The organism is Ruegeria profundi, assembly GCF_020171505.1.
In the GTDB taxonomy this organism is placed as follows: domain Bacteria; phylum Pseudomonadota; class Alphaproteobacteria; order Rhodobacterales; family Rhodobacteraceae; genus Ruegeria; species Ruegeria profundi.
Genome location: NZ_JAIUZS010000009.1, coordinates 113,399 through 171,069 on the forward strand (window position 1 = coordinate 113,399; position 57,671 = coordinate 171,069).

General features: G+C 55.7%; 47 protein-coding genes, 3 pseudogenes and 1 riboswitch (1 of these 51 cut by a window edge). Of the genes and pseudogenes, 32 read left to right on the plus strand and 18 right to left on the minus strand.

The features are described from left to right. Positions 1-525 precede the first annotated feature (525 nt). The 18 genes and pseudogenes from LCM21_RS18580 to LCM21_RS18665 form a co-directional block, all read left to right on the plus strand. A pseudogene (locus tag LCM21_RS18580) lies at positions 526-904 on the plus strand (transposase); the annotation flags it as partial. Between the two features lie 381 nt (positions 905-1,285). Next, positions 1,286-1,588: a hypothetical protein gene (locus LCM21_RS18585; protein ID WP_224891929.1), complete on the plus strand. Its 303-nt coding sequence runs from the start codon at positions 1,286-1,288 to the stop codon at positions 1,586-1,588. A gap of 160 nt (positions 1,589-1,748) precedes the next feature. Continuing rightward, positions 1,749-3,092, plus strand: a complete 1,344-nt coding sequence (locus LCM21_RS18590) for a capsular polysaccharide export protein, LipB/KpsS family (RefSeq protein ID WP_224891930.1) — start codon at positions 1,749-1,751, stop codon at positions 3,090-3,092. Further along, positions 3,089-4,195 (plus strand): polysaccharide biosynthesis/export family protein, encoded by a 1,107-nt coding sequence (locus tag LCM21_RS18595; RefSeq protein WP_224891931.1) that lies wholly within the window; start codon positions 3,089-3,091, stop codon positions 4,193-4,195. Before LCM21_RS18590 ends, LCM21_RS18595 begins: the two co-directional genes overlap by 4 nt. A 3-nt stretch (positions 4,196-4,198) precedes the next feature. Continuing rightward, entirely contained in the window at positions 4,199-5,527 is a 1,329-nt protein-coding gene (locus LCM21_RS18600; protein WP_224891932.1) for a nucleotide sugar dehydrogenase, read from the plus strand. 5 nt (positions 5,528-5,532) lie between these two features. After that, on the plus strand, positions 5,533-6,909 hold the full coding sequence (locus LCM21_RS18605; RefSeq protein WP_224891933.1) for a glycosyltransferase family 2 protein: 1,377 nt from the start codon (positions 5,533-5,535) through the stop codon (positions 6,907-6,909). Beyond that, positions 6,906-7,853: a hypothetical protein gene (locus LCM21_RS18610; RefSeq protein WP_224891934.1), complete on the plus strand. Its 948-nt coding sequence runs from the start codon at positions 6,906-6,908 to the stop codon at positions 7,851-7,853. Before LCM21_RS18605 ends, LCM21_RS18610 begins: the two co-directional genes overlap by 4 nt. Before the next feature lies 1 nt (position 7,854). Beyond that, positions 7,855-8,961 carry a GSCFA domain-containing protein gene (locus LCM21_RS18615; RefSeq protein WP_224891935.1) on the plus strand — a complete coding sequence of 369 codons (1,107 nt, stop codon included), beginning with the start codon at positions 7,855-7,857 and terminating at the stop codon, positions 8,959-8,961. Between the two features lie 20 nt (positions 8,962-8,981). After that, a complete protein-coding gene (locus tag LCM21_RS18620; RefSeq protein ID WP_224891936.1) occupies positions 8,982-10,631 on the plus strand; it encodes a response regulator in 1,650 nt (549 codons plus the stop codon). Next, positions 10,628-12,358: a hypothetical protein gene (locus tag LCM21_RS18625; protein ID WP_224891937.1), complete on the plus strand. Its 1,731-nt coding sequence runs from the start codon at positions 10,628-10,630 to the stop codon at positions 12,356-12,358. The genes LCM21_RS18620 and LCM21_RS18625 overlap by 4 nt, the downstream gene beginning before the upstream one ends. Further along, positions 12,355-13,740: a glycosyltransferase family 2 protein gene (locus tag LCM21_RS18630; RefSeq protein WP_224891938.1), complete on the plus strand. Its 1,386-nt coding sequence runs from the start codon at positions 12,355-12,357 to the stop codon at positions 13,738-13,740. The genes LCM21_RS18625 and LCM21_RS18630 overlap by 4 nt, the downstream gene beginning before the upstream one ends. Positions 13,741-13,831: 91 nt before the next feature. Beyond that, positions 13,832-15,835: a capsular polysaccharide biosynthesis protein gene (locus LCM21_RS18635; RefSeq protein WP_224891939.1), complete on the plus strand. Its 2,004-nt coding sequence runs from the start codon at positions 13,832-13,834 to the stop codon at positions 15,833-15,835. A 2-nt stretch (positions 15,836-15,837) separates the two neighbouring features. Continuing rightward, positions 15,838-17,043, plus strand: coding sequence for a KpsE/RkpR family capsule polysaccharide export protein (locus LCM21_RS18640; RefSeq protein WP_224891940.1), 1,206 nt, complete (start codon positions 15,838-15,840; stop codon positions 17,041-17,043). Next, on the plus strand, positions 17,040-17,822 hold the full coding sequence (locus LCM21_RS18645; protein WP_224891941.1) for an ABC transporter permease: 783 nt from the start codon (positions 17,040-17,042) through the stop codon (positions 17,820-17,822). Before LCM21_RS18640 ends, LCM21_RS18645 begins: the two co-directional genes overlap by 4 nt. A gap of 60 nt (positions 17,823-17,882) precedes the next feature. Further along, on the plus strand, positions 17,883-18,479 hold the full coding sequence (locus tag LCM21_RS18650; RefSeq protein ID WP_224891942.1) for an ABC transporter ATP-binding protein: 597 nt from the start codon (positions 17,883-17,885) through the stop codon (positions 18,477-18,479). Positions 18,480-18,580: 101 nt separating this feature from the next. Next, the gene (locus tag LCM21_RS18655) at positions 18,581-18,754 is read left to right on the plus strand and encodes a hypothetical protein (RefSeq protein ID WP_224891943.1); all 174 of its coding nucleotides are present in this window, start codon (positions 18,581-18,583) and stop codon (positions 18,752-18,754) included. Positions 18,755-19,139: 385 nt separating this feature from the next. Then, the gene (locus tag LCM21_RS18660) at positions 19,140-20,192 is read left to right on the plus strand and encodes a FecR family protein (protein ID WP_224891944.1); all 1,053 of its coding nucleotides are present in this window, start codon (positions 19,140-19,142) and stop codon (positions 20,190-20,192) included. A 102-nt stretch (positions 20,193-20,294) separates the two neighbouring features. Next, positions 20,295-22,529: a CHASE2 domain-containing protein gene (locus LCM21_RS18665; protein WP_224891945.1), complete on the plus strand. Its 2,235-nt coding sequence runs from the start codon at positions 20,295-20,297 to the stop codon at positions 22,527-22,529. A gap of 108 nt (positions 22,530-22,637) precedes the next feature. Here the strand turns inward: LCM21_RS18665 and LCM21_RS18670 are convergent, their stop codons facing one another. The 15 genes from LCM21_RS18670 to LCM21_RS18740 form a co-directional block, all read right to left on the minus strand. Then, on the minus strand, positions 22,638-23,645 hold the full coding sequence (locus LCM21_RS18670) for a LacI family DNA-binding transcriptional regulator (protein WP_224891946.1): 1,008 nt from the start codon (positions 23,643-23,645) through the stop codon (positions 22,638-22,640). A gap of 5 nt (positions 23,646-23,650) precedes the next feature. After that, positions 23,651-24,820: a dihydrodipicolinate synthase family protein gene (locus LCM21_RS18675; RefSeq protein WP_224891947.1), complete on the minus strand. Its 1,170-nt coding sequence runs from the start codon at positions 24,818-24,820 to the stop codon at positions 23,651-23,653. Positions 24,821-24,824: 4 nt separating this feature from the next. Then, positions 24,825-25,133: a Dabb family protein gene (locus LCM21_RS18680; RefSeq protein ID WP_224891948.1), complete on the minus strand. Its 309-nt coding sequence runs from the start codon at positions 25,131-25,133 to the stop codon at positions 24,825-24,827. Next, positions 25,130-26,722: a GMC family oxidoreductase gene (locus LCM21_RS18685; RefSeq protein ID WP_224891949.1), complete on the minus strand. Its 1,593-nt coding sequence runs from the start codon at positions 26,720-26,722 to the stop codon at positions 25,130-25,132. Before LCM21_RS18685 ends, LCM21_RS18680 begins: the two co-directional genes overlap by 4 nt. 22 nt (positions 26,723-26,744) lie before the next feature. Next, positions 26,745-27,503, minus strand: a complete 759-nt coding sequence (locus LCM21_RS18690; protein ID WP_224891950.1) for a 3-ketoacyl-ACP reductase — start codon at positions 27,501-27,503, stop codon at positions 26,745-26,747. After that, the gene (locus LCM21_RS20795; protein WP_224891951.1) at positions 27,500-28,990 is read right to left on the minus strand and encodes a GMC oxidoreductase; all 1,491 of its coding nucleotides are present in this window, start codon (positions 28,988-28,990) and stop codon (positions 27,500-27,502) included. The genes LCM21_RS18690 and LCM21_RS20795 overlap by 4 nt, the downstream gene beginning before the upstream one ends. Beyond that, positions 28,987-30,099, minus strand: a complete 1,113-nt coding sequence (locus LCM21_RS18700; RefSeq protein ID WP_224891952.1) for an ABC transporter ATP-binding protein — start codon at positions 30,097-30,099, stop codon at positions 28,987-28,989. Before LCM21_RS18700 ends, LCM21_RS20795 begins: the two co-directional genes overlap by 4 nt. 6 nt (positions 30,100-30,105) lie before the next feature. Then, positions 30,106-30,987 carry a carbohydrate ABC transporter permease gene (locus LCM21_RS18705; protein ID WP_068340098.1) on the minus strand — a complete coding sequence of 294 codons (882 nt, stop codon included), beginning with the start codon at positions 30,985-30,987 and terminating at the stop codon, positions 30,106-30,108. Further along, positions 30,987-31,880 carry a carbohydrate ABC transporter permease gene (locus LCM21_RS18710; protein ID WP_068340095.1) on the minus strand — a complete coding sequence of 298 codons (894 nt, stop codon included), beginning with the start codon at positions 31,878-31,880 and terminating at the stop codon, positions 30,987-30,989. Before LCM21_RS18710 ends, LCM21_RS18705 begins: the two co-directional genes overlap by 1 nt. Positions 31,881-31,972: 92 nt before the next feature. After that, positions 31,973-33,223: an ABC transporter substrate-binding protein gene (locus LCM21_RS18715; protein ID WP_224891953.1), complete on the minus strand. Its 1,251-nt coding sequence runs from the start codon at positions 33,221-33,223 to the stop codon at positions 31,973-31,975. A gap of 54 nt (positions 33,224-33,277) precedes the next feature. After that, positions 33,278-34,801 carry an aldehyde dehydrogenase family protein gene (locus LCM21_RS18720; RefSeq protein WP_224891954.1) on the minus strand — a complete coding sequence of 508 codons (1,524 nt, stop codon included), beginning with the start codon at positions 34,799-34,801 and terminating at the stop codon, positions 33,278-33,280. Positions 34,802-34,805: 4 nt separating this feature from the next. Beyond that, positions 34,806-35,573, minus strand: a complete 768-nt coding sequence (locus tag LCM21_RS18725; protein ID WP_224891955.1) for an enoyl-CoA hydratase/isomerase family protein — start codon at positions 35,571-35,573, stop codon at positions 34,806-34,808. Then, complete coding sequence (locus LCM21_RS18730; protein WP_224891956.1) at positions 35,570-37,141, minus strand: acyl CoA:acetate/3-ketoacid CoA transferase; 1,572 nt, start codon at positions 37,139-37,141, stop codon at positions 35,570-35,572. The genes LCM21_RS18725 and LCM21_RS18730 overlap by 4 nt, the downstream gene beginning before the upstream one ends. Further along, positions 37,141-38,142 (minus strand): Gfo/Idh/MocA family protein, encoded by a 1,002-nt coding sequence (locus tag LCM21_RS18735; protein ID WP_224891957.1) that lies wholly within the window; start codon positions 38,140-38,142, stop codon positions 37,141-37,143. The genes LCM21_RS18730 and LCM21_RS18735 overlap by 1 nt, the downstream gene beginning before the upstream one ends. A 97-nt stretch (positions 38,143-38,239) precedes the next feature. Then, complete coding sequence (locus LCM21_RS18740) at positions 38,240-38,890, minus strand: pyridoxamine 5'-phosphate oxidase family protein (RefSeq protein WP_224891958.1); 651 nt, start codon at positions 38,888-38,890, stop codon at positions 38,240-38,242. Positions 38,891-38,950: 60 nt separating this feature from the next. Here LCM21_RS18740 and pdxR point away from each other — a divergent pair, with 60 nt between their 5' ends. The 8 genes from pdxR to nrdF all read left to right on the plus strand — a co-directional run bounded on the left by pdxR (position 38,951) and on the right by nrdF (position 48,556). Continuing rightward, positions 38,951-40,387, plus strand: a complete 1,437-nt coding sequence (pdxR, locus tag LCM21_RS18745) for a MocR-like pyridoxine biosynthesis transcription factor PdxR (RefSeq protein WP_224891959.1) — start codon at positions 38,951-38,953, stop codon at positions 40,385-40,387. Positions 40,388-40,521: 134 nt separating this feature from the next. Continuing rightward, positions 40,522-42,444, plus strand: a complete 1,923-nt coding sequence (locus tag LCM21_RS18750) for a DUF3604 domain-containing protein (protein ID WP_224891960.1) — start codon at positions 40,522-40,524, stop codon at positions 42,442-42,444. 161 nt (positions 42,445-42,605) lie between these two features. Then, on the plus strand, positions 42,606-43,427 hold the full coding sequence (locus tag LCM21_RS18755; protein ID WP_224891961.1) for a peptidyl-prolyl cis-trans isomerase: 822 nt from the start codon (positions 42,606-42,608) through the stop codon (positions 43,425-43,427). After that, positions 43,424-44,425, plus strand: coding sequence for a HupE/UreJ family protein (locus LCM21_RS18760; RefSeq protein ID WP_224891962.1), 1,002 nt, complete (start codon positions 43,424-43,426; stop codon positions 44,423-44,425). The genes LCM21_RS18755 and LCM21_RS18760 overlap by 4 nt, the downstream gene beginning before the upstream one ends. A gap of 116 nt (positions 44,426-44,541) precedes the next feature. Then, positions 44,542-44,734, plus strand: a riboswitch (cobalamin riboswitch). A gap of 83 nt (positions 44,735-44,817) precedes the next feature. Further along, positions 44,818-45,039 (plus strand): glutaredoxin-like protein NrdH, encoded by a 222-nt coding sequence (gene nrdH / locus LCM21_RS18765; RefSeq protein ID WP_068340216.1) that lies wholly within the window; start codon positions 44,818-44,820, stop codon positions 45,037-45,039. Positions 45,040-45,063: 24 nt separating this feature from the next. Next, positions 45,064-45,468, plus strand: a complete 405-nt coding sequence (nrdI, locus tag LCM21_RS18770) for a class Ib ribonucleoside-diphosphate reductase assembly flavoprotein NrdI (RefSeq protein ID WP_224891985.1) — start codon at positions 45,064-45,066, stop codon at positions 45,466-45,468. After that, on the plus strand, positions 45,450-47,573 hold the full coding sequence (gene nrdE / locus LCM21_RS18775) for a class 1b ribonucleoside-diphosphate reductase subunit alpha (protein ID WP_224891963.1): 2,124 nt from the start codon (positions 45,450-45,452) through the stop codon (positions 47,571-47,573). The genes nrdI and nrdE overlap by 19 nt, the downstream gene beginning before the upstream one ends. An 11-nt stretch (positions 47,574-47,584) precedes the next feature. After that, positions 47,585-48,556, plus strand: a complete 972-nt coding sequence (nrdF, locus tag LCM21_RS18780) for a class 1b ribonucleoside-diphosphate reductase subunit beta (RefSeq protein ID WP_224891964.1) — start codon at positions 47,585-47,587, stop codon at positions 48,554-48,556. A gap of 166 nt (positions 48,557-48,722) precedes the next feature. Here nrdF and LCM21_RS18785 read toward each other — a convergent pair whose 3' ends face one another. Further along, positions 48,723-49,094: a winged helix-turn-helix transcriptional regulator gene (locus LCM21_RS18785; protein ID WP_224891965.1), complete on the minus strand. Its 372-nt coding sequence runs from the start codon at positions 49,092-49,094 to the stop codon at positions 48,723-48,725. A gap of 132 nt (positions 49,095-49,226) precedes the next feature. Between LCM21_RS18785 and LCM21_RS18790 the strand changes: the two genes are divergently transcribed. The 3 genes from LCM21_RS18790 to LCM21_RS18800 all read left to right on the plus strand — a co-directional run bounded on the left by LCM21_RS18790 (position 49,227) and on the right by LCM21_RS18800 (position 51,724). Continuing rightward, the gene (locus tag LCM21_RS18790; protein ID WP_224891966.1) at positions 49,227-49,835 is read left to right on the plus strand and encodes an NAD(P)H-dependent oxidoreductase; all 609 of its coding nucleotides are present in this window, start codon (positions 49,227-49,229) and stop codon (positions 49,833-49,835) included. Next, on the plus strand, positions 49,822-50,541 hold the full coding sequence (locus tag LCM21_RS18795) for a glutathione S-transferase family protein (protein ID WP_224891967.1): 720 nt from the start codon (positions 49,822-49,824) through the stop codon (positions 50,539-50,541). Before LCM21_RS18790 ends, LCM21_RS18795 begins: the two co-directional genes overlap by 14 nt. Before the next feature lie 214 nt (positions 50,542-50,755). Next, complete coding sequence (locus tag LCM21_RS18800) at positions 50,756-51,724, plus strand: hypothetical protein (protein ID WP_224891968.1); 969 nt, start codon at positions 50,756-50,758, stop codon at positions 51,722-51,724. A 16-nt stretch (positions 51,725-51,740) separates the two neighbouring features. Here LCM21_RS18800 and LCM21_RS18805 read toward each other — a convergent pair. Next, positions 51,741-51,985, minus strand: a pseudogene (locus LCM21_RS18805) (IS5/IS1182 family transposase); the annotation flags it as partial. 226 nt (positions 51,986-52,211) lie between these two features. Between LCM21_RS18805 and LCM21_RS18810 the strand changes: the two are divergent. Both LCM21_RS18810 and LCM21_RS18815 read left to right on the plus strand, forming a co-directional pair. Next, positions 52,212-53,030 carry a DUF2189 domain-containing protein gene (locus tag LCM21_RS18810; RefSeq protein WP_224891969.1) on the plus strand — a complete coding sequence of 273 codons (819 nt, stop codon included), beginning with the start codon at positions 52,212-52,214 and terminating at the stop codon, positions 53,028-53,030. A gap of 264 nt (positions 53,031-53,294) precedes the next feature. After that, a pseudogene (locus LCM21_RS18815) lies at positions 53,295-54,326 on the plus strand (transposase); the annotation flags it as partial. Between the two features lie 1,355 nt (positions 54,327-55,681). On the opposite strand, the gene LCM21_RS18820 reads toward LCM21_RS18815, so the two are convergent. After that, on the minus strand, positions 55,682-57,298 hold the full coding sequence (locus LCM21_RS18820; RefSeq protein ID WP_224891970.1) for a hypothetical protein: 1,617 nt from the start codon (positions 57,296-57,298) through the stop codon (positions 55,682-55,684). Positions 57,299-57,596: 298 nt separating this feature from the next. On the opposite strand from LCM21_RS18820, the gene LCM21_RS18825 reads away from it, so the two are divergent. Further along, positions 57,597-57,671, plus strand: partial view of a hypothetical protein gene (locus LCM21_RS18825; RefSeq protein ID WP_224891971.1) — the 5' end (the start) only. Its footprint extends 174 nt past the window's final position; the window shows 75 of its 249 coding nt (coding positions 1-75); its start codon is at positions 57,597-57,599; its stop codon lies off the right edge, out of view.

Sequence of the window (57,671 nt, forward strand, 5' to 3'; positions counted from 1 at the left end):
GCTTCGCGCGCGTTCCTAGTTTGTATGGAGCGCTCGCGGAAAATCCGGATTGTCTACGGGCGGATTTTCGCCTGACTGAAGTCTTTCGAGGCCCCTCAGAGTGCGGGGACAACGAGGGTCAGGGCAAGCCACTTTTGAAACTCTTCCCCGATAAGCTCGCGTGCGTTCAGCAGCGCGACGACAGGTTCTGCATTTACTAGCGCGTGTAGCTGAAGGAGCTGTGTGACGTAGCGTTCGACCTTTTCGAGGTACCTTGTTGCGCTAAGGGTCGGCAGCCGTTAAGGCGCGCATGTTTTTGGAATCAGACCAGATCAACCCCGTCGGATTCGATCTGGGCGACTCGTTTTTTCGAAATAGTGGGCGGTGATCGCGCGCTTCAAGCGGGCGGGTCTGCTAACTCCATGAATCAGTTTCCGGCAGAACAAGACCGTTTCTCCCGACCAGACTGGTAGGTCCTGAACCTATTAATTTGATTTTTGCCATCTCGGCTGCGTGATTCAACCCCCTGAGTTTCAGGGGTGTATCATGAGCAACCTATTTCGACTGACCGATGGGCAGATGGCAGGGCTTTAGCCTTACTTTTCAAAGCGCCATCGAAAGCCGAGGATTGATGATCGTCGTGTGCTGCACGGGAGTATTTCATTAACTGCAATGGGTTACGTTACTCCGATGCACCCCGTGTATATGGGCCGCCAAATACGCTGTTCAATCGCTGAAAACGATGGAGCGATATGGGTGTATTCGCTTAGATCATGAACGGGCTGGCTGCTGAAGGCAAGGATCACAATAAGATCAAGATTTACCCAACTTATCTCAAAGCGCATCGCACGGCCGTCAGTCCGTGGAAGAAAAAGGGGGGCGTGGCAGGCTGATCGGGCCAACTAACGGTGACATGAATACGCGCCAGAACCCCTGATCGAAAGCAACGAAAAGCATCGGCTGAAAACGAAAAGTGCAGATACAAACGATACAACCATATAGAGATCTTGTTTGGCAGACTTAAGGACTGGAGGCGGATAAGGTGCCTGTGTGGCACCTCGAGTCAACAGTGTACTGAACGATGAAATGAGCACTATACTCTGAAGATAGTAAGTTATTTTTAAGTTGATTTTCGCGATAGCATAGGCTCATTCAGTTTTCCGTGGACGGGTGTCGCGCCTATCGATCAGGTTCAAATCATTTTATTTTTTACTCTTTTAATTGTTTTCAATTTTTTGTGATTTCACTTTTGGCAAGCTCAGGCATATGGCCGACAAGCTGTGTCTGATGGGTAAGAGCATCTAAAATGGTGGAAGATTTCAATATGTCCGATCGGCAAGTGTTTGAATATGCCGCAAGTGTTGAATTGGCGCCTATCGGGCAGTTAAGCGCCGATGAAAATATTAATTTCGAATTCTTGAATTTAAGTGTTTATGAAATGCTGTCTCCTATACGTCAGAACGAAGACCGGGGCGGTCCAGTCTACCAGTCCAAGCAGACTGGACACGTGCCATTTTTTGCGCCAGCAGGAGTCGTAAAACGACTGAAGGCAGTGCGCAAATTAGGGATTTCTTTAGAAAAACCAGGCACCAAAAAGTTCCAATTTTGATTGTTTCCGTACGAGCAATTTCAACAAGATTTCTATCCTGTGTTTTCTTTTCATACTTACGGCTACCTGCAGAAATGATCCGCGATCTCCCCCTAAACCACATGCCTGTGTCCGGTGGATCTCATCAGTTGACTCTCTTGCCCCCAGTGGAGGTGAGATCATGAATGACATGGCGCTCTCAACCGCCCCTGGTGCGAGTAGACCAGTTGGGTCCGGAGACGAAAATGCCAAACTGACTTTCCTTGAACATATGTCAGTCAAGCGCGTCCTACTGCTGCAGGGGCCTGTTGGACCATTTTTTACCGAACTTCAGGCCGCTCTGTCTTCTGCCGGACTTGAGGTTCGCCGCGTCATTTTCAACGCCGGCGACAAGGCCTTCGCACCTCGTCATGATTGCCTGTACTTCACCGGCACGCAGATCGAGTGGGAAAACTGGCTACGGTCCGAGATTGCTCAAAACGCGCCTGATGTGATCATCCTGTTCGGCTCCAGCCGTCCACCACATGAGGTCGCGCGCCGTGTAGCCGCATCTTTCGGCATTGACGTGCTCAGCCTTGAGGAAGGCTATCTTCGATCTGGATATGTCACTTGTGAGCTAGGGGGCAATAATCAGCATTCTCCACTCACGACCTGGGATGCCAAACCCCGGCCTATTTTTGGGAGAACTGCTGATCCTGCCCCGGCCTCTGGGGCTCAGCCATCCTCGTTCGTGACCATGGGTTTTTGGGCTGCAACTTACTACCTTACGCGCGATTTCGCGTCCCAGCCGTCAGATGTTCACCTCTTTCACCGGCAACGTGAACGTATAGTTCCATTGGTGTCGCGGTGGGGTTTCCATTTACTTCGAAGGCTCGCCGCGCGGATTTTCGAGTTACCGACGAAACGCGCTCTGCACCGCTGTCCGGAGTATTTCCTAATCCCGTTGCAGGTTTCGAGCGACAGCCAACTACAGGTGGCGGCGCGTGGCTGGTCCGTACCAAGGCTCATTGATGCGAGTCTGAAGGCACTCCGAGCATGCCCCACGGAACAAAGGGTGGTGTTCAAGTTGCATCCACTTGAGCGCAGAAGTGCTGAGATCAAACGTCTCATCTTTCGCAAAGCTTCTCAGCTCGGGGTGAAACGCCACCGCGTTAGGGTTCTGCATTCGGGTCGTATGGGTGATCTGACCAGAGAGTCCAGCGGCATGGTCGTTATCAACTCCACGTCGGCTTTTTCGGCGCTTCACCATGGCATCCCTGTTTTGGTTTTGGGTGACGCAGTGTTTCGGCACGACGAAATCGTGACGCTGGGCGAGTCAGAAGCCGACGTCACGGGCTTCTTCAAAATCAGACATGCGAAATCGCGCCGACTTATCGACGCGTTTTTTGCCGTGCTCAAGTCGCAAAGCCTCATACCCGGAGACTTCTATGTCTCGCGCGGCCGGCAGGTAGCCATTGCCGGAATTATGGGCAAGCTGCAGCAGGGTCAGCGCGTGTCACGTTCTCAGAAAGAGGCAAGCGCATGACGCAGGCTCACCTTTGTAAAGCGGCATATTTCACGGCGCTGGCGGTCGTACTCGCAAGCTGTTCGGCTATGCCAGCCTTTGGTCCAGATGCGGACGACATCAACCGTGTCGCGGTTGACGGCAATGCCGTCACGGAGGACGCGCTGCCGTTTCGAGTTGTCGAGGTGAGCGCTGCCAAGCTGCCTACCGTATCAGAGGTGCATGCAACCTTTCCGGCGACGTTCCGCGCTCAGGGGTTTCGGGATAAAGATGAGGTTGTCAGTGTCGGTGACCAACTTGAGATACGCATATGGGAGATCGCCGAGGATGGCCTTTTCGCGACCGCGGGCAATCGCGAGACTATGTTAGAAGTAAGGGTCTCAAACAGCGGAAATATCACAGTTCCATATGCTAACACCATCGCGGCGCGAGGTTTGACGACGTCTGAACTTCGCGAGTTGCTTCTGGAACGCTACTACGGGCAGGCGGTTGAACCGGAAATCGCTGTTGCGATCACGTCGACTGAATCCCGGTCAGCAACCGTGCTGGGAAATGTCAGAAATCCTGGGCGCATCGAAATTCCCCCACGAGGTATTCGTCTGCTTGATCTCATTGCAAGCACCGGAGGAGCTTCTCAAGCGCCTTGGGAAATCCGGGTAAAGGTTCAACGCGGATCGGTATCCGGGTCGCTTTTGCTTTCGGATATCATCGACAGTCCCACGAATAACATCGTCATTTTACCCGGTGACACGGTCAATATCTCTCATGAAGCGCGGCGCTTCGCGGTCTACGGCGGTGTAAGCCGGCCAGCCAATATAGAAATCCCGGTCGAGGATGCACATCTCGCCTACCTTCTCGCAGAAGTTGGCGGTCTCGACGAACGAGTCGCGCAGACGCGGTCAGTTTTTGTTTTTCGGCCTTCTGCTGGGGGCAGCGCGGCGACTGCGTATCGGTTCGACTTTTCGCGCCCCGACGCCCTTCTCTTCGCAAGTGCGTTCCGCCTTATGCCAACCGACATAACGTATGTGGCATCCGCCGATGCGGCTGATTTCGAACGCTTTATGTCGATTTTGCTATCGCCGTTTTTGGGAACGGTGCGCAGCGTAGATACTTTAGGAAACTAACCCATGAACCAATCACAAAACTCGCAAATTTTTTCAGACGCCTTGCAGGTACCCACCTGCGATACAGTGACCATTGGTGTGATCGGTTTGGGCTATGTGGGTCTTCCATTGGCGGCAGCCTTCGGTAAGAAAATTAGGACAATAGGTTTTGACACAAACAATCGTCGAATTGAGCAGCTTACCTCCGGTATCGACATAACCGACGAACTTGATCCCGACGACTTTGAGGAAGCTGAAAAACTTCTGTTTTCGTCATCTGAAAGTGATCTACACGAATGTGATGTCTTCATCGTCGCAGTGCCGACCCCTATTACAAAATCGCGCACGCCAGACCTACAACCACTTTTAGCTGCATCCGAAGTCGTGGGCCGATGCATCAAGCGGGGGGGAATCGTCATTTATGAATCCACCGTTTACCCAGGCGCTACCGAAGAGGATTGCATCCCTGTCGTAGAAAGGGTGTCGGGACTCCGATACAACGTAGACTTCTTTGCCGGATACAGTCCTGAAAGGATCAATCCTGGCGACAAAGATCGACCCATCAACAAAATTGTAAAGGTGACATCAGGATCGACGCCCGAAGTCACCGACTTCGTGGACGACCTCTATCGCCAGATCATTGATGCTGGGACATTCAAGGCAAGCTCAATTCGTGTTGCTGAAGCCGCAAAAATTATTGAGAACACCCAACGCGACGTGAACATTGCCCTCGTCAACGAATTGTCGATCGTTTTTGCCAATCTTGGCATCGACACAAACGAGGTTCTGGACGCAGCGGCCACGAAGTGGAATTTCATTCGCTTGCGTCCCGGTCTAGTTGGGGGCCACTGCATTGGAGTCGACCCGTACTATCTGGTCCACAAATCCATTTCCACCGGCTTCATCCCGGATATCATTCGCACCGCACGCGAGATCAACGATGGTATGGCGCGGAATGCAGTCGTTCGGCTTGTGACGCTAATGGTGGGGCGTAACTTTCCAGTGAACGGGGCGCGGGTTTTGGTCGTGGGTCTTACCTTCAAGGAAAACTGCCCGGACACGCGCAACACTAAGGTCATTGAGCTTGTCTCACACCTTCGTCAGTGGGGCATGGAGCCTGATGTCGTGGATACGTGGGCAGATCCTCGCGACGTGCGCAAAAAATACGGGATGACCATCGGAGAGGTTTTGCCGGAGGGCGGGCAGGTCTATGACGCCGTGATTCTTGCCGTCCCACATAGTGACATCGTGGCCCAAGGGGCAGGACGATTGCGCAACCTGCTCCGCCCCGGCGGAGTGCTGTTCGACATGAAGGCCGCGTTCGACATCGCAGACAGTGATTTGAGGTTGTGAAATCAATGAATGAGGTCACGGAAAAGCAAATCTCTGCGCTTCAAGCTTCAGGACAGTTCGATCCAGACTGGTACCGTCGGACGTACCCCGACGTGGATATGACCGGAATGGATCCTGCTCGGCACTACCTGAATTACGGTCACCGCCTTAACCGCGATCCGGGGCCGGACGTTTCTACCCTCTTCATTCGGACCGCATACGGGATGAAGGAGCAGCACGAGCCGATTGCCCGACTTAACTGGATGCGACGCAAGGCCGGGGAAGAACCGGTTGCGCCGAATTCGAAGCGGGTTCTGAAAGCCGCGAACTTGGTGGCCCGAGCCGGCGATCACGCCCGCGCCATTGCCTTGGCTGAGGCACATCTACCCTCCGATCTGGCCTATACGGCCGGGATTTTGCGCGCAAATGCGGCGCTGGCGCAAGCCGATGAAGACGGTTGGCAGCTGCATCTGAACAGTTATCTTGAGCGGTTCGGCCTCACCCCGATACAGTTGAATGGCGTGGGTACGGTTTTCGACCGCCTCACCTGTGCGGTACTGCCTTCGGTGACCGGTGGGGAACTAATCTCTGTCATCATGCCTGCATGGAATGCCGAAAAAACGGTTGAGAAAGCCGCGCGCTCAATCCTTGACCAAACTTGGCGCAATCTGGAACTTCTGGTTGTTGACGATGCTTCGACCGACGGCACCTGGGCGGTGTTGAAACGGATCGCGGCCAGTGATGACCGCGTGAAGATCCTGCGCAACAAGGTCAATGTCGGGCCATATGTTTCGAAGAACATCGCGCTTACTCAGGCCAAAGGTGCCTGGATCACGGGCCATGATTCCGATGACTGGGCGCACCCTCAAAGGCTGGCGCAGCATCTGGAGGAAACCAAGGCAAGAAATCTTCAAGCGAGTGTGGCCTACATGCTGCGGATCACGCCTTCAGGAACTTTCTCTTATATCACTCAACAAAGTAGCTTTTCCCTGGATGGAGCCGCCCGCAAGGCGCTGATTTCTTGCCTTTTCGACCGAAAGGTATTGTCTGACACGCTTGGCTATTGGGATGCCGTCCGCTTCGGAGCAGACAGCGAAATGATTATGCGCGCGGAAACAGCCTTGGGCTCCAAGTTTGGAGTTGTCGAGCAGATCGCAATGATCTGTCAAGACTTGGAGACAAGCCTGACAAACCACCCCATTCATGGCGTAAGCAAACAGACAGGTGTCTCGCCGGTCAGGGCCAACTACCGCGACGCTTGGACGAAGTGGCTGGAAGGTGCGGCTGAAGCTTCACACGTTCATTTAAAATTCCCGCAGAAGGGACGACGCTATGATGCGGCGTCGGAAATGGTTGTGTCATGGCGTGACCAACTCGCAAACCTTTCGGAGCCTAGGACATGACAACAACATTGCAGGATACATTTTTTCAATTTCACCCGGGCCAAGATCATGGAAGCCTTCCTGTGGGAGGGGCGCGCGAGATTGCCTTTCGTTTGACCGGCGCCATGGAACCGGATGTTCTGGTGATCTGTTTTCACGGCGCAACAGACCGGAAGAAGATTGCTTTGCCGCGGTTTCAGGCAGCTTTGGATGCCGGCCCTCTTGCTGCTTATCTGTCGATCTGCGACCCCACGCTGGACGCCCATGAGGCGCTTCGGCTGGGCTGGTACTCGGGGGCGGACAACTTTCCCCTGCGATCCATCCTCAAAGAAGTATTGCACAACACTATTGCAAAGCTGCGCCCGCGGCGTATCCTGTTTTTTGGTGGCTCGGGCGGCGGCTATGCAGCCCTGCTCTACGCCAGATCGGTGGCAGGGTCAGTGTCGCTTACGATCAATCCGCAGACTGATATCCTCTCTTATTACTCGGGGCACGTGGGGGACTATTTTGAAACCTGCTGGCCGAATATCCCCGAGGTCGAGCGCCGAAGCCGTACCGTCGTCAGCGATCTGGCGGAGGAGTATCAGGACAATCCTGGCAAGGTCACCACTGTGATGTTGTCCAGCGCCGGCGACCGACAGCACTTCGTCAACCACGTTTCAAGATTCGTCGGTCGGGTCGGCAGCAGTACAAGGTCGCGGCTCATCCTTGCCAGCGACTTTTTCGGCAGGATGGGGCATGGTGGCAGCATCCCGCCTGATGTGATCCAGCGCTGGTACAACGCCGTGCTGACAGCCGAGACAACCGAGCCTGAAAGCATCCTGATGGCCTATCACCGACTGGCCGCGGTGCGAGCCTTGCCGACTGAAGGGCGGGTTCGCTCTGGCGCGGGTCCTGACGCTGCCGAGATCGGTATGGCGGATCTTTTGCGCGACTATCATCTTCGCCAACCGATGGAGGTCTGACATGGCGACGCCCTCGCACCCCTACAAGACGCAGCCCGAACGCGCTTTCTGGCGGGCCTCAGTAGGCAGTCGGCACTATGCTGACCTCACCAATATGTGGCAGCCGATGCCACTGGTGAAGACAGATCGCATCGCCACGGCCGGCAGCTGTTTCGCCCAACATATCGGCAACAACCTGGCCGCCCGTGGCGCCGCCTTCATGGATATGGAGCCCCCGCCGCCCGTCTTTTCGTCAGCCTCTGAGGCGAGAAAGTGGGGTTATGGCGTGTTTTCTTGCCGATACGGCAACGTCTACACCACCCGTCAGCTGATCCAGCTGTTCGATGAGGCCTATGGCACCCGCACACCCCTGGAGCGGGTCTGGGAGAAAGATGGGCGTTTCTACGATGCGCTACGCGCCAGCGTCGATCCGGTGGGTCAGGACAGCTCCAAGACCGTCCTGGCATTGCGCGCGCGGCACCTTGCCGCGGTGCGCCAGATGTTTGCCGAGCTCGACGTCTTTGTCTTTACCTTGGGCCTGACGGAGGGCTGGGAAAGTATTGATGACGGGACCATGTTTGCTGCCGCCCCTGGTACCGTGGCTGGCACATATGACCCGAAGCGCCATGTTTTCCGCAACCTGCGCGCCGCTGAAATCCGCGCCGACATGCTGGCCTTTTGGGACCGACTGAGGGAGGTAAACCCGGGAGCGCGCATGCTGCTGACGGTCTCGCCCGTGCCGCTTGCTGCAACGGCGACGGAAAACCATGTTCTTGTAGCGACAACTTATTCCAAGTCAGTACTTCGTGCGGTGGCTGGGGAGCTGGCCGAAGATGTCTCCGACATCCACTATTTCCCCTCTTACGAGATCATCTCGGCGCATCCGTCACGCGCTGTGTTTTTCGAGCCTGATTTGCGCAACGTCAGTCAATTTGGTGTCGATTACGTCATGCGACATTTCTTTTCGGGCCCACTGGCCGAAGAATTTGGTGCTGGCGGATTACGCAAAGAGAATGACCTTGAACTGATTTGCGACGAAGAAAAACTGGATCAATCCACGGATACAGGCGCCTTTACTTCGCACGCGCCGCATACGGCACACGTTGGCGTGGCCGCACCAGACTCATAGTTCGATGGCAAATCTTCGATATGACATCCATTGATCACTTTTCTACAGTTGTTGCGCCTTCGCAAGATCAGCCTCCGCCAACTGCCTCTCAGACGCGGCTCGGTCGCTCATCAGCAACCTTACGAGCCACGACCGTCAAGCCTTTGCTGCTGCTGCACGTCGGCCAAACCAAGGCTGGCAGCACCGCGATCCAGAATTACCTCGACGCCGAGCGCTTGGCCCTGCGGGCACATGGTGTATGGGTGCCTGAAATCGGCTTCGCGCGCGCCAATCCCTTCGCGCAGGAGCGGACCGCGGGACATTTGCAATTTGTTCGAATGCTAGCAGCGGGCCAGACCGGCGAAATTGATACCGAACGCCAAGCGACCCCGCATTCCGTTTGTATGCTGTCGGCCGAGAGTCTTTTCGTGAACCGCCCCGACTTGGAGCTTCAGGCCCTTGCAGACTATTTTTCAGGCTATGAGGTGCAGATTGTCGCGGTGTTGCGCCATGCTGCAGGTTGGCTCGAGTCCCGATATATCGAGAACTGTCTGAGCGGGTTCTCAAACGACACAAGGACTTTTCCCGACTTCTGTGACGATTGCGCCAAAGCTGGCCAACTCGACTATGCGGCACGGCTCGTGCACCTTACCGCGATTTTCCGCGCGCAATCGACTGTCGTGGTAAATTACGATGCGGCTAAGGCAAGAAATGACCTTGTGCTGACCTTTGCTGATGTATGTGGCTTGCCGATTACGAACCCTGATCTGGCCAAAACGATTCAAGCAAATGTGCGCAAGAAATACCTGGCCTTGGTTGAGGGCAAGAGGCGATTGAACCATGTCACCAAACATCTTGGACGAAATGAAGCACTCGAATTCGAAATGCTTCTGCGAAGCAAGACAGAATATTTGATAAACCATACTCAAGAAACACCGGCGTCTTTTGCCGTGCCCGGTGTACCGCTTTCGGCACAGCACCGTGCCACGGTTGAAGCATCTAACCGCCGTCTAAGTGTACAATTCGGACTTGAGCCAGCATTTCCAGCCCTGCAAACAGCACATGGCGACCCGTTTTCGCATCGTATGGATGTTGCTTTGGTCGACGAGATTGTTGCCGAAGGGCTGACGCTTCTGGCGCGCCTTGCCTTCCGTGCCGGAGAAGATGAAGGCGGCCTGGGGGGGACTTGGCTGGCTAGCCCTGATGCAGGCACGGTCATCACTCTACTGCGCGATAGCCGAAATTCCGTGCATATCGGCGAGGACCTGTCTGCCACGATTTCTGCTATGTTCACGCGCCGTCTTGTCACGTTTATTCCTGGCAACTCTACACGGCGCGAACAGATCGATGCGCTGCTTGCCCAGCGTCTGCCCTCAGAAATTCTGTGCATCGAATTGAATAAAGGCACGGTATCAATACTGGAGAAGTATACCCCTGAAGTGATCGTATGCGGAGCTGGCGCCGATCTGGGAGCACTTCAGACGATTGCCGACACTGCGACCGATCTACCTGTGATCGTACTCACCTCCCATGACGACATCGAAGCGGCCGAAGTTGGTAAACTATTTTCTTGTACCGTCCAAAAGCTCGGCGACAAATTGTGGGTCCTCGCAGGTTTAGAAGCAAAAGAAAACAAGGCGACCAGCGCGTCGAAGAACGTTGCACATACCGCAAAAGTGGATGAGTCATGAGCAAAACTAACGTAGCTGAACATGTGGAACACTCTTACCCCGCACTGCCTGAAAGTGAGATTTTCTCTCTGGCGCTGTTACCTAGTTTATTTTGGCGGCCGCGATTTCGCGGCAACGCACCGACGCTAGCTCATATCCCGTTCCTATTCTGGCTCTCTAGTGTGATTAAGCCAAGCCGCATAGTCGTGCTGGGTGCAGGGGACGGGCTCGTTCATTTCGCATTCTGCCAAGCGATTGATAAACTTAACCTAAGCGCACGTTGTGAAGGGTATGATCGTTGGTTGGACGAGTCTGGCAAGTCCGTCATGACTATACCTCCCAAGAAATTGCTCGAGCACGTCGACTACTTCTACGATAGTCTATCTGAATTGACCGTTTGCAATCCGATCAAGAACATTTTTTCGTATGTTGATCGAGGCAGCACAGATTTGCTTTTCATTGACCTAGAGCGGTTTAACTCGGGAGAGCTACCCAGTTTCAGTGATCTTTTTCAACTGGTTACCGAAACCGGCCTGATTGTGTTGCACGGTGTTCGTGGCTCTTCCTATGAAGACGAGTTTTCGGTTCAGGTGATCGAGCGGTTCGGTTCGGTTCGATCCATTGAATTGCATCAAGGCGCCGGACTAACGGTGATTGCCCTTGGCGACCACTTACCGCCGCGTTTGACTGCGCTTTTCGCAACAGCTCAGCAAGGACGCGCTCCGGTCGAAGTCGAAACTGTTTTTAGGCGCCTTGGTAGTAGTCTGGTCGCACTAGAAAGGGCTTGCGAGGCCGAACAAAAAGTCGAGAAGCAGAAGAAGGTCACGAGAGCCGCGCAAGATTCAAGAAAGGCTACTGAAGCAGAAATCACGGAGTTGCAGCACTCGTGGGCGCAGCAAATGCGCAAGATGACTGAACTAAAAGGCCTAGTGTTCCATCTGCAGACCGAAGTAGATGAACTCGCAAAGAAAGAACTGTTGTCAGTTGAAAAATTAGAGGCCGCCGACGCCACAATTGCCGCCTCGAAAAACGCTCAGGCTGCAATGGAGGTGGCCTATCAACAGGAGCTAGTCGCAGCTGAGCAACGGTTGGAGGCTGCGGGTGCTGAGGCCGATGACCTTCGACATCAGCTGGCGACCGTTGAGACAGCGCGGGTTGCAGCGGAAGTGGCTCACGAACTGGCCCTTGGCGAGGCTGAACAGCAGTTGGAGAGCGCGCGTAGGGAAGCCGATGGTTTGCGGGATCAGCTGGCGACTGTTGAGGCGGCACGCGGCGCGCTTGAGTCAACTCACAAGGAAGCATTGTCTGAGTTGGGGCGCGAGAAGTCGTTACTTCATGACAAGCTTCAATCCGAGCAAGAAGTAAGGTTTTCAGAAACTGCTGCGCTAACAAAAATAGCGGAGAACGCGCGAACTGAGGTGAGGAATCTAACCACGCGCATGGTGGCACTTGAGGCCGCGCTGGAGACGGCCCAAACTCACGCCAAGCAGATGGAAACGCGATACAAGGCAGAGATCGCAAATGAGCGCCAGACGCGCTTCAAAGAGAGCGCCACACTGACCCGCATGATCGAGGACATGAAGACCAAAGAAGAACAAAAGAAGCGTGCTTTGGAGGTTTGGTTGGTTCGAAAATTAGTTCGAAGCGAAAAGAAGCTCAAGAAATATCGACGTGATCGGACAGCCTTCTTTCTGGATTCTCGATCTTTCATGGTCCGGGCTTACTTTCGGTTGCGCCCACATTCATGATTACAATAAACCCAACAGAATTTGTTGACCGTGTTGTCCGGTCTATCGAAACCTCTTTGGCAGTGCGCAAAGATGATTACCTGCGCGTCATCCAGTTGCAACAAGATGCCAATGTACCCAGCGTTTCTGCCTGCATATACGCTTGGTATCGGTTAGGCTGTTATCAAAAAGTCGTTGAACTGGCGGAGGATTATCTGCCGAAAAGATCACCTGAAATCGCAGCAATCTCCGTGTCACTCGCTGCGATGGGTCGATTTGAGCAGTGCGAAGCTTTTGTCAGTGAACATCTCGAAAAGCTAAAAAAAGAGCCGCGATACGCCATCGAGGCGGCGCGCGGAGTCGTCAAGTTTATCCCAAGTCTTGCTCAAAAGCTGTGTGAAGGGATCGAAAACACATCCGACCTGCGTGCTGCGGCACACTTCGTGTTTGGCAAAGAGGATCTGGCCCGTACTGAATTCAAGCTAGGCAATCCACCTCGGCGTCGAGATGTTGTGGCTGGGCATTATTTCCTCAAGGCAAATCTCGCCCTTACTACCAATGCTAAGTTAGCAGCTGTAAATCAGCAAATGGCTGAGTTTGATTTGGCCGCCATCCGTCTTGAGAACCGTGGATCAGACTTTCGTCTCGATTCAATCAATAATGACGATGATTCTTCACCATTTAGTGGCCCTCTGGTGTCCATCATTGTTCCGGCTTTCAATGCTGAAACCGACCTAAGGATGAGTATTTCGTCCCTTCTGCAGCAAAGCTACTTCAACTTAGAAGTAATCATTGTAAACGATGGCTCCACCGACAACACAGCGAGGCTCGCTCAAGAATTTGCGGCAAGTGATCCGCGCGTGCGGGTAATACATTTGAAACGAAACTATGGCGCTTACGCGGCAAGAAATAAAGCTTTGAAGGAGGCTTCCGGAGAATTCGTCTCCATTCATGATTCCGATGATTTTGCGCATGTCCAGAAGATCGAGCGTCAGGTCCGCCCCATGCTGCGAGATAAGCGTCTCCTCTTTTCGATTTCCGATATGGTTAGAATTGCAGAGGATGGAATCTTTGCGCGGCGTGAAGTTTACCCATTACAGCGCCTGAATACGAGCTCACTCACTTTTAGGAAGGACCAGGTTCTACGTGAGTGTGGAATTTGGGAAGAAGAAAGGTTTGGAGCAGATAGTGAGTACTTTTTTCGTCTTCGCAATCATTATTCCAGAAGGCAATGGCTCCGACTTCGCCAGCCATTGACTTTCGCGGCAGAAAAGCTCGGATCATTAACTGCGCGCATTTCTACCGGAGGTTTAAGGCAGCCGAGCGATCCACGCCGCACAGCGTACACGGAATCTTATACGCAGCGTTGGCTTCACAGACCGGTTGGTTGCGCTGATGGCTAAGAAAATGCTGCGGCTTCTAAGCCCGACGCGCAAATGGCGTGCCCGCCTCCTGTCCGCTCCGTCATGGTGTCTGCAATGCATGCGGACGGCTATGGCACCGATGACAACAAGATATGCCTGCACAAGCCTTGTACTGGCGCGCTCGGCGGCGTTGCATTCAATACTTGGCGAGCCTCCTGTTTTCTATAGCCGTCTGCTTTCGCTCAAGGGCGATAAGGTGCTTGGCTGGGGCCGGAAATGGTCGGGTCGCCGAGCTACCGCTTTGGCTACGAGATTCGGCCGTAAGGCCCTTCTTATTGAAGATGGGTTTCTTCGATCGCTTGGACGTGATGATCAGCCTCTTTCTCTCGTTCTGGACACAGCCGGCATCTATTACGATTGCACCATTCCATCTGATTTGGAGCAACTTGCGCAAGAAATTCTTTCAGTGTCCGATATTTCGAGAGCACGCAGGCTGATGGCAATCTGGCGATCGCAACGGCTTTCCAAGTACAATGCAGAGCGAGATTTTTCCGGTGAACTTCCGGCGCGCTACGTTCTCGTATGCGATCAGACCTTCGGGGATGCCTCAATTGTCTACGGTGGGGCAACGAACGAAAGCTTCTCCAACATGTTGCAAGCGGCACTTGCCGAATATCCAGATCATGACATCATCCTGAAAACTCACCCTGATGTCGTCACCAGTGGCAAGAAGGGATATTTCGAGCTTGCCGCTCTTCGCGCGAACAATCGGGTGCAAATCCTTGCAGACGTGTCACACCCATCCCGGCTTATCGAACATGCAGACGCAATCTACACCGTGACATCGCAGGTCGGCTTCGAGGCGCTGATCTGGGGTAAACCTGTGCGATGCTTTGGCATGCCTTTCTACGCTGGGTGGGGACTTACAGTCGATGAATTACCTGCACCTGCCCGAAGGCATCCCATTCAACTTGAGCAGCTCGTACACGCGGCGCTTGTCAGATATACCCACTACATTGACCCAGTCACGAAAGCACCTTGCGCGGCAGAGCGAACATTCACGCTCCTTGGGTTACAGAGACGCAAAAGGACCGAATTCTCGCAGAAAATTATCGCCTACGGTTTTTCGCGCTGGAAACGGCCCTTTATCAAGAGCTTTCTTCAGGGGTCTGACGTTACATTTGCAACAGGTCCCCAAAAAACGTCGACCGAACACTGTTCGTCTACTGTAGCGCTTTGGGGAAGCACTACATCGCCGTCCGTATCCACCAATAAAACGATACTGCGGATCGAGGACGGCTTTTTACGTTCCTCGGGCCTTGGCGCAGATCTGGTGCGACCGCTTTCTTTGGTGATTGATGATGTCGGAATCTATTTCGACGCCTCGCGTCCTTCACGTCTGGAACTCATTCTCGAGTCGGAAAAGCCAGATGAGCGGTCGATCACGCGTGCCCGCGCGCTACGCGAGAAGATTGTTCAGTTAGACGTCACGAAATACAACCTGGGCACACAGGCTTGGAACCGCCCCGAAAGTCAGAGACCAGTGATCCTGATAGTTGGCCAGGTCGAAACTGATGCCTCAATTAGGCTTGGCTCGCCGGACGTGAAGTCCAACATTGAACTGCTCAAGCGCGTTCGGCACGAAAACCCGGAAGCCTACATCGTTTACAAGCCCCATCCTGATGTCGTTGCAGGTTTACGCACGCGCGGGGCGGGGGAGCACTTCTCATCTGACATCGCAGATGAACTGCTCGTGGAGCCCGTTTCCCTGGGCCAGCTGTTCGCGCAGGTTGATGAGGTTCACACCATGACCTCCTTGATGGGATTCGAAGCTCTCATCCGAGGTGTAAAAGTTGTCTGCCACGGGCTTCCATTCTATGCGGGTTGGGGCCTCACAGAAGACCGGCTGACTTGCCCGCGCCGCACACGCCGTCTGACCGTGGATGAGTTGGTGTATGGCGCCCTTATCGAATATCCCCGGTATTTCAACTACGACCGCAACTGCTTTGTCGAGGCCGAGGAGGCCGTGGAAAAACTCGCGGAGATCGCAAAGAACGGTCCAGCAACCCGAACCTGGCAACGAAAAGCTCTGCGTGCTGCGATTCTCTCCTGGCTGAAGCTCAAAGAAAGGTAGCGATGACGATCCATACAAACACAGATCATTCCTCAACAAAGGGAAGGGTGCTATCGCTGAGCAATACTTCTTCAATGGACCCACGGCATCCCGCAAAGAAACACGCACCCAGCAACCTGATGTGGTCATTCGTTTTTTGCGTGCTGCTACCGTTCTTCTTGGTGTCGGTGTATTACGCGGCAATTGCCACCGACCGCTATGCCGCCCGCGCAGGTTTCTCCATCCGAGGCATCGACACGAGTGCTGGCATCGACGGCATCGGCGCCCTGACCGGTCTTGCCAGTTCCGGATCGACCACATCTGACTCCTATATCGTGCTTAGTTATCTCGCGAGCCGTGAATTGTTGGAAGCAGTGGATCAGCAACTTGATCTGCGAGGTGCTTATTCGTCCAACGAGATTGATTTTTTTGCACGGCTTGCGCCAAATGCAACGGTCGAAGAGTTTCTGCGATACTGGGAAAGGCGAATTCACACACAGTTTGATCCGGCTTCAGGCATAATCGAATTCGAGGTGCAGTCCTTCAGCCCAGAACATGCGCGCGAAATCGCTGCTGTTGTACTGAAGTTAACCCAGACATTGGTAAATGATCTTTCGGCAAACGCCCGCAGTGACGCCCTCAGATTCGCGCGTGAGGAAGTCGATTTGCAAGAAGCCCGGCTTCGCAATGCCTTGTCTGCGATCCGGGATTTCCGTGCTTCCGAGCAATCGGTGGATCCCTCTGCAAGCGCGGCCCTAGAGATTGAACTCATCGCGAGCCTTGAAGCAAAACTCATTGATGTGAATGCACGCATCGCTGCCTTGCATGAGACCCTCGACGACAACGCGCCCAGCTTGGCGGCCTTGCGTCGTACCGCCGACGCGCTCGAAGCACAAATCTTAGAGCGTCGGCAGGCGATTGGGAGCGATGTTCTGAGCACAGCAGGTGTGAGCGCCGTTACCCAACAACTGGCGCTCTACGAAGAGCTCGAAGTGGAACGCAGCCTCGCTCAACAAGCTTACGCTTCCGCCCTCGTGTCACTGGAACAAGCCCGACGAGATGCGGACCGACAGCAACGATATCTTGCCATACATCTCCGCCCTCAGGTTGCTGAGTCCGCAGAGTATCCCCGCAGTCTTCGCAATCTCCTTGTGATCGGTTTTTCTTTGATTGCGATCTGGGGTATCGGCGCTCTTCTCACCTATTCGGTGCGAGACCATCTGACATGAAGCTAGTTGGTACGTCAGAGCTTCTGCAGCTTCAGACGCGGGTTATCGTGAGCCTTGTGCTTCGGGAAACCCGCGCGACCTTTGGTACATCGCCATTCGGGTATGTTTGGGCGATCATGACACCGACGGCCAGCATAGGGTTACTCGTGTTCATTTTCAGTATCGCTGGTCGCCAGCCACCGTTCGGGTCCAGTCTCGCGCTTTTCTTTGCGACAGGTATCTTGACCCTGCACTTTTTCAACGAGCTGTCGAACAAGCTTATGACGGTATTTGATGCGAACCGGGCATTGCTGACGTACCCGATTATCAAGGATGTGGACACTCTCTTTGCACGAGCCCTTCTAGTCGCGGCAACCTACACTCTCATCATGGCCATCTTCTACGCAACCTTGATCGCGTTGGGTCTGGCCTCAGTTCCCTTCAGGCCCGAACAGGTGATCCTGGCCTTCCATGCTACCTGGCTTCTTGGACTTGGGTTTGGCACACTCAACGCCGTTATTTCCTCTTTGTGGGACACTTGGACCCATATTGAAAAGATCCTAACGCGGCCGCTGTTTTTCATCTCCGGGATTTTCTACGTCCCCAGCCAGTTGCCACCTCAGGCGCGAGAAGTGTTGCAATGGAACCCTGTTTTGCACCTCGTCGAGTGGTTCCGGTACGGGTTTTACTCGAACTACAACTCAATGATACTTGATGTTTGTTATCCTGTCGGGGTCGGCACGGCCATGCTGCTACTTGGCCTTGCGGGTGAGCGATTTTTCCGACGTGCGAGGTACTGAATGCTTGCCTTTGACAATGTCAGTAAATTTTACCGGGTGAAGGGCGTAAAAAAAACGATCTTGACTGACTTTTCGTTCGAGTTCCCTGTGAATCGGAACGTCGGGATCATGGGCAGGAACGGCGCTGGTAAGTCGACCATGATGCGCCTGATGGCCGGAATCGAGCCGCCGGACTTTGGCCATGTCTACCGAACATCGCGCGTATCATGGCCTCTGGGTTTTGCCGGCGGTTTCAACGGAAGTATGACCGGAATCGAGAATATCCGCTTCGTGTCACGAATTTATGGGCAGGACACGGAGCGCGTGATTTCCTACGTGACCGAATTTGCAGAGCTGGGTCGATCTCTACGTCTTCCAATCAAGACCTATTCGAGCGGCATGCGAGCACGACTTGCCTTTGGGCTCAGCATGGCCATTGATTTCGATGTCTATCTTATCGACGAAATTACGGCCGTTGGGGACGAGGACTTCAAGAAAAAAAGCAAGGCCGTCTTTCAAGACAAACTCGCAAAAAGCCAGATCATCATTATATCGCATTCTCCAGGCACAATTGCGCAGTATTGCGACTGCGGCCTGCTACTGGAGGGCGACCAAATCCGGTTCTTTGATCAGGTGGATGATCTTCTTCTTGCCTACAAGGAACTCAACACAAGATGAGGTATTGTGAGCACCCGAACCAATGCCAAAGATCCCCTCGACATCCCGCAGTAGCGCGGGCCGCACTGCTGTTACTGGCACGGTAGACGAATGAACTGGATATGGCGCTGAAGTATGCCAAGCTGGTCCCAGCCAATCTGCCGGAAAACCTTCTTGAGCACGGCTGGGACTTCCGCACACAGTTGCAGTCCGATCAGGGGCAGAAAGCTGTTTTGGGAGCCAAGATCAGGTTGGTAAGTGGCAGGTTGCCGGGGCACACAAGTTGCTTTGGATAGAACCTCTATTTACTCACCCCAAATTCGTGACTCCAATATGAAAACCGTAGTTGGGTTCGTCAAAAATACAATCGCCCCTTCTTGCACTTCCACGTTCTTCAAAGGAAGTCCGCTGCACGCCCTGATAACTGCTGCTTCTTCACGTAGATAGCTTTCACGCAAAATGCCCCGTCATTCCGAATAAACTCGGCCCGTTTGTTAGAAAACCTTGCAAATGGCACGATGTTTAGGACATATTTGTATATATTTATTAATTCTGAAGTCAGTATTTAGAATGTTTTGAGGCACAAACCGAGCGGCGGGCGCGATGCGCTCTGTACCTATCTGTGGGGGAAGGACGTGGGGTTTGGCCTGGTTAAAAACTATACTGGTAATATGTTGTATTTTGCTGCTTCCTTCGCCGGTTGCAGCCAATATTGGAAAAGTCATCGGTGTCGAACAAGGCGCGCAAATAACGCGCGCCGGTAAATCGCAGCCGTTGCGTGCAGGCATGACCGTTGCGTCCGGGGATGCCATTTCAACCGATGGCAGCGGTTTGGTTCAACTGGTATTTGATGACGAAACCAAGATTGCGATTGGCCCAAATGCGCGCATGCAACTGGATGTGACAATGCTGCGCGGAAACAGGAAGGCCAAGAACTTTGCAATTCAGGCCCTTGGCGGCAGCTTCCGCTTCATCTCAGGCAAAAGCAAAAAACGGGCCTATTCCATCCAGACACCCACCGCGACCATGGCCGTCAGGGGAACGACATTTGACCTTTGGGTCGTACCAGGCACGCAAAGTGCCATGATGGTTCTTCAGGGTCGTGTCGAGATGTGCGGGCAGAGCGGAAATTGTCAGGAAACGGGGCGGAAATGCAGCCTTCTTGCCACCACGCAAAGCGGGAATATAGGTCGCCCCACCGACGAGGAAAGCTATGAAAAGGCGGTGAAAAATGGCTTTCCATTTGTTCAATCGCAACAACAGTTGCAAGTACCGCTGCAAGTAGACGTGTCAGGCTGCGGACGGGACGCCGTACCTCCACTTCAGCAAAGATCGGAAACGCGTGCTTCTACCCCTGAGCGGGGAGAAGTTAAAAGCGCCGCTGCATCCGCGCCACAAAACGAGGCTCGTGCGTCGTCAAGTAGCGCCAGCCCGGGCAGCCCTAGCAGCACCGGCAGCGGCAATGGCGGCAGCGTCGGTGGAAGCACCGGCAGCGGTAACGGCAACGGCGGAAACATTGGCGGAAATGGCAGCAGTGATTCTGGAACAGGCGGCAATGTCGGAACGGGCAGCGGCACTGGGAATGGCCGAGGCGGCTCAATCGGTGGCGGATCAGGCAGCGGAAGTGCTGGCAGTGGCGGCACAATCGGCAGCGGCGGCACAGATGGCTTTGGTGGCGGGGTCGGCAGCGGCGGCGCTGGTGGTAACGGGGGCAATAGCGGCCAGGGGCAGTAAAGCCCCTTGTTCATGCCGCCAGTTCGGACGCTGCCGAGGTTCTTGAAACGCGTACCGCAGGTGATGGCCCGTCCGGGCTAGCCAAGATAATCGGAGGCAAACGTGACCGGAAAGCCCAGGGAACGCGCAGGGCAAAGACGCGCTTTTCAGCTGGTCGGGCTGGGTCTGATCCTGTTCGGATGCTTCATCCGGGTCCTTGATCCTTACCCTGTGCGCATGACACGATTGGTCTACTTCGACATTCTGCAGCGCATTTCACCTCGGGAATACAATCCTGACTTGCCAGTTCGCGTGGTGGATATCGACGAGCAGTCACTTGCAACCTGGGGGCAATGGCCTTGGCCCCGCACTTTGCTGGCGCAGATGGTCCAAAACCTCGGCGAATATGGCGCTGCCGCTATCGCCTTTGACATGCTGTTTATCGAACCAGACAGGTTTTCGCCCGCCCGGCTGCTGAACGATCCGGCGCTGTCAGGTGTTTTAACGGTCGAGCATCACGCAAAGCGTCTGGACTATGATGTGATGTTCGGGATGGAAATCGCGAATTGGCCTGTCGTTCTGGGTGCGGCAGCCCGGCAAACCGCCCATGGCAGGCGCGTCACACCTTTGGCCGGGATTGTAGAAATCGGAGAGGCTCCGACCTCGGGCCTGGTTACTGTCCCTCACTGGACACCACCCGCCGCGCCTCTGGATCGTACAGCAGCAGGTATCGGAGGGGTCAATGTCTCACCCTTGGGTGGTACGGGCATTGTGCGCCGTGTTCCGGTTTTGTGGGGCGGGCCGGACGGCGCCCTACCGGGTCTGGGCATCGAGGCGTTGCGCGTCGCCATGGGCGAGCCCGTGATCCTCGTCGAGGGCACACCTGACGAGGCCGGCATCGTGTTGGCACTCGAGATTGGTCAGTTTCGCTTGCCAACGACCGAAAATGGCGAGGTCTGGATAAAATACAGACATGACAATCAAGACCTGTATCTATCGGCGAATGATGTGATGCAGCCGGGGGACAACCCTGACCTGCGCGCCGAAATTGAAGGGCGGATCATTTTTGTTGGCACATCGGCGGCGGGATTGTTTGACAGGCATCAGACGCCGTTGGGCGAATCCGTTCCAGGTGTATCAATCCACGCACAAATCCTTGAACAGGTTCTGACCGGTGAAATGCTAAGCCGCTCTGACGTCACTGCGGCCCTTGAAATACTGTCCTTTGTCACTCTGGGCCTTGTGGTAACGGCCGTCATGGCACGGTTCGGCGCAGTGGCATCGTTTGTCGCAGGCGGAGCATCGGCGACGGTCGTGCTTGGTATCAGCTGGCTGGCGTTTCAGAACCAGTTGGTCCTGTTCGATGTAACCTTTCCGCTGCTGGGGGGTATGGCTAATTTCGGACTGCTGGCGGGGTATCTGTTTGTATCGACTGAGCGCGAAAAGCGCGTCATCCGGCAGGTCTTTTCCCACTATGTCGCCCCCGAAATTCTGGATGAGATGGAAGGAAGCGGACATCAACTGCAACTGGGTGGCTCAACGCAGGAGATCACAGTTATGTTCTCGGATATTCGGGGCTTTACCCCCTTGTCAGAATCCGTCTCGGCCACCGATCTTGTGACCTTGCTGAACCAGTTATTCTCTCAGGTTGGCGACCAGATACTGCGGGAGCGTGGCACTATTGACAAGTTCATCGGCGATGCGGTCATGGCATTCTGGAATGCCCCCTTGCCGGTCGAAGATCACCCGCGCCGCGCGGCTGAAGCCGCGCTGTTGATGCGTCAGGCCTTAGTGAATTTCAATGCGTCAGAGGTGATGCAGGGACGACCACCGATTGCATTGGCAACAGGCTGCGCCACCGGACGGGCCTGCGTCGGCAATATCGGGTCGAAACGCCGGTTCAACTACACCGTGATCGGGGATGTGGTGAATGTTGCCGCGCGGATCGAACAAAGCTGCCGGCATGTCGACTATGACATTCTCGTTTCAACTTCGGTGTATGAGAAAACGAGGGACCACATGGCGATGCTGGAAGCCGGGTTTATCGACCTGAAAGGCAGAACCGACCTTGAGCCCGTGTTCGTTCTGGTCGGCAACCAAGACATGCTTGAAACGCCCGCCTTCCAAAGATTGGAAACAACCCATCAAAAGCTGATCGAATCCATTCGGGACCGTCACCCGCAGGAATACATCGAAAAGACTTGCGAGGATTGCGTCGCGCAGGCGCGGCATGTTGAGCCGGGACTGGTCGGGTTTTACCACGCCCTGTCCGGCAGATTGGCTGATTTTCGGTCAGACTTCCAATCTGGGCAGTTGATCTTTAGCCATCACGAACGTGCAGGCAAACCATCTGCCTAAGACGGCGCCCGGACCCGCTGAGCGGGCAAACACCATCTACACTTCCCGCCCCTCGGCGCATCGCAATTTATTGCGACCGTTGTCACAAAGCCCTTTTGAAATGTGCTTTCACATTCCCTGCTTCGTTGTCTGACGCTGTATCAGACGAACCGGGGTGCGAGTACTGGGCGGCGGCACCGTTGCGTTCTGCAACCACTCCAAGACCGTGTCGGCAACCTGTTTGCCAAAGGCATCCACGCCGCAATGGACTGTGGACAGGGTTGGCCAACACTCGGCGGCTTCCTGAATGTCGTCGAACCCAATGATCTGAAAATCAGTGCCAATATCCTTGCGGGCTTCGTGACAGGCGTTGATCATGCCAAACGCCACCAGATCGTTAAAGCACAAGGCCGCGTCGCAACCGGGATGGTCGCGAAACAATTGCGCCGCGGCACGGTGTCCAAAAGACCGGCTGCTTCGGCCGGACAGCACCAAAGGCGAAAGCCCGTGTTCGGACATCACCTCCAAATACCCCGAAACCCGTTCCTGCGTGACTTGTCGCCCATCCAGCCCACCCACAAAAGCGATACGGCGCGCGCCTGACTCGATCAGATAACGCGTGGCGACACGTCCGCCTTCTTGATAATTCGGGGATATGAAGGGAAATCGGGCGGTATCGTCGCTGACCTGACGCAAGACCTGCATGACGGGAATCTGGGCGCGCGCTAAAGCGGTCAGGGTTTCTGATACATCCCCATAAGCAGGTGAGACAATCAGAGCCGAGACTCCGTGCTCTAACATCGCCGCGACGACCTGATCCTGTATCGCTGCATCCTCGTTGGTATTTGCCACCACCACCGCATAGCCGCGCAAGCCCAGCGCCATTTGCAGCGACGTGGCAAATTCCGTGAAGAACGGGTTGTTCAGGTCATTGATCACCAGCCCGATCAGTGCCGTCCCGGATGCCCGCAGATTGGCGGCCGAGCGGTTATAGACATAACCGATCTCTTTCATCGCCGCATGGACGAGCTTTTTGGTTTCGGGCTTGACCTGCGCGCCGCCCTGCAACACCAGGCTGACCGTCGATTTCGACACGCCTGCCTTGTTGGCCACATCTATGATCGTCGGTCTACGCATTCAGGTTATTGGTCTACTCCGTGCAGGGTCAGCAGTGTGATCATGCGCTCCTTTGCCAGATCCGGATCCAAGAGCAAACCCGCCTGATCCGCCAGGCGGAACACCTGCGCATAGTGGCAGATATCGCGGCTGGACTGAAACCCACCGGGCATGACGAAATGCGATTGTGCGCCGTTCAGCCATGCCAAAAAGGCTATGCCTGCTTTGTAGAACTGCGTCGGTGCCCGGAAAATCTCACGGCTCAAAGGGACCGTAGGCGCAAACAGCGCGTGGTAGCGGCCCATGTCCCCCATCGCCAGGGCTTCAAGTGCCTGGCTTGCGGCTGGGGCGATTGCGGCAAAAATACCCAGCAGCGCGTGCGAAAAATGCGTCCCATCCCCGGCAATCAGATCAGCATAGTTGAAATCGTCGCCGGTATAGAGGCGCACGCCATCTGGCAGGCGTGCGCGAAACGACTCTTCATGTGCCTGATCCAGAAGCGAGATTTTGATGCCATCCACCTTGCCCGGGTTCTCGGCGATAAGGGACAGAACAAAGTCACTGGCCGCGGCAACATCCGTACTGCCCCAATACCCTTTAAGTGCCGGGTCAAACATGTCACCCAGCCAGTGCAGTATGACCGGTTCTGACGCGCCATCGATCAGCGTGCGGTAGACGTCGTGATATGTGTCCGGCCCAGCGCCGATCGTCGGGAAAGCACGCGACGCCATTAGAATCAGCTGCCCGCCGGCCGCCTCGATCGCTTCGGCCTGATGTTCGTAGGCTGACAGGATTTCGCCCGCCGTGTTCAGCGCGCCAAGAGCCACGTGGTCCGTCCCTGCCCCGCATGCCACGCGCGGCGAAAGCGGATGCGTCCGGGCGGCAGCCATGGTGCGTTGGATCAGCTCCAGTGCTGTGTCCCAATCCACACCCATGCCGCGCTGCGCGGTATCCATCGCCTCGGCCAGGCCCAGACCCTGATCCCAAAGCTCCTGCCGAAAGCTGAGCGTCGTGTCCCAATCCACCGCCGGACGACCTGTCCAGGGGTTGCGCTCAGCCAGCGGGTCTGAGACGACATGCGCCGCAGCAAACGCGGTACGTGTCAGTGGCACCTGCGGTGCACGGGGCACCAAGGGGGTTCCGGTCAAAGCATAAGGTTGCAGCGCGCCTTCAGGGGTTGGCAGTATCAGTGTCATCGCCTCAGACCTCCAGATCCAGAACCAGAATGCCGTCGATCCCGCCTATCGCATTCTCGACCAACTGTGCGCCCAGCGCCTTGTGGGTTTTGTTGTTTTGATAGGCTTCCAGCGCCGCCCAATCGTCGAAATCGATCACGAAGCCATGCATATAGCCGCGCTCAATCTGTTCAGGGCTTTGACTGCGACCGCCAGTGAACCCGCTGGCCCCGGGCAGTGTTTCTGCCACATCAGCCAGGCCGGCATAGATGGCCGCAACCGCTTCCTCGGTCACGTCGGGGCGAAACTTGGTCAGCACAATATGGCGGATCATTGTGTAAATCCTTGATCTTGTTTGATCATGTCCGCTGCTTTCTCTGCGATCATGATGGTCGGAGCGTTGGTGTTCGATGAATTGACAGTGGGCATGATCGAGGCATCGGCGACACGCAGCCCGTCAATCCCGTTGAACCGAAGACATGGGTCAAGCACGGCCTCTTGGTCGCTGCCCATGCGGCACGTGCCTGCGCAATGGTGCGAAGTCTTGGAATGCACACAGATGAAGTCGAAATACTCCTGATCTGTCCGCACATCCGGCCCCGGCAGACGTTCCGCCAAAATGTAGGGTTTCAGCGCATCCTGCGCGAGGATGTTTTGCACCAGTTTCAAACCCCGGATCGACATCTCACGGTCATAGGGATCGGCCAGATAGTTCGGGTCGATCAACGGCATCGCCGCCGGGTCCGCGCTTTGCAGTCGAACCGAGCCGCGGGACCGGGGGCGCAGGAAGCATGCGTTTAGGGTGACGCCGCCATTGGGCATCGCCTCAACCCCGGCCTCAATCCCGGTGCCCAGCCCCAGATGCATCTGAATATCGGGTGAACGCGCGTCAGGATCGGCGTACCAAAACCCTCCGGTTTCAAACAGGCTCGACGCCACCGGCCCTTTGCGCGTGAGCAGGTATTGCAGCCCGGCGAATGCCGAAAGATGCAACTTGGCGAACCGGTCGTAGGTATGCGGTCCCGTCACCTCGCAGATCGCGTAAAGATCAAGGTGATCCTGCAGGTTTTCCCCCACATTCGGCTGATCATAAACCGGTCTGATCCCCAGAGTTTCGAGGTGATCTGCCGGACCAATCCCCGACAGCTGCAACAGACGTGGTGAGCCGATTGCACCCGAAGACAGGATGACCTCTTGCGCGGCGGTGATTGTCTCACCATCCATCATTTCTACCCCAGTCGCCCGGCCGCGGTCGATCATGATGCGCCGAACCTGCGCGCCAGTGCGGACGGTCAGGTTCGTCCGGCCCCGGTTCGGCGCCAGAAACGCCATCGCTGCCGAGGACCGGCGCGCGTTGCGTTGGGTCAGCTGATAATACCCCGCCCCATCCTGTTTCGCCCCATTCACGTCGCGGGTTTCGGGGATGCCGACCTGCCCCGCGGCCTTGATATAGGCATCGCAGATCGGCAAAGGCGCGGCAGGCATCGACACGCCCAGCGGACCACCTTTGCCGTGGAAAGCATTGTCGTAGGTGTCGTTATCCTCGGACTTCTTGAAATAGGGCAGCACATCATCAAAGCCCCAACCTTCACACCCCATCTGGCGCCAGTCGTCATAGTCCTGTGCTGCACCGCGAGTATAAATCTGCGCGTTGATGGCAGACCCACCTCCGATCACTTTGGCCTGCGTATAGTTGAAAACCTTATCCTGCATGTGCCTCTGCGGCACCGTCGACCAACCCCAGCTGCCAATGCCTTTGGTCATCTTGGCAAAGCCGGCGGGTAGGTGAAAAAACGGATGACGGTCATTTGAGCCAGCCTCTAACAGCAGAACCCTGGCCGAGGGTTCCTCGGACAGGCGCGAGGCGATGACCGACCCGGCCGAGCCGCCGCCGATCACGATGAAATCATATCCGTCAGACATTTTGATTTGTCCTCAGAGTTTCTCAGAGACGCGCGATCGACAGGCCGCCATCCACAGGGATTGCAGCACCCGTGGCGAACTGCATCTGGCCTTCGACAATGGGCATAATGACCGACCCGATATCTTGGGGCTCACCCCATCGTGCGGCGGGTACAAGGCCACCTTCGATCCGGTCGGTGTATTTGTCGCGCACACCTGCCGTCATCTCGGTTGCGATGATGCCGGGGCGCAGTTCGAACACACCTATCCCGTGCGGCGCCATACGCACGGCAAAGAGTTGCGCCATCATGGCCGCGGCCGCCTTTGAAACGCAGTATTCAGCCCGTTCGATAGACACCATAGTGGCGCTGACCGAGGTGACGAATGTGATCGAGCGATAAATGTCCTGAGGTTGCGCCAGCATGCGCCGCGCAACGTCCTGCGCCAGAAAGAAGGCGCCGCGCAGGTTGATGTTCTGAACGAAATCCCAGTTTTCAGGCTTCAGCTCCAGCATGTCGCCGCGTACCGGAGCACCCACGCCGGCATTGTTGACCAGGGCGGTGATCGGACCCAATTCAGCCTCAACCTGATCCAGCAGCGCGGGTACTTGGTCAATATCCGATACATCGTGCTGCACATAGATCGCGTTTGGTCCAAGCTCGGCCAAAGCCTCTTGCACTGCAGGTTTGTCAGGGGCCGAGCGCGACGCCAGCGCCACCTTGTATCCACCGCCAATCAACGCGCGCGAGATGCCAAGGCCAATGCCTTGCTGTCCCCCTGTGACCAACGCAATCCCGGTCATGCTGCAAACTCCGTCTCAATGATGTGGCGGCCTGCGCGCAGGGCCAGCGCCGCGATGGTCAGGGCCGGGTTCACCGCAGCAGAGGTCGGCAGGACCGATGCGTCTACGATGAACAAATTTCGAAAATCGTGGCTGCGGCAGAAGGGATCGACAACGCTGTTTTCAGGGTTATCTCCCATCCGCGCGGTCCCGCATTGATGGGATGGCGTTCGGCGATCAAATGCCCGCGACAGGACAATCGGAAAACCCGCCCGGCGCAGGTGCGTTTTCAGCCGCTCCACCAGAGCTTCATGCGCCGCCCAATTCGAACGTTTCCAATCCAGCCGGATCTGGTTACCTTCGACAGTCACACGGCTATCGGGGTTCGGAAGGTCCTCTGACATGGCGTAGAAATCATAGCTACGGCCTGCAATCAACGCGGCGATAGGGCCGGGCAACCCGGTCTGAGAGGCAAGGATCGGGCCTGTAATCTTGCCCAGCATCTGAACATTACCCAGTGGTGGCCCCCCGTTGCCGTCACTGTTGTAATAATCGTTGAACATCAGCGTCTTCTGATAGATCGACCGATTGCGGCGCAAAGGGTGCAGGGCCAGCACGGCCGAGCTGTTATGGTTCATGAAGTTGCGTCCAACCTGATCGGAACGGTTCGCCAGCCCCCCAGGATAGGCGTCATTCGCGGATTGCAGCAGCAGGGCCGCCGATTGAACAGCACCAGCAGCGAGCACTACAAGCGGTGCCTTCAACGTGCCATGCCCGTCGACCGTGATCCCCGTGATCTGACCAGTCTCATCCGCGATCAATTCCCGAACCATCGCTCCCGTCAAAAGCGAGACATTTTTGTGCGCAAGCGCCTTTGCCAAGGCAGAGGTTTCCGCATCCATCTTGCCACCGCAGGTGTTGGGAAATGCATCCCAGGTCGTTTGACCTGCCGCCAGCCATTTGTCGATATCCACCCCAAGCGGCACCGAAGACGGCGTCATACCTGCACGGCTGAGCCGCGTTCGCAAATCCGCGATGTCCGGCTCATCCGCCACGGGCGGGTGCGGATAGTTTGCGCTATGGGGCGGCTCGGTCGGGTCCTCATTCACGACGCCATGCACATCATAAAGATGCTCGGCTGCGGTATAGTCGTGCTCTAACTCCTCATAAGAGATCGGCCAGCCGGGGGAACTGCCGCCCATATGCGCGCGCGGCAGGAAATCCTCACGTCGATACCGGATCAGCGCCGCACCGTAGAATTTGGAGTTCCCGCCCACGCAATAATAATTGCCGGGGTTAAAAGGCTGGCCTTTGCCGTCCAGCCACGTTTCGTCTGGCCGAAAGCACCCGTCGCCAAAGATCGCCTTCGGATCCCGATCCTGTGGCGAGGGTGTCAGGCGCTCCCCTCGCTCAACGATCAGAATACGGCGTCCGGACGGGGCCAAAGCCGCGGCCAGAGTCGCCCCGCCAATGCCAGAGCCGATGATTATGACGTCTGCACGCGTCACGGTGTGATCCGCATCTCGCTTTCGGGGTCAAAGGCCACGGCCTTTTCCATGTTCACCGCGAACATGAAATCCTGCCCAGGAGCCACCTCGGCGTCCGAACGCATCCGAGCAATCACATCCTGCCCTCCGAGGATCATAGAAACAAATGTGTCCGAGCCTGCGGGTTCAGTCACCACGATGCGGTTGGTCATCTGCGCGATGTTGGAGGACTTCCGATCCGCACCATCCATGTCGGTGATGGTTTCCGGCCGGATACCCAGCAGAATTTCACGCCCGTCCCAAGCAGACAGGTTGTCCTGACTAAAGGGAAGCTGCGCCATCGACCCGTCATGCAAGGCGACCTCAGCATGAGGGCGGCCATTCAGAACCGTAACCTTGGCCGGCACCACGTTCATCGCGGGTGATCCCATGAACGTCGCCACGAAGATATTCGCAGGCGTGTCATAGATTTCCTGCGGCGTACCAAGCTGCTGTACGTAGCCGCCATTCATGACTGCAATGCGGCTGGAGAGCGTCATCGCCTCAATCTGGTCGTGGGTGACGTAGACGATGGTGGTGCCGAGGTTTTGATGCAGCTTCTTGATCTCGGTCCGCATGTCCACGCGCAGCTTGGCATCGAGGTTGGACAGAGGCTCATCAAACAGGAACACATCAGGGTTCCGCACCAGCGCCCGCCCCATCGCCACTCGCTGGCGCTGCCCCCCCGAAAGCTGGCCGGGTTTGCGATCCAGCAGTTGTTCGATCTGCAACAGCTTGGCGACCTCATTCATGGCCTTTTCACGCTCGGGCTTTGGTACACCGTGCATCTCAAGCCCGAAGGTGATGTTCTGCCCCACGGTCATATTGGGGTAGAGCGCATAGCTTTGGAAAACCATGGCGATGTTTCGGTTTGACGGGTGAACCCCGTTCATCACCTGATCCTTGATGCGGATTTCTCCGCTGGTAATCTCCTCCAGCCCCGCGATCATGTTCAGCAGGGTGGACTTGCCACAGCCCGACGGGCCAACAAGCACAAGGAACTCACCCTCTTGCACCGAGATATCGACCTTGTGCAGAACTTCGACAGCCCCGTAGGATTTGGTCGCGTTGTCTATGTCCAGAAAACCCATCAGGTCTTATCCTTTCACGGAACCCGCCATCAGGCCGCGGACGAAGTATCGACCGGCCACGATGTAGACGAGCAGAGTTGGCATGGCGGCCAGAATGGCGCCTGCGAAGTGAACGTTGTATTCCTTAACCCCGGTGGATGATTGCACCAGGTTGTTCAGCGCCACCGTCATTGGCTGGCTATTCGCATCGGCAAAAGACGCGCCAAACAGGAAGTCATTCCAGATGTTGGTGAACTGCCAGATGATCGACACCACGGCGATTGGCCCTGAACTGGGCAGCAGGATACGCCAGAAGATTTGGAAGAACCCTGCCCCATCAATCTGCGCCGCCCGGATCAACTCGGTAGGGAACACGGCGTAGTAGTTGCGGAAGTACAGCGTGGTGAAGCCGATCCCGTAGACCACGTGAACAAGCGCCAGCCCCCAGGTTGTGCCCGCCAGGCCGATGATGCCCAGCATCCGCGCCATCGGGATCAGGACGATCTGGAACGGGATGAAACAGGCAAACAGCATTAGCCCGAACAGGATGGTATCGTACTTGAAACGCCACTTGGTCAGCACGTAACCGTTCAACGCACCGAGGATCGTCGAGACGATCACCGCTGGAACCACCATCTTGATGGAATTCCAGAAATAAGGTTTCAGACCCGTCGGATCGACACCGATCTGGGCCGATGACCATGCCTTCAGCCACGGCTCAATCGTAAAGACCTGCGGCAGGTTCATCATGCCACCGCCGGTGATCTCTTCCAGCGGTTTGACCGAGTTCACCAGCATCACGTAAAGCGGCAGCAGGTAGAACAGACCAAACAGCAGCAGCACCAGATAGATCAGCGTCCGCGTGACACGGCCGGTGCGGATTGCGGTATCCTGAGTTGCCTGGGACATCAGCGTTTCTCCCGCAGTTCGGCGTAAAGATAGGGGATCATGATCGCTGCGATGGTCATCAGCATGATCGTGGCCGAGGCTGCACCAATCCCCATCTGGTTTCGCGTGAACGTGTAAGAATACATGAAGGTCGCAGGCAATTCGGTTGCACGGCCCGGCCCACCGCCGGTCAGCGCGATCACAAGGTCAAAGGTCTTGATTGCAAGGTGGCTTAGGATCACGAAGGCCGACAGGAACGCTGGGCGCAATTGAGGGATGATGATGCGGCGATAGAGGTTCCAGTTCGACGCACCATCCATCTGCGCCGCGCGCAGGATTTCGTTGTCGATCCCGCGCAACCCAGCCAGGAACATGGCCATGACAAACCCGCTGGTTTGCCAGACCGCCGCCAGAACGACCGTGTAAATCGCGAAATTGCGGTCCTTGATCCAGTCGAACTCAAAGCTTTCCCACCCCCAGGTCTGCATCACGTTTTCCAACCCGATGCCGGGATCAAGAAACCATTTCCACGCGGTGCCGGTCACAATGAAGCTTAGCGCCATTGGGTACAGATAAATCGGGCGCAGCAGCCCCTCACCACGGATTTTCTGATCGAGAAAGATCGCCAAGCCAAGCCCGATACACGTGCAGATCACGATGTATAGGCTTGCGAAGATGCCCATGTTGATCAGCGAGGTTTCCCAATGACTGAGCCGCCATAGCTTGTCATAGTTTTCCCATCCGACCCATCCAAAGGTTGGCAGGATGCGGCTATCGGTGAAGGAAAGGTAGACCGAGAACAGAATAAACCCGTAAACGAACACCGTCATCATCGCGATGGATGGGGACAGGACCAGTTTGGGAATCCAGTTCTGAAGGCGAGTCTTGAAATCCGCGTCGGCTGAAACAGCCATGGCGCGCCCTCCTGCAAGTAGTGTTTTAAGGCGTTGAGCGCCCTCTTGTGACAGGGCGGCCTGCAAGCCGCCCCATCGGGAGGATCACCTGATCACTTGGCGATGGACACCGCGTCGACCAGCTCGGTCACGGCAGTTTCACTGTCATACTCGCCGTTGAAATGCGCCGTGACGACGTCATAGACCGCATTCTTGACCGAGGCTGGCGCCGCGTGGCCGTGGGCCATGGACCCGAACAGGTTGCCCGAAGCCGCGGCTGCCGCCAGATCTTTCATGCCTTGTTTGCCGCAATCATCGAAGTCAGCGTCGCTGACGTCGGTACGTGCCGGGACCGAGCCCTTGACCACGTTGAACGCGGACTGGAACGAGGGCGACAGGATCGCACTGGCCAACGCCGCCTGTTCTTCAGACACTGAACCGCCCTGATCGAACATCATGAACTGGTCGGCATTGAACGTCACCTGTTCCGCAGTACCCGGGAAACGGAAGCACAGGAAGTCCTGACCCGGAACCTTGCCCGCGTTCAGAAACTCACCCTTTGCCCAGTCGCCCATCATCTGGAAACCGGCCTCGCCATTGATCACCATCGCGGTTGCAAGGTTCCAGTCGCGGCCCGAGAAATTCTCGTCAACATTGTCGCGGATAAAGGCCATTCGGTCGAAGGCTTCTTTCATCGCTTCGCCGCCCAGTACTTCTTCGTCCAGATCAATGAACGCGGCCTTGTAGCCGTCGGGCCCTAACGTAGACATAACCACCGCGTCAAATATCGTGGCATCCTGCCAGGCCTGACCGCCATGCGCGATCGGGGTAACTCCCGCACCCTTCAACGTCTCAACAGCGGCGACAAACTCATCCCATGTGGTTGGCGGGGCAATTCCGTTTGCGTCCAGCACCGCCTTGTTGGCCCAAACCCAGTTGGTCGAATGCACGTTTACCGGTGCGGAGACCCACTTCCCATCATGCTTGGCAAAAGCCTTTAGCGCATCCGGAACAACCTCGTCCCAGCCTTCTTGGGCAGCAACATCATTCAGATCGGCCAACGCACCCTGCGCAGCCCAGTCCTGAATGTCGAAGCCAAGCGCCTGCACCGCTGTGGGCGCGTTGCCAGCAGTCACACGCGCGCGCAGGACGGTCATTGCCTGCTCGCCACCGCCACCGGCAACCGGCATGTCTGTCCAGCCGATGCCCTGGCCGGACAGGTCATCTTTCAGAACGTTCAGTGCCGCGGCCTCGCCGCCCGAGGTCCACCAGTGCAGAACCTCGACCTCTTCCGCGTGTACGAGGCTGGATGTACATAGCAGCCCGGCCACAATAACCGATTTTGTTTTCAGCAGTTTGCGCATTTTAATTTCCTCCCTAAATGCGATTTTCTTGTTTTTTGTTTGTCGGCGTTTTTGTCAGTCCTCGGGCACCCATGGGGAACGGGTGTTCCCGATACGCATGACCACCGATTTCACTTCCAAAAACTCCTCGAAGCCGTAGCGCCCGATTTCCCTTCCCTGTCCGGATTGTTTGAACCCTCCAAAGGCCACTTCTGGGAAGCCGTCCATCCAGGTGTTGGTCCAAACCGTTCCCGTTTCTGCACGCCGTGCGAATTCAAGGCATGTGTGGACATTCGTACTCCAGACACCCGCCGACAAACCGTAGTCGCTATCATTGGTCAGGGCGACAGCCTCGTCCAGTGTTTTGAACGTCATGACCGACAAAACCGGGCCAAAAACCTCGTCCCTTGCAATGGGCATGTCCGGATCAACATCAGTGATCACGGTAGGTTGGTAGAACTGATCGCCCAACCCTTCGACCGTCAACCGATCTCCGCCCAGCGCGACGGTCGCGCCCGAGGCTCGGGCCTGTTTAACATAGGTATCAATCTTGGCGTTGTGCTCGGGTGTGACGATGGCGCCCACCTGCGTAGACGGGTCCAGCGGATCGCCAAATTTTACTTTGCGGGACAGGGCGATAACGCGGTAGCAAAACTCTTGGGCAATATCCTCATGCACTATGATCCGGCTGCTGGAGTTACAGCACTGGCCCACATTGAAATAGACACCAAACACAACGGCATCCGCCGCCGCATCCAGATCGGCGTCAGGAAAGATCACCTGCGGGTTCTTGCCGCCAAGCTCCAGCGCGACTTTCTTGAGCGTACCTGATGCAGCCGCGCTGATCGTCTTGCCCACGGCCGTCGACCCCGTGAAGCTGACCATATCCACGGCCTTGTGGCTGGACATCACGGCGCCCACCGGGACGCCGTAACCCAGCACGATGTTGCAAACACCTGCGGGCAGGCCCGCTTCGATCAGCAACTCACCCAGCATCAGCGTGGTCGAGGGCGTCATTTCCGACGGTTTGACGACCACCGTACAGCCCGCAGCCAAGGCAAACGGCAGTTTCTGGCTGAGAATCCAGAACGGGAAATTCCAAGGCGTGATGATCGAAACCACACCGATGGGCTCTTTCAGCACAACGCCCATCATGTCCGCGCCCAGTGTATTGTGGCTGTCGCCATGGGTGCTGCGCGCAAGCGAAGCCGCATAGCGCCACAAATCCGCAGCACCGCCAACCTCACCCTTGGACTGGCTGATCGGCTTGCCGCTTTCCAGTGTTTCGATCAGGGCGATGCGATCGACATTCTGCTCAATCAAGTCCGCGACTTTCAGTAACACGGTCGCGCGCTCCTTGCCTGATGCACGGCTCCAGACACCGCTGTCGAATGCGGTGCGGGCGGCTGCAATCGCTGCTTCTGCCTCGGCCTCTTGCCCCAGAGCAGAGCGGCTTACAATGTGCCCATGAGAGGGCGAGCGACGTTCGAATGTCTTTCCCGAAGCGCTATCCACCCAAGCGCCATTGATCAGGTGCCGACCTTCGAACAGCGCGGGCAGTTCGAACGGAATCGCGGGGTTTATGGTCATGTCATTCATGTAGTCAAAGGCCCGAGAACTGAGGGTTTCGTTTTTCCATGAAGGCTGCAACGCCTTCGTCCCGATCCGCTGAGGCCGCTGCCGCCGCACTGCCCAGCGCTTCGACAATCGCGTGAGCATCTTCACCCACGGCTGCATGGATCATGTTCTTGGATATCTCGGTCGCGCGTGGGGACAGGGACTGCAATTCGGCAGCGATCTCAAGCGCACGGGCCAGAACGTCGTCTGCCACCTCAGCGGCATAGCCCAGCGCAACGGCTCGGTCTGCACCGATGCGGCGGCCGAACATGGCCATCTCTTTCACCGCGCCTTCCGCGATCAGCCGGGTCAGACGCTGCGTGCCCGACCACCCCGGCACAATGCCAATGCGCGCTTCGGGCAGGGCCAGCGTCGCGCGCGGAGCCATCAAACGCAAATCGCAGCAACTGGCCAATTCCAGCCCTCCACCAAAAGCGTGACCGTTTATGGCGGCAATGGTGGGTTTACCCAAACGAGCCAACCGGTCGAAAATGCGATGCCCATCGCGCACCCAATGGCGAGCGAATTCGGCAGGGCTGAGATTACCCCACGCGCCGATATCTGCCCCGCAGCAAAAGGCCTTTTCCCCTGCCCCGGTCAGGATTATCGCGCGGATTTCCGGTCTGCGCTCGACCTCCTGCACTCTTGCCTCCAGCGCGTCGAGCATGTTGGTGGTCAGAGCGTTCAGCTTAGCCTCATTTTCCAAGGTCAGAACCGCCACCGCACCCTCGATATGAAAGCCGATCCCGGTCATGGCTGCAGCCCCATTGGCCCGGCGGTGAACAATGATTTTGAGATCAGGCTTGCATTCTCGGCAATTTTGACGCGCCCGCCAGACGCGGCCACGATATCGCGTTGTGCGTCGATGCCGGGCATGATCTCGGTGGCGACCAGACCTTCGTCCATCAGCCGGATCACGCAGCGTTCGGTCACGTAGATCACGTCCTGCCCAGTTTCACGCGCACGACGTCCCGAGAAGGTGACATGCTCAACCTGATCCACCATCTTGGTGAATTTTCCGGGGGCGTTGACGCGAATCCCGTCATCCGTCAGCTCAATCTTAGCCCCGGCTTCGAACCAGCCTGAGAAGACGATCTTTTTAGCCCGCGCGGTGATATCGACAAAGCCGCCGCAACCTGCCGTCAGATAGGGCTTCTTACCCAGCTTCGAAACGTTCACATTGCCTTCGACATCCACTTCGAGGAATGAAAGGAACGACATGTCGAACCCGCCCCCCTGAAAATAGATGAATTGCTGGGGTGACGGCACGAAAGCATGCGCGTTCGAGGCACAGCCAAAGGCAAATCCGGTCAGCGGAACGCCACCCACGGCACCTTGTTCGATGGCCCATGTGACAGCCTTGGGATGCCCTTCCTCAAGCAGAATACACGGGACCATGGCACTGATGCCAAAGCCCAGATTAGCGCTCATACCTGCGCGCAATTCCATCGCGGCCCGGCGGGCGATGACCTTTTCAACACCATGTTCGGCCAGCGCGAAGCTTTCCCACGGGCGCATAATCTGGCCGGAAATCGCCGGGTCATAGAGCGTCTCAGTCGTTTGTTTTTGATCAGGATCCTCAACCACCAGATCGATCAGATGGCCGGGTACCCGCACATCATGCGGACGCAGGCTGCCTTCGGCAGTGACACGTTGAACTTGCGCGATCACCAGACCACCGTGATTTCGCACGCAGATCGCTTGTTCCAGCCCGCCCAGATAGGCACCTTCGTGCTCATAGGTCAGGTTGCCAAACTCGTCCGCCGTAGTGGCCCGCAAAATGCAGACATTCGGAACGATATTCGGGAAATGCAGCCAGGTTTGGCCCGCAAACTCAGCCCGCGCGACAATCGGGTCCGCCGCCCCACGGGCGTTCATGGCGCAGCCTTCGCGCACCGGGTCGACAAAAGTATCCAGCCCAACTTGCGTCAACACGCCCGGTCGATGTGCGGCGGCCTCACGATGCATGTCAAACATGATGCCTGATGGGACGTTATAGGCGGCGACCCGATCTTCAACGATCATCTTCCAGATATCGGGCATCTCAAGGCTGGACGGCCCCGAGGGGTAGGACCCGGCCAAGACCCGAGCCAACAGCCCATCTTGCGCCAGATACTCCATCCCCTTCACGCCGTACATGTCCCCGGCGGCAATGGGGTGCAGAGTGGTGATGTTGCGCGGGTGCCCTTCTTCCTTATACCGCTCACCCAGCGCGCGCAGGACCAGATCAGGGCAGCCCAGCGCCGATGAAGAGGACACTGTCACAACGGCTTGGTCAGGAATGCGCGCGACCGCGGCTGCGGCTGAAACCAGTTTGGTCATTAGAAACCACCGTAGTTGATGTTGACGCGCTGACCCGTGGCCGCAGCTTCACGCACGCTCAGGGCAACAGACAGAGATTTTACACCGTCCGGCCCATCTGCCGCCGGTCGCCCCTGTCCCGACGCAGCAGCGACAAAGTCCGAAACCCCCTGAACGTACAGATCGTGGTCCGAGAACGGGACATCTTCTGACCCGGCCTCTGTCACAAGGGTAATTTCGCCAACCGGGCGCTGCGTCATGACGCCTTTTGCAAAGATCGACCCTTCGGTTCCGTGCACTTCCAGCCCTGATCCGGCAAAGGGATGAGTAAAGCTTTCATGGGTCATGACCATCGCGCCCGAGGGCATGGACCAGACCGACATGCAGGAATCTTCAACCCCCTGCCCCATACCCGAACTGGTCATCTGGGCGACCACCGATGCAGGATCTTCTTGCAGCAGGAACCGCGTGACATCGGCGTCATGTACAACGATATCCGGAATCACTCCGCCACCGGCATCGGCAGAATTGATCCGCCAGCCCTGCAAGTTATCCGGCAGATGCACCGCATGATGAATACGCAGCGACAGAACCTTGCCGATCCGGCCAGACGCGATCAACTCGCGCACGGCGCGATGACTGCCGGAGCAACGCAAATGATGATTGGTGCCAAAGGTTACGCCCGCATCCTGCGCGGCGCGCACCATTTCAACTGCCTCGTCCTGCGTCATACCCAAAGGTTTTTCACACAAGACATGCTTGCCAGCCGCAATGGCCGCCATCGCCTGCGCGTGGTGCTTTTCATTCGTCGAAGAGATGTAGACGGCACCTACGGAGGGATCGGTCAGAGCTTGCTGCAAGTCCGTTGTGGCGTTTGGAACGTCGTGTTCAGCGGCCCAGGTTTGAACCCGGTCGGGTGAATTGCTGACAATCCAAGTCACGATGTGGCCGGGCTGTCGACGCACTGCATTCAGCATATGCTGCGCCGCGATGGTGCTTGCCCCAACAAATGCCCAGTGCATTAATCCCCTCCCGATTCTGGAACGTTCCAAACGTTTAGTGGAACGTTCCAAATATGGCAAGAGGAAGTTTGAAAGACTGTTGTCTCAGCCCCCGACCCTACAACCGAAAGGACCGGACATGATCAGGCATCGGCACATCCTTGATGTTTCGCGGGTCAGGGATCGGCTTGCCGACCGATGTATGAACAGGGATAACACCGGCCCAGATGGGCAGGTCATAATCCTCTTCTTCGTCGACGGGGCCACCTGTCCGCATTTTGGCACTGCCTTCTGAGATTTCCATGCCCAGCACCATGGTCGCCTTCAGGTCCTGCGCGTGATCGGGCCGCAACCCTTCATAGCGCCCCGGAAAAAGGCCGTTGACGAAACGACCCAGCTTATCCAGCTTTTCCGCCGGGTCTTCGACCTTGCTTGCGGTTCCGAAAAGCGTGACCGAGCGCGAGTTGACTGAATGATGCATGCCGGAACGGGCCAGGACAAATCCGTCAAGGATAGCAACCGACAGACAAACCTGTGCGTCACGGGAATTGCGCAAGGCGCGGCTGGCCGAGGAGCCATGCCAATAGACATGATTTCCCTCGCGCCATTGCAGCGTTGGCGTCACAAAAGGCTTGCCATCAATGATGTATCCCACGCTGCACATAGGCTGGGCATCCAGAATACTGTTGATCGTCGCGCGGTCAAAATGCCCCCGCTCATGCGAGCGGCGCAGGCGGCTTCGGTCTGTGACTGGCAAAGTCTCGGTCATCTTCGGAACTCGTGATTGTTCTTGCTACCGCTGTCATGCCCGGATATTGGATATTTATAAATGTCCAATATTGAAACTTTTTCTAAGTCCAATTTGAATCGTGACCTGTTTGCGATTTCCATGGATACGTCGCTGAAGACGTCATTGCAGACGCAGTTGCGTGGGGCGCTGCACGACATCATATCCGCGTCTCCGGATTTAGTGGGTGCGCGACTACCTTCCAGTCGTACACTTGCGTCCGAATTGTCGATTTCCAGAACAACCGTTCAAGCCGTCTATGATCAGATGATCAGCGAGGGGTATCTGGTCACCCGCCAAGGCAGTGGCACCTATGTGGCGAGTGACATCACCCACCTGTCTCAACCACAACCCATCTTTCGACCGGCCGCTCCCAGGACTGAACCGTGGCTGCCGTTTCAAACCGGCCTGCCGGATCAGTCGTTGCTGCCGAACAGGCAGTGGGCCCGCCATCTTGAACGTGCATGGCGCGCGCCCGTGCCCGAGCTTTTGGCACGCCCTGATCCTCAGGGCTGGTATCCGCTGCGCGAGGCGATCTCGGATCACCTTGCTGCGTGGCGTCACCTGAACTGCGATCCGGGTCAGGTTGTAATCACCTCGGGCGCGCGCGAAGCCTTCGAAGTGATTTTCCACGGGTTGCTTGGTACAGAAAAAACCGTCGCAGTCGAAGACCCGTGTTGGCCCAAGTTGCACACTATCTTAACTGATACCGGAAATCGCGCCCTGCCAGTTCGCATCGACAAAGAGGGGTTTGCCGTGGACCGGCTTCCAAACGAAGCCCACGCCGCAATTGTCACTCCGTCCCGGCATTATCCGACAGGGGTCAGCCTGCCTTTGCCCCGCCGGATTGCCTTGCTGGAATGGGCCAGGCAGATCGGCGCCACAGTGATTGAAGACGATTATGACAGCGAGTTCCGCTATCGGGGGCAACCCTTGCCGTCCCTGTCCGGGTTGGATGGCCTAAACAACTCGATCTACCTTGGCAGCTTCTCAAAACTGGTCAGTCCTGCGCTTAGGATCGGATATATGGTTGTGCCAAAACGCTTGCTGCAAAAAACTCTGGGCTATCTTGAACGGACCGGACCGCGCGCGTCGCTGATCCCGCAACCCGCCCTCGCAACCTTTATGAATAGCGGTGAGTTCGCAATGCATCTGCGGCGCATGCGGCGCGTATACGCGCGACGGCAGACTCATTTGCTGGATGCGCTTTCCCCAGCATCCGATCTTTTGGATCTTCAGGCCGACTCATCAGGGATGCATCTTTGCGTTGGGCTTCAGGAACGTCTACTGGATCAGGTTTCTGATTTGGACGTCTGTAAACTGGCCCACAAACACGGATTGCAACTCGGCGCAGTGTCTGAACACTGCGTCCTGCCAAACAAAATGCAGGGGTTTCTGCTTGGGTATGCAGCCTTTGAGGAAAAGACACTTTCGGACGCTGCAAACCGGCTTGTTTCCGTGCTTCGATCGGCCTGTTGACCTTGTTCAGACGGTGCAAAGAACCGCCAAAGTTTTTTTACCACACATCAAAATACAATGTTATTGTTATGTTTAGATTTATACACACAGCATTTTTGAGTTGAACACGCAAAAACTGCAAAAGGGGGTTTCACATGCTTCGGTTGACCGTCTGTTTTCTCACGCTTTCCTTGGGTCCCGCCTATGCAAATACGGATGCCGTTCCCAGCGAGGAAGCCGCCGAGGGCCTGTTTACCGAAACCCCGTATTCGCCCTATGCCAACCGGGCTTTCCCCGAACGGCCATTGTGGGGGGACACCCATTTGCACACCGGCCTGTCGCTGGATGCCGGGGCTTTTGGCAATACGCTGCTGCCGGACGAGGCATGGCGTTTCGCAAAAGGTGAACAAGTTATTTCTTCAACTGGTCAGCCGGTGCGACTGGCCAGACCGCTGGACTGGATGGTGTTGACCGATCACACCGACCTGATGGGCTTTGCCCCTGACTTGCAGGCAGGCAAGCCCGGAGTTCTGGCAGAACCTAAAGGGTTGGAATGGTATGAGGGCTACACGGCCGGCGGCGAAGATGCAGCGAAAGCGGCGTTCGATATCATCACCAACTTTTCGCAGATGACCTTGCCAGAGCTTCTCTTGGAATCCTACAGCCCGGGTGCCGATGCGTTTGCTTTCACGTGGGAACAGATTGTACTGGCCGCCGAACGCCATAATGATCCCGGCAATTTCACCGCATTTATAGGGTTTGAATGGACCTCGGTCCCAAAAGGGTTCAACCTGCACCGCAACGTCATGCTGCGCGATGGTCCGATCCGGGCGCTACAGATGGTGCCGCCCGTAACACAACCCCCATATGGAGATACCGATCCGAAGGCGCTCTATGCCTGGCTTGAGGAATATCAGTCAGAAACCGGCGGTCGTGCCATCGCTTTTGCGCATAACGGCAACCTGTCAAACGGTTGGATGTTCCCGACCGAAGACACCTATCACGGCGGAAAGGTTGATGAGGAATACGTAAGCAACCGCGCCAAGTGGGAACCGCATTACGAGGTCACGCAAATCAAGGGCGATGGTGAAGCGCACCCTTTCCTCAGCCCGGATGATCCCTTCGCCGATTATGAAAACTGGGATGTCGGCAACCTCGACATAAGCGAATTGAAGACAGATGACATGCTGGCGGGCGAATATGCCCGCGAAGCCCTGAAACGGGGCTTGGCGCTGGAAGAGAAGTTCGGCGTGAACCCCTATAAGTTCGGAATGGGCGGCGCCACTGACAGCCACACATCCCTTGCCACCGCGGAAGAAGAGAACTATTTCGGCAAATCCGTTAGCGCCGAACCTTCGGCCACGCGGGTACTGCACCCGTTTGTCGAAAGCGATAAAGGCGTTATCGAAGGCCACACGCTGGTTGCATCCGGATATACCGCCGTGTGGGCCACCGACAACACGCGCGCCGCAATCTTCGATGCGTTCAAGCGGCGCGAGACCTATGCAACGACCGGCCCTCGGATAGGCCTGCGGTTCTTTGGCGGCTGGGAGTTCGATGACAGCGATCTTGAAACCCGATTCATTGCCAAAGTCGGCTATACCAAGGGCGTGCCCATGGGCAGTGATCTGCGCCCCCGCGAAGGGGATGGTGCCCCGACTTTTCTGATCGGAGCGTTGCGTGACCCGATCGGGGCCAATCTGGATCGGGTTCAGGTCGTCAAAGGCTGGCTTGATACTGACGGTACGCTGCAAGAAAAGGTGTACAACGTGGCCTGGTCTGATGATCGTGTCATAGATGCGGATGGCAACCTGCCCGAGGTCGGCAACACCGTGGATTTGGATACCGCAAGCTGGACGAACACGATCGGCACGTCCGAATTGATCACGGTCTGGACCGACCCCGATTTCAACCCGGATGAGCGCGCCTTTTACTATGCGCGGGTTCTTGAAATTCCAACCCCGCGCTGGGTTCTGTATGACAAGCTGCGCTTTGGCGTTGACCTGCCAGCAGAGGCGCAGCTGATCCATCAGGAACGCGCCTATTCCTCGCCGATCTGGTACACGCCCGGTGAATGAAACAGCCAGGACGCACACCCGCGTCGAGGCGTTCCATGAAACATCTCGACACTGGGTCACAGCATTGGTTTTCATGAAGAACCCGCCCATCAGCCATTTGACTTACGCCACAGCCCGACCCTACGATTGACGCAAGCAACGACTTGGTTTCAGGACTGTTCATGCGCATTTTGAAAGAGCCCCTGCTTCACTTCGTTCTGATTGGAGCAGCCATATTTGGCTGGTTTTCTCTGGTCGGCCAAACGGGCGAAACACCTGATCGGTCCGAGACGATAGTGATCGACAATGGCGAAGTTGACCTTTTGGCGGCCCGTTTTGAAACCACCTGGAAACGCGCGCCACGCAATGATGAATTACAGGCCTTGATTGACGCAAGGATACGTGAAGAGGTTCTCGTGCGCGAGGCGCGCAAGCTGGGGCTGGATCGCGGAGATCAGATTGTCCGGGCGCGACTGGCGCAAAAGATGAATTTCCTGTTCGATGGGATTGCGTCATCCGTGGTCCCCGAGGACGATGCGCTTAACACATATCTCGCGGAAAATGCCGCGCGGTTTACGGTGCCGGCGCAGATTGCATTCGATCAGATTTTTCTTGGCGCTCAACCAGTATCGGATGAGATCGACAGGGCATTTTCCGAACTGCAAGCAGGTGAGGATTGGCCTGAGATCGGCCTGAGATCTTTGATGCCAAGCTCTTTACCACTGTCAGCTTCAAGTGCCATCGATGGCACGTTCGGTCAGGGATTTTCAAACACGCTGTTTATGTTGGAGCCGCGCGAGTGGGTTGGTCCGATCCAATCTGGTTATGGGCAGCACCTTGTCAGGATTACCGAAACACGGCCACAAGTCCTGCCGCCTTTGAATGAGATTCGAGAAGAAGTTTTGGCTGCATGGCGCCGCGACACAGCGCAGGAACTGGCTGAGGCGCAGTATGAAAGCCTTGCCGCGCAATACCGCATTCAAACACCGGACCCTCAGGAATGAAGGGGCTGCTTGGTTTGATGCTGACGATATGGCTGGTCTGCCTGCCTAAAACCGGCCATGCGCATGCCCTTGACCCCGGATATCTGGACCTGAAACAGCTTGCGCCCGGTTCATGGCAGGTGTTTTGGCGCATACCAGATGTAAATGGGCAACCGATGCAGATCGACGCCATTCTGCCTTCGTCCTGCACTCCGGCGCAGGGCCCGCAGCCCTTTTTCGACACAGCCGCTTGGGTTTCTTCGTGGATCGCCGCGTGCAACACCCAAATCGCCGGTCAGGCTGTGACTATTCAGGGCCTGGAACGGCAGCGCAACGACGTTTTGTTGCGGTATCAACCCCTGGACGCCACGGCTGCAACATTGCGATTTACGCCTGAGACGACTGTTCTGAACCTGCCAGAAGATGCATCCACCTCATCCGTTTTCGTAAGTTACTTCTGGCTTGGCTTCGAGCATATCCTGGAAGGTTTGGACCACCTCCTGTTCGTTTTCGCCCTGTTTGTTCTGGTGCGTGATCCATGGCGCTTGATCGGGGCTGTGACAGCTTTTACCGTGGCGCATTCGATTACGCTGGCGCTGGCCACGCTTGGTGTGTTGCACGTTCCGTCCGCCCCGGTCGAGGCCGTGATCGCCCTTTCAATCGTGTTTATGGCGCTGGAAATCCTCAAACATAAAGACGGCGAAGTCAGGTTGTCCGAGCAATTTCCCTGGATTGTCTGCTTTTGTTTCGGCCTTTTGCACGGGCTTGGCTTTGCCGGCGCCCTGACCGAGATTGGCCTGCCTCCCGGGGATATTCCGACCGCTCTTGTGGCCTTTAATTTGGGGGTCGAAGCGGGCCAGCTTGTTTTTGTTACGAGCCTTTCACTTGGGCTATTCCTATGGCGCCATGTGATACGCCCTGTTCCATCAGGTTCGGATTCCATTGCAAGGTCGATCACTGGCTACGCCATCGGGTGTGTGTCGCTTTTCTGGCTTGTCCAGCGTGTGAATGGTTTTTAAAGATGGCACTCTGGATTGTGGGAAATGCGGGGCTGCGGCGTGTCTGATACTCCGACTCCAACGAAGAAATTAACACGAAGTGCATACTACATATTGACAACACCTTACTTCCATACCCAATATGGAGTTGCTTCGGTGATTTCGATTCCGGTCGAAAACTAAGAGGGAAACCGGTGAAATTCCGGCGCTGCCCCCGCAACTGTAAGCGGAAAGTTCGGCTGAACACGCCACTGAAACGGTGTTTTTGGGAAGGCCAGCCTGAACGTTGATCCGCGAGCCAGGAGACCTGCCGCAAGCAAGAACGATAACCACGAACGGAGGGTTCGGGGGCGTGCGCAGGGAAGGTCTGCGCGATGGCGTCCTCGGCTTTTGACGAAAAGGACAGAGGACAGATGAGCATTACCGTGTATTCAAAACCCGCATGCGTGCAATGTACCGCCACCACCCGCGCGCTGGATGCAAAAGGTATTACATATGACGTGGTTGACCTGACGCAGGATGACAGCGCCATGACCCACGTGACCGAGCTGGGATATCGTCAAGCTCCTGTTGTTGTCGCCGGAAACGATCACTGGTCCGGGTTTCGGCCTGACATGATCGCTCAGCTGGCCTGATCCGTGGCGGCGCCGAGCCCGGCGCTGGTCTATTTTTCATCAAATTCGGGAAATACCCATCGCTTTGTCACGCGACTGGGCCTGCCTGCTTTGCGCATTCCGATGCAGATGGACCAGATGCCACGCCCCATGTATCCGTATGTTCTGATCTGCCCTACTTATGCCGATGGCGAAGGGCGCGGCGCTGTGCCGAAACAGGTCATTCAGTTCCTGAACGATCCGGACAGGCGCGCCAGGATCGCTGGGGTTATCGGCGCCGGGAACCGAAATTTCGGTGCGACCTATGCCCTCGCCGGTCGCATCATCGCCCAGAAATGCAACGTGCCACTGCTGTATTCCTTTGAGCTGGCCGGCACCGAAACCGACATCGCCCGCGTGCGCGCAGGGCTTGAGAAACTAGGGAGACACCTATGCTCGACAGCAGCCTAAACGAGCAGGACTATCACGCGCTGAACGCGATGCTGAACCTCTATGACGGTGAGGGGAAAATCCGGTTCGATGCGGACCGCATGGCCGCGCGGCAGTATTTTCTGCAGCATGTGAACCAGAATACTGTTTTCTTTCACTCGCTGGACGAAAAGCTGGGGTATCTTGTCACTGAAGGTTATTATGAAGAAGCCGTTCTGGATCAGTATTCCAAGAATTTCATGCGCAAAATCTGGGATGCGGCCTATGCCAAGAAATTCCGCTTTCCGACCTTTCTGGGCGCGTTCAAATATTACACGTCATACACGCTGAAGACCCGTGACGGGCAGCGTTTTTTAGAGCGTTACGAAGACCGTGTTGTGATGACCGCACTGGCACTGGCCCGTGGGGATGAGGCGTTGGCCATGTCCTTCATGGAAGAGATTTTGGATGGCCGGTTCCAACCCGCGACCCCAACCTTTCTGAATGCAGGCAAGGCCTCGCGCGGGGAGTTGATTTCATGCTTCCTGTTGCGGCTTGAGGACAATATGGAAAGCATCGGGCGCGGCATCAACTCAGCCCTGCAACTGTCAAAACGCGGCGGCGGAGTGGCGCTGCTGCTGACCAACATCCGCGAACATGGTGCGCCGATCAAAGGGATCGAAAACCAATCCTCGGGCGTGATCCCGGTGATGAAATTGCTGGAGGACAGCTTTTCCTACGCCAACCAGCTGGGTGCCCGACAAGGTGCCGGGGCGGTCTATCTGAACGCCCACCACCCCGACATCATGCGGTTCCTCGACACCAAGCGCGAAAACGCGGATGAGAAAATCCGTATCAAAACGCTGTCTCTGGGCGTAGTGATCCCCGATATCACCTTTGAGTTGGCGAAGAAGAACGCAGATATGTACCTGTTCTCACCGCATGATGTGGAAAAGGTCTATAGTGTTCCGTTCTCGGAAATCTCGGTCTCCGAGAAGTATCACGAGATGGTCGATGACAAGCGCATCCGCAAATCCAAGGTTAATGCGCGCGAATTCTTCCAGACTATTGCCGAGATTCAGTTCGAATCCGGCTACCCCTACGTGATGTTCGAAGACACGGTGAACCGGATGAACCCCATCGCGGGCCGGATCAACATGTCGAACCTGTGCTCCGAGATTTTGCAGGTGAATGAGGCATCGGAATTTAACGATGACCTCAGCTATGCGCATCTGGGCACGGATATTTCCTGCAACCTCGGTTCGCTGAACATCGCCAGGGCGATGGACGGTGGTGATCTAGGGCGTACCGTTGGGGCCGCGATCCGGGCGCTGACCGCGGTGTCCGAGATGTCGGCGATCGACTCGGTTCCCTCGGTCCGCCGGGGCAATGACGAAAGCCATGCCATCGGTCTGGGGCAGATGAACCTGCACGGGTTTCTTGCGCGCGAACATATCCACTATGGCAGTACGGAAGGCATTGAATTTACGTCTGTTTACTTTGCCGCTGTGGCCTATCACGCGATCCGTACCTCCTGCGATCTGGCGCAAGAGCGGGGCGCGCCGTTCAAGGGGTTCGAGGAGTCAGATTATGCCTCGGGTATCTTCTTTGACAAATACACCAATCGTGACTGGTTGCCGGAAAGCGACAGGGTGAAGGCTCTGTTCGATGGCATGACCCTGCCCACACGCGGCGATTGGGCCAAACTAAAAGCCGACGTGATGAAGCACGGGCTTTATAACCGCAACCTGCAGGCGGTGCCGCCCACCGGGTCAATCAGCTATATCAACAACTCGACCTCTTCGATCCACCCCATTGTGTCAAAGATCGAAATTCGGAAAGAGGGCAAAATCGGCCGTGTCTACTATCCGGCGGCTTTCATGAACAATGATAACCTAGAATACTACCGCGATGCCTATGAGATTGGCCCCGAGGCGCTGATCGACACCTATGCCGCAGCCACCGAACACGTCGATCAGGGCCTTTCGCTGACCCTGTTCTTCCCGGCCGAGGCCACGACCCGCGATATCAACCGCGCGCAAATCTATGCGTGGAGGAAAGGCATCAAAACCATCTACTACGTGCGTCTGCGCCAAGAGGCCCTTGAAGGGACCGAAGTGCAAGGCTGCGTATCCTGCTCGTTGTAAGGGGAAGTGAAATGAAAGACATGATTCAAACCAAGATCCCCCGCGCGATTAACTGGAACCGGCTTGAAGATGACAAGGACCTTGAGGTCTGGAACCGACTGACGGTGAATTTCTGGCTGCCTGAAAAGGTACCGCTGTCTAATGACATCCAAAGCTGGGCCACGCTGACGGATCACGAAAAACAGCTGACCATCCGCGTCTTTACCGGCCTGACCCTGCTGGACACGATCCAGAACACGGTCGGTGCCCCGGCCCTGATGCCCGACGCTGTGACACCCCATGAAGAGGCCGTGCTGACCAACATCGCCTTTATGGAGGCGGTGCACGCGCGCAGCTACTCTTCGATCTTCTCGACGCTCTGTTCGACCAAAGAGATCGACGAAGCCTTCCGCTGGTCCGAAGAAAACCCGCATCTGCAGGCCAAGGCCGAGGCAATCCTGAACACTTATGCTCCGGGCAATGATCCGCTGAAACGCAAGATCGCGTCTGTGTTTCTGGAAAGCTTCTTGTTCTATTCCGGCTTCTACCTGCCAATGTACTGGTCCAGCCGCGCCAAGCTGACCAACACCGCCGACCTGATCCGCCTGATCATCCGGGATGAAGCCGTGCATGGCTATTACATCGGCTATAAATTCCAGCGCGGCTATGAAAAGCTTTCGGATGATGAGCAACAGGAACTTAAGGACTACGCCTTCTCGCTGATGTTTGAGCTTTACGACATCGAAAATCAGTACACTGAGGAACTGTATGACGAGATCGGTCTGACCGAAGACGTAAAGGTGTTCCTGCACTACAATGCCAACAAGGCGCTGCAAAACCTTGGCTTCGAGGCGCTGTTTCCACCAGAGGTTGCCGAGGTGAACCCGGCTATCCTGGCAGCGCTCAGCCCTGACAGTGAGAACCACGACTTTTTCTCGGGTTCGGGATCCTCCTATGTCATCGGCAAGGCTGTCGCGACCGAAGACGAAGACTGGGATTTCTAAACCCTGGCGTCAAACGGGAAGCGCTGGCTTGCGCTTCTCGCTTTTGCGGCTTTTGTCCTGTCATCACATGTTTGGCGCACGACGCGTCCCGGTGATCAAATCCTGAATATAAGGCAATGTGCCTTACGGTCTTCTGCCCCAATCGCACCTTGGACAGACACGTGGGTCAGGCATCGGAGTTATGCTGCGGCAGACTCTCACTCCACTCACGCAATGCGTCCAAAAACCCAAGCGCGGTACGTCCCCTCTTGGTTATCTCGTAGTGGACTGAGATTGGTGCAGTATCCATCACCTCACGCCGCACCAACCCTTGCGCTTCAAGCTGGCGCAGACGTTCAGTGATCATCTTTTTACTGGCACCGCCCACCATTCGGGACAAATCGTTAAAACGTACAGGACCGTCCTTTAGGTGCCACAAGATTGATCCCGTCCATTTTCCGCCGATGATCCGCATGCCACGCTCAATCGCACAAGGCTCTGTACAGGCTTCGTAAACCTGTCTTCGTCCCTTGGTATCATCTTCGACCCGAGCCCGCATTGCGCACCTCCGTAGGTATAAAGGCAGGTTACAAAAAGTATACTGGTTGCTTTTCCATCTCAGGAAACACAACTTTCCCTTCAAGCCGCTTCAAGTCAAGCGTCAATCAGTCAATTGAACGAGGTTTCAGACATGAGCAACATTCTGATCATCAACGGTACGCAGCCCTATGAATTTGCCCCTGGCAGGCTAAACGCAAGCTTTGCGCAAAGGGCGCAAGAGGCCATGGCCGCAAAAGGAAACGAAGTGCGACTGACAACCATTTCAGATGGGTATGACGTCGAAGCCGAGGTTGCGTCGCATGTTTGGGCCGATGTGATCATCATGCAGTTTCCGGTGAATTGGATGGGAACACCGTGGGTGTTCAAAAAGTACATGGACGATGTCTATACCGCCGGAATGGATGGGCGTTTATGTGCTGGCGATGGCCGCACGACCGAGGCGCCAAAAGCGAATTATGGGATGGGCGGAACACTCAAGGGCACCAAGTACATGTTGTCCGTGACATTCAACGCACCAAAAGAAGCGTTCGATGCCCCGTCAGAACCCTTCTTTCAAGGCGGCAGCGTCGACGACCTGCTGCGCCCGGTTCATCTGAACGCCAAGTTCTTCGCCATGGAGCAATTACCAACCTTCGCCGCGTTTGATGTTATGAAAAACCCCGAGATCGAAGCGGATTTCAAACGGTTTGATGCCCACCTAAACTCTGTTTTCCCGGAGGTCGCTTATGTCCCGGCCTGATATCCACCTATATACCGCGGCCACCATGAACGGATACAAGCCGGTTATCTTCCTTGAAGAGGCTGGCATTCCCTACGATCTGACCTCTATCGATTTCTCGAAACAGGAACAGAAAACGCCGGACTATCTGAAACTCAACCCAAACGGCAAAATCCCGGTGATTGTGGACCGGGCCGAGGGGCGTGCAATTTTTGAAAGCGGTGCAATCCTTTGGCACCTGGCTGAGAAATACGGGGCGTTCCTTCCCGCAGACCCGGTCAAACGGTCCGAGGTGATGCAGTGGATGTTTTTTCAGGTTGGCCATGTCGGTCCGATGATGGGTCAGGCCATGTATTTTCAGCACATCGCGGCCCCCAACGGACATGAAGAACCGTTCTCAATCAAACGCTATGTCGATGAGTCGCGACGCCTGCTTGAGGTTCTGAACACACATCTGGAAGGTCGTGAATGGCTGGCCGCCGGGGAATACACGATCGCGGATATGATGGTTTATCCATGGGCACGCGCCTATGTCTGGGCACGCACAAGTGTTGATGGCTTACCTCACCTTCAGGCCTGGTTCGACCGCATTGACGCGCGCCCATCTGTACAAAAGGCACTGACCATTCCCAAGGCAAACCCGCATTTTTGGGACGAAAATGCCGATGCCAGCGCCTTTGCCAAGGAAAACGCGGCGCGGTTTGCCGGTGATGTCAGAAAGGATTGACCGATAGTCACAAGTTCAATCATCGACTTAAACGAATAGCCGGACAGACCTTACTACATTGGTGGGGCGACTGAGACTAACGTCAATGCACCTCTGTCTGGTGATCGACCACGCCCGTGCACCACTTGTCTGGTGCACGGCGGCCGAACAAATTGATCACGCTAGGCCACGAAAGCATGTTAGAATATTCCGCATGTTTTTCAGGCTTGATCAGATGAAAAGACCTTGTGTTTCAACCGTGCTGTTAACCTGCACCCTGACATTCCTGCCCATGGCGGCGATGCCATGCGGTTTTCATGCAGTGTCGGCACGTGAAAGCGTGGTGAGCTCTCTGATGGACGGAGCAGTGGTGGTACTGGCCACAACTGACCCTGACATGCCCTTTCAGTACAAAGCCTCCGAGGCGATCAAAGGAGATTTGACCGAGGCAGAGATACCGTTTCTTGTGGACAGTACAACACGCAGAAAACTTGGCAGCAATTCGGACGGCAGGGTCTTGTTCGCAAAAAACGCCGAGACCGGAAATTGGGCGCGCTTGGCCTATATCGACGCATCGAACAAGCAGGTTTTCCAGCATATCCTTTCGAATCTTGAGGCCTGGTCAACTCAGCGCATCAGCCGCTACCAGTTCTTCGGATCGCTTCTCAGCCACAAAGAGCCTTCAATACGGAACATGGCCCTAACCGAGCTTGACCAGGCTCCGTATAGTATTCTGCAAACCCTGGACACCAGTTCAGACACACAAACACTTTTGGGCAGCCTTTCCAATCCTCGTGAGATGTACCTTAAACCTGCTAAGATACTCACCCTTGGATTTAGCGACTCCGAGGCCGCTGGACAGTTTCTGCTTCAAGGGTTCGAACGTTCTCTGACCCACGCGCAGGATAGATTGCTTGGCGCCTACGCAACCGCAATTATTGAAAGGGACGGATTGGACGGCGTGAATAAAGTAAGCGCAGCAGTCTCAACCGCGCCTCGCCTAAGCGCCGAAAGCCAAGACGCAATCTTCCAGGCAATGATGATTCACTATTTGCACGGGCCACGCCAAACACGGGAAGCCATCGCAAAGACTTTGCGCCATTGGATTGTGAACGATCCAGGTTTTGCAGAAGTCGCTCGAAACAGCGTTGCGGCGCGCCCGGACAACTTGGTTCCATCTCAGCGGCGGGGAGTTCGCTTTTAAAGCTAGTGACTTATAACTACTGGATGACTGTCGCAGCGAGTGCGATGGCTGAGTGAAAGACCTTGGACATCTATCAAAGCGGGTTGCGACGTGTCTCCAATCGTTGAGCGTGCCTAACATGATCTCGGTCCGGTTGCGTCGTTTGCCATGTTTCACAGGCAGCTTGCGCTGCGTTCGACCGACAATTCGGGTTTTCATCCCATTGTCTTTCTATGCGCCCCGAAACCTATCCGCGTCGTGACCACGGCCTCGGAACAGCCATCATCCGCAAAAGCACCTTACTCACCTCATCGCTTCCAGCGATTGTAGAGCCGCCGAAGCCTAATCAGGGTTCCCTTTCGGCGTTGCGGGCTTGGCTGCGATACTCCCTCGTTGCCGAAATGCCTCAACTGAGTCAAACTTGCGTACAGAGGAGGGATGTCCGTTTCACCGCCGGGCTTTTTCGCAAACGGACCAGCAGAGCGCCCTGCCTCGGGAGGAGTATGCCATGACATCCAAGACCGCAGGTTCCACACCACCGGACAATCCGATGCCACAACAACAGGCCATTCCCACGGTCAACAAGGTGGATAGGGGTGATATCACCGCATCGCTGAAGGCCGGGTTCTCCGACTTTTTGGCTCGTCCGTTCATGAGCGGTTTCTTCGGCCTGTTCTATGCCGTTTTCGGAATCCTGTTTGTTTGGAGCTTGGTATGGCTTGGCAAGATCTGGATGATCATTCCCGCCATAATAGGCTTTCCACTGGTCGCGCCTTTCGCTGCAGCCGGGCTTTATGAAATGTCCCGTCGATTGCAAAAGAATGAAAACTTCGGATGGTCCGAAATCCTGACTGTCATGCTTAATCAACGCAAGCGCGAAATGGGCTGGATGGCCTTTGTCACCCTGTTCGTTTTCTGGGTGTGGATGTACCAGATTCGGCTGTGGTTGGCGATCATACTGCAGGATGCATCCTTCTCGGATTTCAGCGGGTTTTTGAACACCGTATTCTTCACCCCAGAAGGGTGGACCTTTCTTGCAATTGGCACCTGCTCAGGCGCGTTTTTATCGGCTGTCCTGTTCACGGTGACTGTAATCGCGATGCCCCTGCTTCTTGACCGGGACATCGATTTCATTTCGGCTATGATTACATCCGTTCGCACCGTCACGGAAAACCCAGGCGTGATGCTGACCTGGGCAGCAATCATCTCGGTCACCATGCTGTTGTCGCTGGTTCCTGCATTCCTTGGCTTGATCTTCACCCTGCCGATCCTTGGACACACCACATGGCATCTTTATCAGAGGGCCGTGTCACAAGCGGAAGAGTGACCGATCCAGTGATGATCGTGACTTGTTTCTCACTCGCTGAAAACTTCGATGAGCGAGTCGCGTCGATCGGTTGAATAGGCAGCTCTGATCCGTCATGCGGCATCGCAGCGTGACGTAGAGCGACCGCAAGGGTGACTTACATCCGTTGACCGACGATCAGATGGATAAGCTTGGCCGTTTCTTCCCGAAATCCCACGACAAACTACCAGTAAGCGGCAAGTGCTTGGAGTAGATAATTTTTTTTCACCCATAGCGGCTTATTCTGGCGAGGATAGCATCGCTGCACGTTGCGGCCGGGAGGGCATTGCCAAGAGCCTGTATTATTCCTTGTCGAAGGAATTCCTTGAGGCTGGAAAGAGCCGGCTGGCTGGTGACACCGCCCGACAGGCGATGATCGAAGTTCCCGGCAGCACCTTACGATCGGTATGCACATTGGGCTGACGGTGGTATCGACGCGCTTGTTGATCACCCTTCCCTTCCCTTCCCTTCCCTTCCGAGGTCGGTGTGAAAACGTATCCAGAATGGCATCCGCAGAGACGGCGTTGAATTTGCGCTGGATCATGAGGGCCTGACGCCCCGCGAGTTGACGGTCAAATACACCGATGAGAAACGGTATCTTGTGTCCGAGACATCCGCTTAGCGCCTTCTCAAGACCGATAACCTCATCACAGCTCTGGCCCATGTTGTGATCCGGGCTGCGGATGAGTTTCACGACAAGACCACCGGCCCGAACGAACTGTGGCAGACCGACTTTACCTATCTTGAAGTCATTGGCTGGGGTTGGTTTTACCGGTCGACCATCCTCGACGATTACAGTCGCAATATCATTGCACAAGAGCTTTGCACCATGATGAAGGCTGGAGATGTCACCGACGCTCTGGCACTGGAGGCGTCAGGCTGCACCTGTGCTACGGTTGCTCAGAAGCCCGTCTACTCAGCGATAACGGCTCGTCTTACGTCGCAGCCGATCTGGCCAAATATCTCGACGATAAAGGTATGCACCACGTTGAAGACGCACCCCATCACCCGCAGACACAGGTCAAGATTGAGCGCTGGCATCAGGCAATGACGAACCGGGTTCTCCTGGAAAACTACTTCTTGCCGGACGACCTCGAATGTCAGATCGGCGCATTCGTCGATCACTACACCAACGACCAATACCGCGAGAGCATCAACAACCTGACACCCGCCGATGTCTATCACGGTCGGGGCGCGAATATCTTTAAGATGAGAAGGGGGATCAAGAAACAAACAATCCAGAAACGCCGCTTGCAGCTCCAAACCGCTGCCGCCTAAACTCGAACTGAAATCGAACCAGAACCTCCGTTACAAAACAGTCCTCGGCCTCCAAAAAACTCTGCCGAGGGGCATAATAGCATTTACCCGTTCACCCAGCATCAGAGCGATACCCACTGTCTTCTTAGACGGGCGTCAATTTGATATGAATTTCGGCCTTTCACTGGGGCTTTGAGGATATGACCGGCGTAATTTTCTAATAACCTATATCAAGTTAGAGTTACCAGCAGACCAGGGGGTATGAGCACCTCACGTTCGGTAATAGCAAATCCTGGCTTGTCGCGGCGTGTTTCGTGCACTTGGGCAAGCTTTAACTTTAGCAATTCAGCTACAGTGATTTCTCGCCCCTGATGCTTGCACAGAGCTTTGAGCGGCTATGGCCGACTGCCAAAGGCCTCGCGAGATGCGAGGCTGAGTACCTGATATTCTGAGCTTTAGTATTGGTTGCGGGAGCTGGATTTGGCCTTTGCCGAACTATCGTTGTTTTGGGAAAACTCAAATAATGCCAAGTGTGTGTCAAAGCTCGATCTTAGAAAAACTGGAGGAGAACATCCGAAAGCAACCTTTCGACAGAGCGGTTATGAAGTCATTGAGCTAGATGATGCCAGGGCGGCTGTGTCCCGCATGGCGTATATTCTCAAGCGACTTGGCTTTCTAACTGCGGCGACAAGGGAATGGGGGCAAAGGTAGCTCTGCGCCCGAAGCTACCCTTGTTCCCACTTCTACCTTTCGCCGATGCAGTAGACCGCAAGCGGCACATTCCGGACGTTCAGAACCAGGCGGCAAATGTTAGGTGAGCGGGACGGAACGGTCGTTCACCTCGGTTTACCTGAATCTCGCTTTCAACGTTGGCCGAATGCCGCTTTTTTTCGGAAAGAACGAGCATAAAGATCACAAGTAAGTTCACCATGTCCCCCGGCAGCAGTAGACTTGTAAGAATGAATAACACAACTAAAAATAGAGTGTATGGTATTGGAGAAACCAAAGTAATTCGGCTGTGAAGGCTATCGACGCATCACTCCCCAATTCAACTGACTCAAAGATCATGACCGGGAAAGGAAATGCTTGAGCGGGCTATGGGGCGAATCTTGTGCCTAATAATATCAAATCACGGTTGTGCTCGAGCAAAGACGGCACAACTGCTTCAAACGGTGCGCTCATATTCTACTGAAATTCTTCATGTAAGTATCGCGGTACCGTGGCCTCGCTTCTGGACACCCTGACAAAAGGCATCCTTGTATAGGAGTGCAAATTTATTGTCAGGATCATTGAAAGCCCCGCCAGTGTTTAAGCTTAAGTCAGTATGAAAAATGGCTATCTGCGGGGGGCGATCTGAAGCGAACGGCTCCTGTATTCTATCCACCAACATATGCGTGCGCTTCTGACAGGCCTTCAGTGACCGCTTCGACAAGAACGGCATGCATACTATGCGATTCCAGCCATGCTTTTGGATTATCAGAGAGAAGTGGGTCGAGTTCAGCCAATCTAGTTAGGGCAACTCGTGCGGCCGGTTCATTGGAGAGTTTGCTGTGAGCGATGGCAAGCAGCGCCTGGCCAAAGGACCAGCCATCGGCCGAGGCTCGCTCTGCATCAATGACCAATTCCTCCCATTCTTCTTTAATCAGATGATCCGCCGCCAGCAGGTGAAAGTAGAACGGCGGTGGCGCAACCGAGAGGTCTATTGCGCGGTGCATAATAGGGACCCCCTCAGGGAAGCGACCCGCTATCCCATAACGGATCGCAAGATTGGCTAGCGCAGCGGGATCGTTGGGGTTAGCTTCCACGGCCTTGCGTGCAAACTCGATCGAGCGCGCCATGTCCCCCGCGTATTGCTCAACATGGGACATCGCCTGAAGCGCGTCTGTATCTTGAGGATTTAAGTCGATGGCTCGGATCGCAGCCTCTTTGGCAAGGGCGAAGGCCGCGTCCCTAGAAAGCTCGGTCTCGTGACCGAACCGAGCAGCATCATTGCGCAGGTAGGCAAGCATTGCCCATGCACGCACGTACTCAGGTTCTTCGCGAACGGTTGCTTCAAGACAGTCCCGCGCAGCCTGATATTGGTCCCGATGATATGTTCTTCTGTAAATCTGTGCACTTGCGACACACGCAAATCCGCGCAAACTAGGGTCATCGTGATCCTCTAATTTGTTGGCCCGTACATCGCTTAGCACGTAGCCATATTGCTGTCCGATTGTCGAAGCGATCTGAGACGAAATCGTATCCTGAATAGCTGTTATGCTCTGACCATAGGTGCCCTCAGCATAGCGTTCGCTCCACAGGATTTCGAAGTCGGTGCGGCGAACAAGGTTTGTTCGAAAAAGTAACTCTTCGCCCTCTCGCCATACGTCACCGGTCACCTTGAACTCTGTTTCCGGCGCATTGCTGTCAGATGAGGTAGTCTCCGCTTCAGTCGTTGCCTGTTTGGATGCGATATGCACAGCAAGGTCCGGAAACCTGATCAAAGCTGCGGCAATCTCGTTGGTTAGACCCGAAGCGACAAGCGACACAAAATCGTCATTCGTTCGAGGTTCAAATTCCTCCACCAAAATGGAGATTTTGCTGGATACGCTTGGGGCCTCAGTTGGCGTTAAGTTTTCGGGGCGCGCAAACAGAAAGCCTAGCCCAAGTGTTATGGCTATGCACACGACTACGACAAACGCCGCCCCCGCGAACAACTTATTGCCTGGTTTCAATTCCCGCACGTGATCGTCAGCCGATTTCTCACCCAATGATACTTCGTTGGGCACAGCCTGCTCTTGCTGGGAAAATTTCGGAATATAGTGACCTTTTGGAATGCTGATGCGGATCGGATCGTCCCTGCCGTGCCCCGCATAGTAGTTGTCGAGATCCCTGCGCAGCTTTCTCGCTTCGAGCCGCACGATTGGGTCGGATTGCTGGTCGAAATCAGACCCTCTCCCGAACACCGCCATAGCAATGGTCGTCGCCTTAAGTTCGGCATCACGACCCGCCAAGGTTTCCTCAACAACATGTCGCAGCATTTCACGACGCCGGGTGCTGGACTGCAAATCGCTGCAGTCAAGTATTCGTTTGAGTTGTCGGCGTACGTCCTCTTCAGATATGTGAAAACTACCCGAATGGTGACTTCTGATCACTACATTCCTCTTAAAACGCTGGGTACTCGGTCCTCGAGGATAACACGAAAAAAACGCACGGCAATGTGAGTTCCTCACAGAAACACCGACGTAGGTTACATGTAAGAACGTTCAACTCCGCGCGTATTGATGCTGTGGTCCAGCAGGAGCATACCGGATGATGGACGCCTTTCTGGACAGGTTGATTGACAGATACCCCGAGCAAGCTGAGCAAATTGTTTTTCAGTTCCGG

Bases quoted from the DNA above. Each gene is read 5' to 3' on its own strand.
- LCM21_RS18630 (WP_224891938.1), top strand. From the start codon at position 12,355: ATGATTACAATAAACCCAACAGAATTTGTTGACCGTGTTGTCCGGTCT.
- LCM21_RS18800 (WP_224891968.1), top strand. From the start codon at position 50,756: ATGAAAAGACCTTGTGTTTCAACCGTGCTGTTAACCTGCACCCTGACA.
- LCM21_RS18600 (WP_224891932.1), top strand. From the start codon at position 4,199: ATGAACCAATCACAAAACTCGCAAATTTTTTCAGACGCCTTGCAGGTA.
- LCM21_RS18675 (WP_224891947.1), bottom strand. From the start codon at position 24,820: ATGACACTGATACTGCCAACCCCTGAAGGCGCGCTGCAACCTTATGCT.
- LCM21_RS18680 (WP_224891948.1), bottom strand. From the start codon at position 25,133: ATGATCCGCCATATTGTGCTGACCAAGTTTCGCCCCGACGTGACCGAG.
- pdxR (WP_224891959.1), top strand. From the start codon at position 38,951: ATGTCCAATATTGAAACTTTTTCTAAGTCCAATTTGAATCGTGACCTG.
- LCM21_RS18760 (WP_224891962.1), top strand. From the start codon at position 43,424: ATGAAGGGGCTGCTTGGTTTGATGCTGACGATATGGCTGGTCTGCCTG.
- LCM21_RS18610 (WP_224891934.1), top strand. From the start codon at position 6,906: ATGACAACAACATTGCAGGATACATTTTTTCAATTTCACCCGGGCCAA.
- LCM21_RS18620 (WP_224891936.1), top strand. From the start codon at position 8,982: ATGACATCCATTGATCACTTTTCTACAGTTGTTGCGCCTTCGCAAGAT.
- LCM21_RS18670 (WP_224891946.1), bottom strand. From the start codon at position 23,645: ATGCGTAGACCGACGATCATAGATGTGGCCAACAAGGCAGGCGTGTCG.
- nrdF (WP_224891964.1), top strand. From the start codon at position 47,585: ATGAAAGACATGATTCAAACCAAGATCCCCCGCGCGATTAACTGGAAC.
- LCM21_RS18795 (WP_224891967.1), top strand. From the start codon at position 49,822: ATGTCCCGGCCTGATATCCACCTATATACCGCGGCCACCATGAACGGA.
- LCM21_RS18715 (WP_224891953.1), bottom strand. From the start codon at position 33,223: ATGCGCAAACTGCTGAAAACAAAATCGGTTATTGTGGCCGGGCTGCTA.
- LCM21_RS18700 (WP_224891952.1), bottom strand. From the start codon at position 30,099: ATGGGTTTTCTGGACATAGACAACGCGACCAAATCCTACGGGGCTGTC.
- LCM21_RS18785 (WP_224891965.1), bottom strand. From the start codon at position 49,094: ATGCGGGCTCGGGTCGAAGATGATACCAAGGGACGAAGACAGGTTTAC.
- LCM21_RS18585 (WP_224891929.1), top strand. From the start codon at position 1,286: ATGGTGGAAGATTTCAATATGTCCGATCGGCAAGTGTTTGAATATGCC.
- LCM21_RS18690 (WP_224891950.1), bottom strand. From the start codon at position 27,503: ATGACCGGGATTGCGTTGGTCACAGGGGGACAGCAAGGCATTGGCCTT.
- LCM21_RS18750 (WP_224891960.1), top strand. From the start codon at position 40,522: ATGCTTCGGTTGACCGTCTGTTTTCTCACGCTTTCCTTGGGTCCCGCC.
- LCM21_RS18810 (WP_224891969.1), top strand. From the start codon at position 52,212: ATGACATCCAAGACCGCAGGTTCCACACCACCGGACAATCCGATGCCA.
- LCM21_RS18685 (WP_224891949.1), bottom strand. From the start codon at position 26,722: ATGTCTGACGGATATGATTTCATCGTGATCGGCGGCGGCTCGGCCGGG.
- nrdH (WP_068340216.1), top strand. From the start codon at position 44,818: ATGAGCATTACCGTGTATTCAAAACCCGCATGCGTGCAATGTACCGCC.
- LCM21_RS18735 (WP_224891957.1), bottom strand. From the start codon at position 38,142: ATGCACTGGGCATTTGTTGGGGCAAGCACCATCGCGGCGCAGCATATG.
- LCM21_RS18730 (WP_224891956.1), bottom strand. From the start codon at position 37,141: ATGACCAAACTGGTTTCAGCCGCAGCCGCGGTCGCGCGCATTCCTGAC.
- LCM21_RS18720 (WP_224891954.1), bottom strand. From the start codon at position 34,801: ATGAATGACATGACCATAAACCCCGCGATTCCGTTCGAACTGCCCGCG.
- LCM21_RS18705 (WP_068340098.1), bottom strand. From the start codon at position 30,987: ATGTCCCAGGCAACTCAGGATACCGCAATCCGCACCGGCCGTGTCACG.
- LCM21_RS18755 (WP_224891961.1), top strand. From the start codon at position 42,606: ATGCGCATTTTGAAAGAGCCCCTGCTTCACTTCGTTCTGATTGGAGCA.
- LCM21_RS18645 (WP_224891941.1), top strand. From the start codon at position 17,040: ATGAAGCTAGTTGGTACGTCAGAGCTTCTGCAGCTTCAGACGCGGGTT.
- LCM21_RS18590 (WP_224891930.1), top strand. From the start codon at position 1,749: ATGAATGACATGGCGCTCTCAACCGCCCCTGGTGCGAGTAGACCAGTT.
- nrdE (WP_224891963.1), top strand. From the start codon at position 45,450: ATGCTCGACAGCAGCCTAAACGAGCAGGACTATCACGCGCTGAACGCG.
- LCM21_RS18710 (WP_068340095.1), bottom strand. From the start codon at position 31,880: ATGGCTGTTTCAGCCGACGCGGATTTCAAGACTCGCCTTCAGAACTGG.
- LCM21_RS18790 (WP_224891966.1), top strand. From the start codon at position 49,227: ATGAGCAACATTCTGATCATCAACGGTACGCAGCCCTATGAATTTGCC.
- LCM21_RS18615 (WP_224891935.1), top strand. From the start codon at position 7,855: ATGGCGACGCCCTCGCACCCCTACAAGACGCAGCCCGAACGCGCTTTC.
- LCM21_RS18725 (WP_224891955.1), bottom strand. From the start codon at position 35,573: ATGACCGGGATCGGCTTTCATATCGAGGGTGCGGTGGCGGTTCTGACC.
- LCM21_RS18625 (WP_224891937.1), top strand. From the start codon at position 10,628: ATGAGCAAAACTAACGTAGCTGAACATGTGGAACACTCTTACCCCGCA.
- LCM21_RS18740 (WP_224891958.1), bottom strand. From the start codon at position 38,890: ATGACCGAGACTTTGCCAGTCACAGACCGAAGCCGCCTGCGCCGCTCG.
- LCM21_RS18605 (WP_224891933.1), top strand. From the start codon at position 5,533: ATGAATGAGGTCACGGAAAAGCAAATCTCTGCGCTTCAAGCTTCAGGA.
- LCM21_RS18655 (WP_224891943.1), top strand. From the start codon at position 18,581: ATGGCGCTGAAGTATGCCAAGCTGGTCCCAGCCAATCTGCCGGAAAAC.
- LCM21_RS18635 (WP_224891939.1), top strand. From the start codon at position 13,832: ATGGCACCGATGACAACAAGATATGCCTGCACAAGCCTTGTACTGGCG.
- LCM21_RS18640 (WP_224891940.1), top strand. From the start codon at position 15,838: ATGACGATCCATACAAACACAGATCATTCCTCAACAAAGGGAAGGGTG.
- LCM21_RS18595 (WP_224891931.1), top strand. From the start codon at position 3,089: ATGACGCAGGCTCACCTTTGTAAAGCGGCATATTTCACGGCGCTGGCG.